We start from the raw sequence: 55,051 nt of genomic DNA, 5'->3' as shown, positions 1-55,051 counted from the left end.
GCGCTCGGCGCGGGCGCGCGCGTCGTCGAGCGACTGCGCGGGGATCGTCGTCTCGAGGCGGTCGACGACGTAGCCCGGCAGGTCCGCGACGCGCGTCCCCGTGAGCTCGATCGGCGTGGACAGCGTGACCGGGCCGGCCTTCTCCGGGATGCCGCGGAACACGGCGACCTGGCCGTCGGCCACACCAACGTAGTACTGCGTCTGCGTCCAGCGGTAGCCGGCCCACGCCGCCACGCCGAGCCCCGCGACGACGAGCAGGACCGCGACGACCGTGACCCAGCGGCGCGGCCTGCGCCCGGGGCGCACGTCCTCGTCGTCGCCGGACCCCTCGCCCGGCTCGCCCTCCGCGTCGGCGGCGACGTCGGCGGCGTCCCCCTCGGTCCCCGACGCCGCGTTGGCGCTGGCCACGAGCGCCGCAGCGCGCGCGGCGGGCCCGTCCGCGGCCGAGGTCGGCGCGTCGCGGTCGATCGCAGCCGAGCCCACGACCTGGGCGCCCGTGGCGGGCGCGGCGCCGTCGGGCAGCGCGTCGACGTCGACGACGTCCGCCACGACGACCGTGACGTTGTCGGTGCTGCCCGCGCGCAGCGCGAGCTGGAGCAGGTGGTCGGCGCACTCGTCGACGTCCGGGGTCTCCAGGAGCGTCTGCGCGATCGTCTCGGGGCTGACGAACCCGGACAGGCCGTCCGAGCACAGGAGCCAGCGGTCCCCCGGCTTCGCCTCGCGCACCGACATGTCCGGCGTGAGGTCGATGTCGAAGTCGCCGAGCACGCGCATGACGACGTTGCGCTGCGGGTGCGTCTCCGCCTCGTCCGCCGAGATGCGACCCGTGTCGACGAGGTGCTGGACGAACGTGTGGTCCGTCGTGACCTGGGTGAGCTCGCCGTCGCGCAGCAGGTACGCGCGCGAGTCGCCGAGGTGCGCCATCGCGAGCTTGTTGCCCGCGCGCAGGATCGCCGTGACCGTCGTGCCCATGCCGACGAGCTCGGGGTCGGACACGCTGCGGTCCACGAGGTCCTGGCGCGCGTGGTCGATCGAGCGCTCGAGCTCGGCCAGCGCGTCGTCCGGGCCGTGCGACTCGCCGTCGAGCGGCGCGAGCGCGGCGATCGCGATCGACGAGGCGACGTCACCGCCCGCGTGGCCGCCCATGCCGTCGGCGACGACGAGCAGGTGCGGGCCCGCGTAGCCGGAGTCCTGGTTGTTGGAGCGCACGAGGCCCACGTCGGAGCGCGCGGCGTAGCGCAGGGCGATGTTCACTGCGGGCTACCTCTGCAGCTCGACGACGGACTGACCGATCCGCACCCGCGTCCCGATGCTCAGCGGCGTCACCTGGCCGATGCGCTGGTCCTCGACGTAGGTGCCGTTCGTGGAGCCGAGGTCCTCGACGAACCACGTCCCGTGCTGCGGGAAGATGCGCGCGTGCCGCGACGACGAGTAGTCGTCGTCGAGGACGAGGGTGCAGCTCGGCGCGCGGCCGATGAGGATCGACGACGTCGTGAGCGGGATCGTCGTGCCCGTGAGCGGGCCCGCCGTCACGACGAGCCGCGACGGCCCCGCGGGGGCGGCCGGCCGGGCCGGCTCGGGCGCGGGAGCGGCGGCGCCGGCGGACGGGCGCGCAGCCGGCGTGCTCGCGCCCTTGCGACCCTTGCGGGGCGTGATCTTGGTGCCGTACAGGTCCCGACGCAGCACCCCGATCGCGGAGAGCACGAACACCCAGAGCAGCACCAGGTAGCCCAGCCGCAGCAGGGTGAACGTGAGGTCGGTCATGCGGGCCGGATCACCACTCCTCGTTGTCGGACGCGCCGGTCCAGAACATGATGCGGGTACGACCGATCGTCAGGGAGTTGCCGTCGAGCAGCGTCGCGGCGGGCACCTGGTGCCCCTCGACGAACAGGCCGTTGGTCGAGCCGAGGTCGGTCGCGATGACGCCCTCCGGGGTCACGCGGATCTCCAGGTGGCGGCGGGAGACGCCCGGGTCGTCGACGACGATGTCGGCCTCCGAGCCGCGGCCGATGACGGTGACCGGGCCGGTGAGCAGGTAGCGCTGGCCGTCGATGTCGACGAGCGGGTGGCGCGTGCTCGGGGACGCGGACGTCGCGGGCGCGACGTTGCCGCGCACGCTCGCCGAGCGCAGCTGGAAGCGGCCCACGTCGAGCGCGTCGTTCTGCTCGAAGCTCACGCTCACAGGACCGACGAACGCGTAGTGCTGCGACGCCGCGTACTGGGTGACGTTCGACGCCAGCTCGTCGGCGAGCGTCTCGGCGCCCCACCCCTCGACCTGGCCGAAGTCGTCCACCGACAGCTCGATGGTGAACTCGTTCGGCACGACCGTGCGCTCGCGGTCGACGACGGCGGCGCGGTCGTCGACCTCGCGCCGCAGCGCGCTCGCGAGCTCGACGGGCTTGACCTCGCTGCGTCCCACCTTGGCGAAGGCGTTGTTCACGACGCGCTCGACGCCCTTCTCGAAGCGGTCCAGGACTCCCATGCCACCTCCTCCCTCGTGCTCGCTCGTGCCGGCTCGTGCCGTGCTGGTCTCGTCCGCCTCGCCGGGCCGTGCTCCCCGGCGACCTCCTCGGACACGGGCGCGTCCGGGCAGACTACCTAGATCGTATCGACCACGTCTGCGCAGCAGGCCCGATTCGTCGCACGATCTCCGGACGGATGTGGCGCGTTCCGCGCGGAGCGTGTGAACGTCGGGCGTCCGGCGCCGTGGTGCCGGGCTCCTGCGATTCCAGGGGGCGCCGGGCGCCGTGCTAGTCTTCTGCGGCACGCGCGAGTGGCGGAATAGGCAGACGCGCACGGTTCAGGTCCGTGTGCCCGAAAGGGCGTGGGGGTTCAACTCCCCCCTCGCGCACGTGAAGAGAGCCCCGGTCAGGTGATCCTGACCGGGGCTCTCGCGCGTCCGAGGTCACGCGCGCGGGTCGCGCAGCCCTTCCATCGCGGCGACGAGGGTCGCGTGGACGTACTCGAGCGCGGGGGTCGTGAACGTCTCCCACGACTCCTCCGCCGTCGTCCCGCCGGTGTCGTGGTCGGCTGAGCCGGTGTCGTCGACGTCGCCCCACCCCGTGCGCGCCGGGTCGTGCTGGTACACCCACCACAGATTCCCGAACGGGTCGGCGAAGCGCGCGAGGATGTCGCCGAAGAAGTCGGTGGGCTCCGTGACGACCCGGGCGCCGCAGGCGCGGGCGCGGGCGATCGTCGCCGCGGCGTCGTGCACGTAGACGCGGGTGAGCGCCGGCGTCCACGGCCACCCGGGCTTGCGGTCCGCGACGGTGAGCGTCGAGTCACCGACGAGCAGCTCGGAGTGCAGGACGAGGCCGTCGGCGTCGAGCGTGCGCGCCTCGTGCACCTCGTGCGCGTCGAGCACGTCGACGAGGAACGCCAGGAGCCCGACGGCGTCGTGGGTGCAGACGAACGGATTGACGGAGTTCGAGCCGGCGGGCGCGGGCGGGACTGCGGGAGTGCTCGGGGTCGGCGGCATGATGCCCTCCCGAGGTCGGTCGATGGGTCGCCGGCCACGGTCGCACCGGTAGCGGTCACGTCGTGGCCGCTACCGTCGCGGCCGAGCCGCGCTCTCTCGACTCGACGGCGGGCGGGCTGGCCCCGTAGCGGGACGCGAGTGCGACGGCACGCTCGCGCAGCGCGTCGCGCAGCTCCGGCGGTGCGAGGGCCTCGGCGTCCGTGCCGTGCTGCCAGACCGCCCACACGGCGTGCCGCAGGTCCTGGAAGGTCGCCTCGACGAGGATCCGGCCGTCGTCGGCCGCCTCCTCGGCGGGGACGGCGAGCGCGGTGCTGACGAGCTCCTCGCGGCGGTCCGCGCGCACCACGACCCGCGCGGTCACCTGGTCGCCGCTGGCCCGGAACTGGGCGCTGCGCTCGCGCCAGAGGTGCTCGAGGTCGACGCCGTCCGGCCGCTCGGCGGGGTCGGGCAGCGCCTCGGCGGCGAGGACGCGCGAGAGCCGGTAGGTGCGGTCCGCGCCCGACGCGGTGGCGAGGAGGTAGCCCGTGCCGCGCACCGTGACGAGGCCGAGGGGGTCGACCGTGCGCCACGACGGGTCGCGCCCGGCCGCGGCGTAACGCAGCCGCAGGCGGCGCCCGTCGAGGACCGCGCGCCGGACCTCCGCCATGACGTCCGCGGGGACCTCCTCCACGACCTCGCGGCGCGAGAGCAGGTCGGAGTCCGGTTCGACGAGGATGCGCCGGGCGGCGTCGCTCGCGGCGGTGCGGTGGGTCTCGGGCAGGGCGTCGGCCACCTTGCGCACGGCGGACGCGAGGGCGGGCCCGAGGCCGAACGCCCGGGCGTCGCGCGCGGCCGCGGCGGTCAGCACGGCCAGCGCCTCGTCGTGGGTGAGGCCGGTGAGCTCCGTCCGGAACCCGGGGAGCAGCGCGAACCCGCCGTGACGCCCGCGTTCCGCGTAGACCGGGACGCCGGCGGCGGACAGGGCCTCGACGTCGCGCAGCACGGTGCGCGTGGAGACCTCGAGCTCGCGGGCGAGCGTCGCGGCGGACGTCCGGCCGCGCTGGCGCAGCAGCAGGACGAGCGAGACGAGGCGGTCGGCGCGCACAGGAGGAACGTATCGGATACATGACACTCGGTGTCGTGATTCGTCGCCAGGCTCGTCGGCACGGGCGTCGAGGACGTCGGCGGACGAGCCGACGGGCGCGCGGGAAGGACGACACGAAGGAGACGACGTGGCGGTCGGACGAACGGCGGTCGACCCGGTGACCTGGTCCCTGGACCTGGGCTTCCACCAGGGGGTGGTCGTGTCCGGGCACACCCGGACCGTGTGGTGCTCGGGGCAGACGGCGACGGGACCCGACGGAGCACCTCGGCACGACGGTGACATGGCGGCGCAGCTCGCGCTGAGCCTCGACAACGTGGAGGCCGTGCTCGGCGAGGCGGGCACGACGTGGGCGGACGTCGTCCGGCTCACCGTCTACACCACCGACGTTGACGAGCTGCTCCGGCACTACGGGGTGCTCGCGGCGCGGCTGGGAGGGGCGGGCGCGGCCCCGCCGACGACGATGCTGGGCGTGACGCGCCTGGCGATCGCCGGGCAGATGGTCGAGCTCGAGGCGACCGCGGTCGCCTGACGCGGTGCCCGGCGTCGTCGGGGCGGTCGGGCGCGGCGTCGCCCGGGTCAGCCCTCGACCGCCTCGAGCTCCGCGACGAGCGTGCTGTGCTCGGCGTCGTGCCGGACGGCGGCGCCGAGCACCGCGGCGCGTCGCGCGTAGGCGGGGTCCTCGAGCACGCGGCGGACCGCGCGTGCGACCTGGTCGGTCGAGGCCGTGCGCCGGAGCGCGACGCCCGCGCCGCGCAGGGTGACGCGCACGGCGTTGTCGCCCTGGTCGCGCCCGTGCGGCAGCACGACGACGGGCATGTCCGCGGCGAGGGCCTTGAGGAGCGTCCCGTGCCCGCCGTGCGTGACGACGAGCGCCGCCTCGCGCAGCACGGCGCGGTGCGGCGCGGACGCGACGACGGAGACGTTCGGCGCGCCCGGCACGGCGCCGGGGTCGAGGCTCGGCCCGGTCGTGACGACGCCGCGGACGGGGAGCGTCGCGAGCGCGGCGACGGCGCGCCGCAGGAGCGCGGCCTGGTCCTGGAACGTGGACGACAGCGCGACGAGGACGAGCGGGTCGTCGCCCGGGGGCGCGCTCCACGGGGCGTCGTCGGCCCAGGCGGGGTCGTCGAGCACCGGCCCCACGTAGCGTGCGTTCGGCGGGAGCGGGCCGGGGAGGTCGAACGCGGGGCTCGTCATGACGAGCTGGCGGCGCGCGGCGCCGAGCTGCTCCCACGACCGGTCGAGGGGCGCGAGCCCGAGGTCGGCGCGGAGGGCGTTGAGACCGTCGCGCGTGTACCGGTCGAACACGCGCGTCGACAGCGCGGTGACCGCCCGGTCGCGCACACGGCCGAGGGGTCCGCGGGCGGGCTTCAGCCCGGCCCCGAACGGCGTCCGGCCCGGTGCGGGCAGCGCGTAGACGTTGGGGACGAGCACGTCGAACGGGATGCCGCGCGACTGCGCCGCGGCCATGGCGCCGAACGCGAAGACCGACGTGACGACGAGGTCGGGCCGCTCGTCGTCGACGGCCGCGAGCACGTCGCGGGCGTAGCGGGGTGCGGGCCCGGCGATCAGGCGGTCGCCCAGGTCGCGTGCCTGCGCGAGCAGGCTCGGCGCCTCCCAGTCCCGCAGGGGGTCGTTCGCGGGGTCGCGGTCGGGCCGGTTCGGCGCGGTGTGCCACGGCACGAACGTCGCGCCCGTGGCGCGCACCTCGGGAGCCATCGAGTCCTCGGCGAGCACCCGGGCGCGGTGGCCCCGCTCCACGAGCCGACGGGCGGCCCCCACCTCCGGCGGGACCGTCCCTCCGCCGTCGGTCAGGGCGAAGAGGTACGTGCGAGGCATGAGCCGAGCCCTCCCCGTCGTTCCGCGGGCCGATCGGGCGAAGCCCGTCCGTGGACCACGCTAGCCCTGAGCCTGCTCCGCGACGCGGCCCGGACGACCCGGATTCGCGTCGGTCGCGGGCCGGATCGCGTAGCCGAGGCTGCGGAGCACCTCGTCGAGCCCTTCGAGAGCACCGCGGTGACCCCACGCGCGTGAGCCCACGAGCCCCTGGACGGCGACTTCGAGGTGGGCGTCACCGCGCGTGAGCCGGAGCGTCAACAGCTCCTCCACGTCGTGGAGGTCGAGGGCCACGAGCTCGACGGCGAGGTCCTCGCGCTCCATCCGGAGGAGAAGGGTCGGTGGGTCCGCGGTGCTCCAGAGATCCACCTCGTCACGGCGGACGACGAGTAGGCACGGCATGTGCCGCTCGCGCTGCTTCGGCGGGATCTGTTCGAGCAGAGCCCTGGAGCGACGGACCGGGAGGACGCGGGCGACCGTCGCTCCGGGGTTGGCGGCGACGGCCCGGCCGAGCTCGCGTCGGATCCGTGACCGCACGACGACCCCTACGACGATGACCGTGGCGACGACCGCGGCGCCGGTCCACAGGAGGCTCGCGACGGTGAGCGCGGCGCGGTCATGGAGCCGCAGGATCTGCGGGGTGACCAGCGCGGCGGCCCCGAGCAGCGCGGCGAGGACGGAGACGACCGTCGTCCCCAGTCCCGCTTGTAAGCCCGTCGTCGTCCCATGGCCCGCCTCGTCGTCGTTCGCATCCAACCCTAGATCTGCTAGGGTCGGTACCCCTAGAACAACTAGGCATAGGAGTGCCATGCGTATCGACAAGGACCTCGTGGCCGCGTCGGCCACGCCGCTCGTGCTCGGGATCCTCGCGGACGGCGAGTCGTACGGCTACGCGATCCTCAAGCGCGTGGACGAGCTCTCGGGCGGCCGCATGCAGTGGACCGACGGCATGCTCTACCCGCTGCTGCACCGCCTGGAGCGGCTCGGGCTCGTCGAGGCGTCGTGGGGCACGTCCGACGTCGGCCGACGCCGCAAGCACTACGCCATCACCGCTGCGGGGCGCGAGGCGCTCGTCGAGCGCCAGGCCCAGTGGGACGTCGTCGCGCACGCGCTCCAGCAGGTGTGGCGCTCCGCCCAGGACGGGCTGCAGAGCCCGCCGCGCGTCGCGAAGGGGTGGGCCTGATGGCACCCGGCACGACGGCACCCGACGCCGCGAGCCCCGGCCCGCACGCCGCGCTCGAGGCGCAGATCGACCAGTGGCGCGGGTACGTCCGCCGCCGTGAGGCGATCTCCACGGCGGACGTCGACGAGATGGAGGACCACCTGCGCGAGCGCGTCGAGGACCTGCGCGCGACGGGCCTCGACGACGACGAGGCGTTCCTCGTCGCCGTGAAGCGCATGGGCACGCTCGACGACCTGTCGCGCGAGTTCGCGCAGGAGCACTCCGAGCGGCTGTGGAAGCAGCTCGTGCTCGTGGGCGAGCAGCCCGCGGGCCGCACGCGCTCGTGGCGCGAGCTCGCCGTCGTGCTCGGCCTCGCCGCGGGCGCCGGCGTCGCGACGAAGATCGCGACGAGCGTCCTCGACGAGGACGTCGTGGCGCTCAACGCGGCGCTCCTCGTGCTGCCGTTCCTCACGGCCTACCTCGCGTGGAAGCGCCAGGTCACGGCGCGCGTGGTCGGGGCGCTCGTCGCGCCGTTCGTCGCGCTGGGCCTCGTCCTCAACCTCTACCCGTTCGAGCCCACGGGCTCGACCCTCGTCCTCGCGGTCCTCGCGGCGCCCGCCGTGGTGTGGGCCGTCGTCGGTGTCGCGTACGTGGGCGGGCGGTGGCGCTCGGACGCGCGACGCATGGACTTCGTGCGGTTCACGGGCGAGCTCGCCCGTGTACTACACGCTCATCGCGATCGGGGGCGGCGTCCTGCTCGGCCTGACGACCGTGACCTTCTCGCTCGCCGGCGTCGACCTCGAGCCCTACCTGGACACCTGGATCCTGCCCCTGTGCGTCCCGGCCGCGCTCATCGTGGCCGCGTGGCTCGTCGAGGCCAAGCAGAACGTCGTCGAGAACATCGCGCCCGTCCTCACGCGCGTGTTCACCCCGCTGACGCTCGTCATGCTGCTCGCCGCGTTCGTCGTCCTCGCGACCGCGGGCGACCTCGCGGACGTCGACCGCGAGCTGCTCATCCTCATGGACGCGATCCTCGTGCTCGTCCTGTGCCTGCTCCTGTACTCGGTGTCGGCGCGCGACCCGCTCGCGCCGCCGTCGTTCTTCGACGGCCTCCAGGTGCTGCTCGTCGTCGCGGCGCTCGCGGTCGACGCGGTCGCGCTCACGGCGATGCTCACGCGCATCGCGGAGTTCGGGCTGAGCCCCAACAAGACCGCGGCGCTCGGGCTCAACCTGCTCCTGCTCGTCCACCTCGCGTGGTCGGCCGTCCTCGCGACGGCGTTCCTGCGCGGACGGCGCCCGCTCGCCGACCTCGTCGCGTGGCAGACCCGGTTCCTGCCCGCCTACGCCGGGTGGGCGGTCCTCGTCGCCGTCGTCTTCCCGCCCGTGTTCGGCTTCGTCTGAGAAGCGCGTGCCGCGGCCGCGTCGTCAGGCGCGGCGCGGCCGCCCCTCGGGCACGACGAGCGGCGTGCCCGTCACCGGGTCGGGGATGATCCGGCACGGGAGCCCGAACACGTCCTCGACGAGCGCGGCCGTCACGACGTCGCCCGGCGCGCCCTCGGCGACGATCGCGCCGTCCTTCATCGCGATGAGGTGCGTCGCGTACCGGCACGCGTGGTTGAGGTCGTGCAGCACGGCGACGAGCGTGTGCCCGCGGTCGCGGTTGAGGTCCGTGCACAGCTCGAGCAGCTCGATCTGGTGCGCGATGTCGAGGAACGTCGTCGGCTCGTCGAGCAGGAGGATCGGCGTCTCCTGAGCGAGCACCATCGCGACCCACACGCGCTGGCGCTGCCCGCCGGACAGCTCGTCGACGAGGCGGTCCGCGAGCCCGGTCGTCCCGGTCGCCGCGAGCGCGCCGAGCACGGCGGCCTCGTCCTCGCGCGACCACTGCCGCAGCAGCGTCTGGTGCGGGTAGCGCCCGCGCGCGACGAGGTCCGCGACGGTGATGCCCTCGGGCGCGATCGACGACTGCGGCAGGAGCCCCAGGCGCCGCGCGACCTCCTTCGCGGGGATCGACGAGATCGAGCGGCCGTCGAGCACGACCTGGCCGCGCGACGGCTTGAGCAGGCGCGACAGCGCGCGCAGGAGCGTCGACTTGCCGCACGCGTTCGGCCCGACGATCACGGTGAACGAGCCGTCGGGGATGCTCACGTCGAGGCCGCGCGCGATGACGCGGTCGTCGTAGCCGACGGTGATGCCGTCCGCGTGCAGGCGGTCGGCGCGCGGGGCGGCGTCGGTGACGGGAGCGTCGGCGGGCGTCCCCGCGAGGGAGCTGGGTGGCACCGGGGTCCTTCCGGTCTGCGGGTTCGTGGTCACTTCCGGGCCTCGCGCACGAGGAGCCACACGAGGTAGACGCCGCCGAGGCTCACGGTCACGACGCCCACGGGGAGCTGGGTGGGCGCGAACGCGCGCTGCGCGACGAGGTCGCTCGCGGCGAGCAGCACGGCTCCCATGGCGGCGGCGGGGAGGAGGCGCACGCCCGGCGCGCCCGTGAGGCGTCGCGCGAGCTGCGGCGCGGCGAGCGCGACGAACGCGATGGGTCCGGCCGCGGCCGTGGCGAGGGCCGTGAGCGCGACGCCGACGACGACGAGCGCGAGCCGCACCCGCTCGGTGCGCAGGCCGAGGGCGGTCGCGGCGTCGTCCCCGAGCTCGAGCAGCCCCATGCGCGGCGCGAGCCACGCGAGCGGGAGCACGAGGAGGACGGCGAGCACGCTCGCGGGCGCCGCCTGCGCCCACGTCGCGCCGTGGAGCGACCCGGCGCCCCACACCGCGGCCGCCATCGCGGTCTCGAGGTCGGCCGTGACGACGAGCCACTGGTTGACGGACGCGAGCATCGCGGACACGGCGATGCCCACGACGACGAGGCGGAACCCCTGGACCCCGCGCCGGTACGCGAGCAGGTACACGGCGGCGGCGGTGAGGACGCCCCCGACGAGCGCGCCCGCCGCGACGCCCGCGTACCCGCCGCCGACCACGAGGATCACGACGAGCGCGCCCGTGTAGGCGCCGGTGCTGAACCCGATGACGTCGGGGCTGCCGAGCGGGTTGCGGGTGATCGACTGGAAGATCGCGCCGCTCGTGCCGAGCGCCGCGCCGAGCACGAGAGCGAGGAGGGCGCGCGGCAGGCGCCACTCCACGACGACGAGGCGCACCGGTCCGTCCGCGGCGCCCACGAGCGCGTCGAGCACCTGCGGCACGCTGAGCGGGTAGTCGCCCGTCGTCAGCGCGACGACGCCGAGCGCGAGCCCGACGAGCGCGAGCGCCGCGCACACCGCGAGCGTCCGCACGTCGAGCCGGAGGCTCACGCGCCCGCCGAGCGCCCGGACGACGCGCGTGGGGCGGCCGAAGCCGCGGCGGCGCCCTCCGCCGTCGGGCACGCCCGGGCTCGTGGGCACCGGGTCCCGGACGGGCGCGCTCACAGCCCGCTCGCCGAGGAGCGGCGCACGAGCGCGACGAGCACGGGGGCGCCGACGAACGCCGTGACGATGCCGACCTGCAGCTCGCCCGGCGAGACGACCACCCGCCCGACGACGTCGGACACGAGCAGCAGGACGGGCGCGAGCACCGCCGCGTACGGCAGGATCCAGCGCTGGTCGGGCCCGACGGCCCACCGCGCGACGTGCGGAACCATGAGGCCGACGAACGCGATCGGCCCCGCCGCCGCGGTCGCCGCGCCGCACAGGAGCATCACGGCGACCCCGACGAGCACGCGCGTGCGCCCCACGTGGGCCCCGAGCGAGCGCGCGAGGTCGTCGCCGAGCGCGACGCTGTTGAGGGGGCGCGCGACGACCACGGCGAGGACGAGCCCGGCGAGGACGAACGGCGCGATCGTCGCGGCCGTCTCCGTGGTGCGTCCCGCGAGCGAGCCGGCGGTCCAGAAGCGCAGGCGGTCGAACGCGGCCGGGTCGAGCAGGGTGACGCCCTGCGACAGCCCGGTGAGCACGGCGCCGAGCGCGACGCCGGCGAGCGTGAGGCGCACGGGCGTCGCTCCCCCGCGCCCCTGCGACCCGATCGCGTACACCGCGACCGTCGCGACGACTGCGCCCAGGAACGCGAACCAGACGAACGACCCGACGTCGGTGAGCCCGAGCAGCGCGACGGCGAGCACGACGGCGAACGCGGCGCCGGCGTTGACGCCGAGGATGCCCGGGTCCGCGAGCGGGTTGCGCGTCATCGCCTGGATGAGCGCACCGGCGACGCCGAGCGCGGTCCCGACGAGCAGACCGACGAGCGTGCGCGGCACGCGCAGGTCGCGCACGACCACGTGGTCGCTCGACCCGTCGTACGCGGTGAGGGCGTCCCACACCGTGCCGAGCGGGACCGGCTTCGACCCGACCACGAGGCTCAGCACGACCGCGAGGACGAGGGCCACGAGGGCGACGACGAGCCCGAGGCCGCGCCGCGCGTTCGTGCGCGCGACCCCTGCCGGGCGGTCGTCGCGGCCGGTCACGCCGTCAGCGGCACCGGCCGGTGCGTCGGCGGTCGCGGACGGGGTCATGGTGCTCGGATCTGGTCGAGGGGCGGTCGCCCGGAGGGCGTGGTGAGGCAACCCTCACCTTATACGCGGCGCCCGCGGGGGGTTGCCCGTCCGGGACCGCCGTGTGCGAGAGTGGCCGCATGACCTCGCACGTTCCCGTGGCCCCCGACCACGTCGTCACCGTCGACGACGAGGGACGCCGGACCGGCACCTTCGAGCGCGCCGCGGTCCACACGACCGAGACGCCGCTGCACCTCGCCTTCTCCTGCTACGTGCTCGACGACGCCGGGCGCCTGCTCCTCACGCGGCGCGCGCTCGTCAAGCGCACGTGGCCGGGTGTCTGGACCAACTCGTTCTGCGGGCACCCGCGGTGGACGGAGACGACCGAGGAGTCGATCGTCCGGCACGGGCGCCACGAGCTCGGCCTGGAGATCGCCGACCTCGAGGTCGCCGTGCCCGGGTTCCGCTACCGCGCGGTCGACGCGTCGGGCGTCGTCGAGAACGAGATCTGCCCCGTGTACACCGCGCGCGCCGCGGGGCCGGTCGAGCCGAACCCCGACGAGGTCGTCGAGGTCGCGTGGGCCGACCCGCAGGACGTCGCGCGCGCGGTCGCCGCGACCCCGTGGGCGTTCAGCCCGTGGATGGTGCTGCAGGTCGGGGCCCTCGCGGTCGCCACGCCGACCGGTGGCGGCGCGACGGCCCGCCTGGCCGCGGCGTTCGGGACCGCGACGGTCTGACGCGGGGGCGACCCGGCGCCGTCGTCCCCCGCGGACCCGCAGGGCGGGTCAGCGCGCCGGCTGCCGGGCTCGCGCGCTGCGGAAGCGCTCGGGGATCGCGAGGCGGTCCGCCCCCTGCGGCGAGACCGGCACGGGCTGCGCGGGCAGCGCGCGCGCCTCGACGTGCTCCGCCCCGGGCACCCCGGCCGCACGCGCCGCGTCGCCGAGCGCGCGGACGACCTGCTCCTGACGGCGCGGGTCGCGCGCGGAGAACACCCAGAGGTCCACGGCCGACGCCGTCCCGAGGTCGACGTGCTCGCCCCGCGCCCGGGCCTGGCGCAGGGCTCGCGGCGCCACGCCGACGAACGTCACCGCGCGCCGCGACCACAGCACGGTGCGCGACGCCGTGGAGACGCCGCGGTCCGCGAGCAGGAGGCCGAGGGTGCGCTGGCTCGCGACGACGGCCCGCACCGACGTCACGTCGAGCGCGGCGAACGGCACCGCCACCGGGCGCTGGAACGGGGCGAACGACCCGACGAGGATCCCGTGGTCCAGCACGACGAGCTTCTCCGACGCGAGGAACCACAGGATCACGGCGGCGATCGCCACGAACGACGGCAGCAGGTACCCGATCGCGCCGACGCCGGCGTTGCCCACGAGCGCGGGGCCCACCGAGAACACGAGCACGAGGACGACGACGACCGTCCACGCGGGCGCGTTGGGCGTCGAGGCCGACACGTGGCGCACCGCCCCGAGGCCCGACGCCGCCGCGTGGTGACGCACCTTGCGCGTGGCGCGCGCGCCCGTCGGCGCCGCGGGAGCCGCCGCGCCGCTCATCGACCCAGGAGCTCGACCGGGAGCCGGCGCACGGTGGCCGCCCCGACCTCGGAGAGCGTGAGCGTCGTCGGGGCGCCGTCGGCACCGTGCTCGCCGCCCCGGACCACGTAGACGCCGTCGGGCGTCGCGTACACGCTGACCTGCACGAGCACGTCGGAACCGGCGTGCACCGCGCCGAGCGTCGTCACGGCGAGGGCCCCGGCGAGCTCGGGCAGCTCGGGCGCCCGGGCGGAGAACTCCTCGGTCGTGAACGTCTGCGTGCGGCCGTCCAGGAGCGCCTTGCCGCCCGGGTCGAGGAACACCGCGAGCCGCCCGGCGAGCTCGGCGAGCGGGTAGACGCTGAAGGCGTGGTGGCCGCTCGGCGCGACCTCCTCCTCGAGCACGCGGTCGTCCTCGTGGAGGTAGACGTAGACCCAGTGCCGGCCGAGGGCCGTGGTGCGCTCCGCGGAGAGGATGGCGGTCGCGGTGCGACGCAGCACGAGCGGTCCGGTGATCTCGGGGACCGCCTCGATGCCGACGGCCGGGCGCTCGTCGCCGGAGCCGGCGGCCGCGGGCTCGCCGCCCGTGTTCTCGGCGGGCACGACGAGGCCGCGCGCGAGCAGCGAGCGGAGCGCGACGCGGCCCACGAGCGCGCGGTCGGCGCCCTCCTGCGCGTCGAGCCACGGCACGGCGACGATCTGCGGGTTCTGGAGCCCGTCGAGGATGACGATCTCCTCGTCCGTGAGCGTCACGACGTGGGTGACCTCCCCCGCGGTCGCGCGCTCCAGCGTGCGCTCCGCCGCGGCGATGTCGGACGCGGACCAGCGCATGGTCTCCTGGGTCACGAGAAGAGCCCTCCGATGAAGTCACCGGCGGCGGAGAGCCCGTCGCCGATCGCGTCCCCGACGTCGGACACGGCGTTCCCGATCGTATCGGCCGCGCTGCTCGCGAAGTCGGTGACGTGCCCCCAGCCGTCCGCGAGGTACGGACCCGGGTTCGAGACGAAGCCCGTGATCGAGTCCCAGTTGTCGACGACGAGGTTCCCGAGCGCCCACGCGCCCGCGACGACGCCCGCGCCGACGACGACGCCGATGCCCACGGGGTTGGTCAGCATGCCGGCCATCATGAGCATCGTCCCCGCGCCGCCGACGACCGACAGGCCGCCCATGACGCGGTCGACGCCCCCGCGCCAGCCGTCGTACTGGGTGTTGAACATCTGGTTGACGCCGCCGATGACGCCGAACAGCCCGCCGACGCCGCCCGCGATGCGTCCCGCGGTGCCGAGGCCCCCGAGCAGTCCCATCGCGTCGTCGAGCACCATGCCACGCGCGAAGACCGACGCGCTCGCCGCGGCGTCGGACAGGTCGGCGAGGCGGCTGGCCTGGAGGAACGCGGTGAGCGACTGGCCCACCTTCCACGTCTTCCACCCGGCGAGGCCGAACGAGATCGCGCCCCACGCGGTCTCGCCGACGTCCCAGATCGAGCCGTCGAGCGGGTCGTCGCGGCCGAGCGGTCCGCCCCCGGGACCCGTGGGCACGCCCGGGCCGGGCACGCCGGGTGACGGGATGCTGCCGCCCTCGGTGCTCGTCATGAACTGCTCGTCGGCGTTGCGCAGCACCGCCTCGGACGCCTGGGAGAGCGTCTGGCTCACCCCGCGCAGCAGCGCGACCGACGTGCCCGTCCACTCGCTGCGGAACTGGTCGGCGTCGCCGCCCTGCCAGCGCCCTGCCGCCTCCACGAGCCCGCTCACCTCGGACGTCGTGCTCACGAGCTGGTCCGACGCGGACTGCAGCGACCGCGCCAGCCTCCTCAGCTCGGTGACGTCCGCGCCCCACATACCGCTCACGCCGTGTGCCGTCCCCTCGTCCCTCGAAGTCCCCTGCCCCGGCCGGCGTCGTCGACGACGCACGGTTCGGGCATCCGGGAGGCTACCGCGCGGGCCGTCGCGCGAGCGATGGGGAGCACTCCCCGTCCCGTCCCGGCGGTCGCGGCGCGCGCGGTCGAGGTCGGCGCCCCGGCGGGTGACAATCGACGCATGCCTGCCGCGGTACCCGACACCCCCGCCACGTCCGACCGGACGGCCGCCGTGCCCGTCCCCGCGCGGGACGCGCCGTTCGAGGAGCACGTGGCGTGGGCGCGCTCGGTGCCCGTCGTGGGTCTCGACCTGGCGCCCGTCGAGGGCCGCGTCGTCGAGGACCCGCTGCCGTGGGACTACGCCGCGCTCGCGCGCGAGCTCGTCGCGAGCGGGCGCGGTCCGGTGCTCGACCTGGGGACGGGCGGCGGCGAGCTCCTGTCGACCCTCGCGCCGTTCCCGGCGGGCTCGGCCGCGACCGAGGGGCGCCCGTCCAACCTGCCGGTGGCCCGGCGTCGGCTCGAGCCCCTGGGCGTGGACGTGCGCCCGGTCGAGAGCGACGACGACGAGCAGCTCCTGCCGTTCTTCGACGGGCAGTTCGCGGTCGTGCTCGACCGGCACGAGGAGTTCGACCCGGACGAGGTCCTGCGCGTGCTCGAGCCGGGCGGGGTGTTCCTCACCGAGCAGGCCGACTCGCGCGACGGGGTGCGCCTCAGCACGGCGCTCGGCGCCCCGCTGCCGTGGGACCCGGACTCCGTGACGCTCGGCGCCGCCGTCGAGGTGCTGCGCGACGCCGGGTTCGTCGTCGACGTCGCGCGCGAGCACGAGGGGCTGCGCCGCTTCCGGGACCTGTCCTCCGTGCTCTGGTACCTCAGGCTCGTCGCGTGGCAGGTGCCCGACCTCGCGTCCCTGTCCCCCGAGGCGGTCGCGCGGTACGAGGCGCCGCTGCGCGCGCTGCACCTGCACCTCGCGGCGGGCCACGAGTTCGTCGACGAGGCGCCGCGCTTCCTCGTCGTGGCGCGCAAGCCCTTCTGACCGGGCCGCCCGCTCGGCGGGGCGACCCGGTCGCGCCGGCGTCGTGTCGGCGCCGGGCGGGGCGGGCGGAATCAGGCGCGGGGCGGCGCGGTCGAGTCGCGGACCACGAGCTCGTGGTCGGTGCGCCGGCGCCGCGGACGCGCCGACGGCGGCCGCAGCGCCATCTCGAACGCCGCGGCACCCATCTCGCTCATGGGCAGCCGCACCGTGGTGAGGGCCGGCGCGAGGTCCTGCGCGACCTGGATGTCGTCGAACCCCGTGACGGACAGGTCGCGCGGGACGACGATGCCGCGCTCGCGCAGCAGCGACAGCACGCCCGTGGCCATCGCGTCGTTGAGCGCGAGGATCGCCGTCGTCTCGGGGCGCTCCGCGAGGATGCGCGCGGTGGCGTCGCGACCTCCCTCGCGCGTGAACGGCGCGTGCACCACGAGGAGGTCGTCGGGGTCGAGCCCGTGCGCGGCGACGGCGCTGCGCACGCCCGCCGTGCGGTCGGCGACGGTCGTCAGGCGCTCGGGGCCCGCCGCGACGGCGAGACGGCGGTGCCCGAGCGCCAGGACGTGCGCGGTGATGCTCGCGGCGGCGGCCTCGTTGTCGGGGAGCACGGCGTCGCTGTGCAGGTGGTGGCGTCCGATGACGGCGACGCGCCCGCCGGACTCCTGGAACGCCTCGAGCTCGCGCGCGGCGTCTGACTCCATCGCGGGCTCGACGTACCCGGACCCGGCGACGAGGATCGCGCCGACGCGGTGCGCGCGCATGAGGCGGATCTGCGTGACCTCGGCGCTGGGCTCGCGCTCGGTGTGGCTGATCTGCACGCTCCACCCGTGCTCGGTCGCGACGCGCACGACGCCGCTCGCGATCTCGGAGAAGTACGGGTCGCCGATCTCGTAGACGAGCAGGCCCGCGACGGACGTGGTGCCGCCGGCGAGCGTGCGCGCATGCGGGTTGGCGATGTAGCCCATCTCGGCCGCGACCTCGCGCACGTGCTCGGCGAGCACCTCCGAGACGCCGTCGCTGCCCGACAGCGCGCGCGACGCGGTGGCGAGCGAGACGCCGGCCCGCTCGGCGACGTCGACCAGGCGCAGCGCGCTGCGTCCCCTCGTGGTCCGGCCCTCTCGACGCACCCGTGCTCCACTCCTTCGTGCGTCGCCCGGTCGGCGGCCCGAGAGCCCTCCCCGACGTGACGCTTGCCACATCCGCTGCCCGCACCGTACTCTAGCGGAAGCGCTTACGAAAGCGCTTTCGCAAAGCAGCGGTCTCGTACGGCGCAGTACGACCTCAGGTCTTCACTACGACGAAGTAGGGAGAGTCACGTCCATGCATTCTCGGTCGACTCCACGGATGTCCACCCGCACCCCGTCCCGGCGTGCGCTCGCGCTCGCGGCCGGGGCGACCGCGACCGCGCTCGTCCTCACGGCGTGCTCCGGAGGGTCCGACGGCGAGGGCGGGGGCGGCGGGTCCGACGACCCGATCGTCATCGGCATCTCCCTCCCGCTCACCGGCGACTTCTCCGAGCCCGGCAAGGGCGTCCAGCGCGGCTACGAGGCCTGGGCGCAGTTCGTCAACGAGGACGGCGGCCTCCTCGGACGGCAGGTCGAGCTCAAGATCCTCGACGACCAGTCCAACGCCGACCGCGTCGTGCAGGACTACGAGGCGCTCATCGCCCAGGACGAGGTCGACCTCGTGTTCGGGCCGTTCTCCACGCGCCTCGTCGTGCCCAGCGCCCGCGTCGCGCAGGAGTACGGGATGCTCTTCGTCGAGCCGGCCGGCGCCGCCGCCGAGGTGTTCGAGCAGGGCTTCGACAACCTCTTCTACGCGGCCCCCGCGGTCGCGGACGACCACTACAACTACCTCGCCGACCACATCCTCGCGATGCCCGAGGGCGAGCGCCCGCAGACGGTCGCCGTCGCCGCGATGGACGACCCGTTCGCCCAGGGCACCGCCTACGGCCTGCGCGACAAGCTCGCCGACGCAGGGCTCGACGTCGTCGTCGACGAGGTCTACCCGCCCAACACGACCGACTTCTCGTCCATCGCCGCGAAGATCAGCGACTCCGGCGCGGACATGGTCATCGGCGGCACGCAGTACCAGGACGCGGTCAACCTCATCGTGGCGCTGCAGCAGCTCGACTACCAGCCCACGCTCGCCGCGTTCTCGACCGCACCGACCAACCCCGAGTTCGCCGCGGCGATCGGCTCGAAGACCGAGGGCATCCTGTCGCCCACCGGGTACACCGAGACCGCGAGCTGGCCGTCGAACGTCGAGTTCGTCGAGCGTTACACCGAGCTCCACGGCAACCCGCCCGGCGAGGACGAGGCCAACGCGTACACGACCGGCCAGGTCGTCGCCGCCGCCGTCGAGGCCGTGGGCTGCGCCGAGCAGGGCGAGTGCCAGCAGGAGCTCGTCGACTGGCTGCGCTCCAACGAGGTCGAGACCGTCGTCGGCCCGCTGACCTGGGACGAGACGGGCAAGCCCCAGGGCGCCCACCTCATCCAGCAGTACGTGGACGGCGAGATCCAGATCGTCCTGCCGGAGGACGCCCAGGAGGCCGATTTCGTCTTCCCCAAGCCGGCCTGGTGATCGCCTCGTGACGGGAACGCTCCTCTTCCAGAGCCTCGTGCTCGGCGTGCTGCTGGGAGGGCTCTACGCCCTCCTGGCAGCGGGCCTCACCCTGTACTTCGGCGTGATGCGCGTCGTGATGATCGCCCACTCGGCGTTCCTCATCCTCGCCGCGTACCTCGCCTGGTTCTTCAACCAGCAGACCGGGATGGACCCGCTGCTGTCGCTCGTCATCACCGTGCCGCTGTTCTTCCTCGTCGGCGTGGGCATGCAGCGCCTGCTCATCACGCGCCTGCGGGCGGCGACCCTGACGATGATGTCCGTCCTGCTGACGTTCGCCGTCGCGCTCTTCATCGAGGGCATGATCGGCTTCGTCTGGAGCGGCACGCAGCGGCGCATCCAGCTCCCGTACTCGGGCGCGAGCATCGAGTTCTTCGGGGCGCGGATCGCCGTCGTCAAGCTCGTCGCGTTCGGCCTCGCGGCGCTCTCGCTCGCGCTGCTCTACCTGCTCATGAAGCACAGCCGGTTCGGGCAGGCGCTGCGCGCCACGATCCAGCACCGCGAGGCCGCGCAGCTCGTCGGCATCAAGACCGACCGCGTCGCCGGGTACGGGTTCGGCCTCGGCCTCGCGACCGCCGCGATCGGCGGGACCGCGCTGTCGCTCGACGCGACGATCTACCCGTCGCTGCACTGGCACTGGATCGGCCCGCTCATGGCGATCATCGTGGTCGGCGGCCTGGGGTCCATCCCGGGCGCCGCGATCGCCGCCATGGTGCTCGGCATCGGCCAGAGCCTGCTCCAGGTGCCGCTCGGCACCACGTGGGCGCAGACCATCTTCTACGTCGCGCTGTTCGCGACGCTGATGCTGCGGCCCCAGGGATTCTTCGGAGGTCGCCTTGCCCAACGCTTCTGACACCCGACCCGCGAGCCGCCGCGCGGCCGCCCGCCCGGTGCCCGACGGCGCAGGCACGGCCGCCGCTCCCGCCGCACCTCCCGCACGGCGCCCGTGGGGCCGCGTGGCCCGCCTCGCGGCGCTCGTCGTCCTGGCCGTCGTGGTCCTGGCCTTCCCGACCGCGGCTCCCAACGCCTACATCCTGTCCGCCGGCATCGTCGTGCTCAGCTACGCGTGCACCGCGACCGCCTGGAACTTCATGGGCGGGTTCACCGGCTACGTCTCGCTCGGCCACGCCGCGTTCTTCGGGCTCGGCGCCTACGGGACGGGCCTGCTCATCCGCGACCTCGGGCTCCCGAGCTTCGTCGCGTGGCTCGCGGCCGGCGCGATCGTGCTGCTCGTGACGATCCCCGTCGGGATCGCCGCGCTGCGCGTGCGCGGCGCGTCGTTCGTCATCGTGTCGATCTCGTTCGTCCTCATCCTGCTGCTCGTGTTCCAGGCGTGGGGCACGTTCACGGGCGGCTCCGACGGCCTCGTCGTGCCGCGCCCGTTCCCGGACATGCTGCGGCCCGAGCACCACCGCACGTTCTTCTACCTGTTCGCGGCGCTGCTCGCGGTCATGCTCGTCGCGTGGTGGGCGATCGACCGCTCGCGGTTCGGCACCGGCCTCAAGGCCGTGCGCGAGGACGAGGACAAGGCCCAGGCGCTCGGCGTCCCGACGCGCAACTACAAGCTCGTCGCCTACGTCGTCTCCGCGACCTTCACCGGCCTCGCGGGCGGCATGTACGCGCTGTGGTTCGGCGACCTGGACCCGATCTTCCAGTTCTCCATCATGCTCGGCGCCTACATGGTGCTCATGGCGCTGCTCGGCGGCGTCCGGCACCTGTTCGGCCCGCTTCTCGGCGCCGTCATCGTCGGCACCGGTCTCGAGTACTTCAAGCTCGAGTTCGGCGACACCCAGTTCCACCTCGTCGCCACCGCCCTGCTGCTCGGCGTCGTGGTCCTCTTCATGCCCGACGGCATCATCCCCGCGGCCCAGGCGCTCGTGAAGCGCTTCGGCCCGCAGGACTCCTCGATCCGCGAGATGACGGCGGCCGAGCTCCTCGAGCGCAACCGCGCCGCCGCCCCCGCCACGACGGAGGGCGACCCGACCGCGGAGCCGACGACCGCCGTCGGGCAGGAGGGACGGCACGCCGAGGGCGAGACGACCACCGAGGGCCCGGGAGAGGGCGAGGGGCCGCGTCGTGGCGGGCCTGGCGGGAGCTCGCGAGGAACGAGCGAGCGGATGGAAGACGCGGCCCCTCGTCCTCGGACGGGCCCGGAGGAGGACCGATGACCACGACCATGCACCAGACGACGCGCAACCTGGAGACGGTCGGCCTCACCAAGTCGTTCGGCGGCGTCCACGCCGTCCGCGACGCGACGGTCACGTTCCAGCACGGCAAGATCAACGCGCTCATCGGGCCGAACGGCTCGGGCAAGACGACCTTCTTCAACTGTGTGACGGGCATGATCAAGCCGGACTCCGGCACGGTCACGTTCCGCGGCGAGGACATCACGCGCCGGGCGCCCCACAAGATCGCGCGCGCCGGGATCGGGCGGAGCTTCCAGCTCTGCCGCGTGTTCCCCCGCATGACCGTGCTCGAGAACATGCTCGTCGCGGTCCGGCGCACGAAGGTGCGCGAGCTGCTCGCCGGGGCGCGCAACCCGGAGGAGATCGACAAGGCGCGCGCGCTGCTCGTGCGCGTCGGCATCGACCACCTCGAGAACGTCGAGGCGCGCAACCTGTCCTACGGGCAGCAGAAGCTGCTCGAGCTCGCGGGCGTGCTCATGGGCGACCCGGACACGATCATGCTCGACGAGCCCGCGGGCGGCGTGAACCCCGCCCTCATCGGGCGCATCGGGACGCTCGTGCAGGAGCTCAACGCGGAGGGGCGCACGTTCCTCGTCGTCGAGCACAACATGGACATGGTCATGAGCCTGTCCCACCACGTCATCGTGTTCGACCGGGGCCGGCCGATCGCCGAGGGGACCCCCGCCGTCGTGCAGTCCGACCCGCGAGTCCTGGAGGCTTACCTTGGTGTCTGACCCGACCCCCGGAGCGGGGGCGACGCAGGAGTACCTCCTCGAGCTGGACGACGTCCAGGCCGGGTACGGACGCGCGGCGATGGTGCTGCGCGGCCTGACGATCCGCGTGCCGGCCGCGACGGTCGTGTGCCTCGTCGGGCCGAACGGCGCCGGCAAGTCGACGGTGCTCAAGGTCGCGAGCGGGCTGCTCAAGCCGCGCTCGGGCCGCATCCTCGTCGGCGGGCGCGACGTCACGGGCCAGGGGCCGCAGGAGATGCTGCAGTCCGGCCTCGCGCACGTGCTCCAGGGCCACAGCGTGTTCCGCGAGATGACCGTCGCGGAGAACGTGCTCCTCGGCGCGTACACCCTGCGCGACAAGCAGAAGATCGCGGAGCGCGTCGCGTTCGTGCAGAACCTCTTCCCCATCGTGGGCGAGCGGTGGAAGCAGCTCGCGGGCCTGCTGTCCGGCGGGCAGCAGAAGCAGGTCGAGTTCGCGCGCTCGCTCATGGTGAGCCCGGACGTCGTGCTGCTCGACGAGCCGTCGATGGGCCTCGACCCCAAGACGACGTCGACCGTGTTCGAGCAGGTCGTGCGCATGCGCGACGCGGGCGTCGCGGTCCTGCTCGTCGAGCAGAACGCGCGCCGCGCGCTCGAGACGGCCGACATCGGCTGCGTGCTCGACCTCGGGCGCGTGCACATCACCGGGCCCGCGCCCGAGCTCCTCGCCGACCCCCAGCTCTCCGAGCTCTACCTCGGCGGCCGCCCCGCCGAGCGCTCGCTCTCGCAGAACGGATGACCCGCAGCATGACCAGCCAGACCACCGGCGCGCTCGCGCCCGACCACACCGTCCGCATCGTCATGAACGGCGTCACCGGACGCATGGGGTACCGCCAGCACCTCGTGCGCTCGATCCTCGCCATCCGGGACGCCGGCGGGGTGGAGCTCGACGACGGCACACGCCTCCAGGTGGAGCCCGTGCTCGTGGGCCGCAACCGTGCGAAGCTCGCCGAGCTCGCCGCGCGCCACGACGTCGCCGAGTTCACGACCGACCTCGACGCGGCGCTCGCGGACCCGACCGCCACGGTCTACTTCGACGCCCAGGTGACGTCGGAGCGCACCAAGGCGATCCTCAAGGCGATCGCGGCGGGCAAGCACGTGTACACGGAGAAGCCGATCGCGGAGTCCGTCGCGGACGGCGAGGAGCTCGCGGACGCGGCGCGCGCCGCGGGGGTGATCCACGGCGTCGTGCACGACAAGCTCTACCTCCCGGGCCTGCTCAAGCTCAAGCGGCTGATCGACGGCGGCTTCTTCGGCCGCATCCTGTCGGTGCGCGGCGAGTTCGGGTACTGGGTGTTCGAGGGCGACTGGCAGCCGGCGCAGCGGCCGAGCTGGAACTACCGCGCCGAGGACGGCGGCGGGATGGTGCTCGACATGTTCTGCCACTGGAACTACGTGCTCGAGAACCTGTTCGGCCCGGTCGAGGCGGTCATGGCGAAGGCCGTGACCCACATCCCCCGGCGGTGGGACGAGCACGGCCGGCCGTACACCGCGACGGCCGACGACGCCGCCTACGGGATCTTCGAGCTCGCCGGCGCGGACGGCCCGGTCCTCGCGCAGATCAACTCCTCGTGGGCGGTGCGCGTGGACCGGGGCGAGCTCGTCGAGTTCCAGGTCGACGGGACGCACGGCTCGGCGGTCGCGGGGCTGTTCGGGTGCCGCATCCAGCCGCGCGCCCGCACGCCCAAGCCGGTGTGGAACCCGGACCTGCCGACGGACCAGGACTTCCGCGCCCAGTGGGAGCAGGTGCCGGACAACCAGGAGTTCGTCAACGGCTTCCGCGCGCAGTGGGAGGAGTTCCTGCGCGACGTGCACGCCGGCCGCCCGCACCCGTACGACTTCGACGCCGGGGTGCGCGGGCTGCGGCTCGTGGACGCAGGCTACGCGTCGTCGCGCGAGGGGCGCCGCGTGGAGCTGACCGGCCGGCCGGCCGACGGGGCGGGCGCGTGAGCGGCGCGCGCGGGGTGCGGATCCCGCTCGCCGACGGCGGGACCCGGCTCGTCGAGCTCCACCCGCCCCGCGAGTGGGCGGACCACCCCGGGCCGTACGCGTCGCGCGTCGCGTTCGCCGCGGCGCACGTCGTGGCCGACCCGCGGGGCGAGAACGTGCCGGGCGCGCCGGCCGTCGTCGACTGGGACTCGACGCTCGCGTTCCGGCGGCACCTGTTCCGGTACGGGCTCGGCGTCGCGGAGGCCATGGACACCGCGCAGCGCAACATGGGCCTCGACTGGCCCGCGGTGCAGGAGCTCGTGTCGCGCAGCGCCGCGCAGGCCCGCGAGGTCGGCGCGCGCATCGCGTCGGGTGCCGGGACCGACCACCGCGGCCCGGACGAGCTGCGGACCGTGGACGACGTGGTCGCCGCGTACGCGGAGCAGGTCGCGTTCGTCGAGGGCACCGGGTCGCAGGTGATCCTCATGGCGTCGCGGCACCTCGCGCGCGTCGCGACGTCCGCCGACGACTACCTGCGCGTGTACGACGCGATCCTGTCCCAGGTGCGCGAGCCGGTGGTCCTGCACTGGCTCGGCGAGGCGTTCGACCCGAACCTGCGCGGGTACTGGGGCTCGACGGACGTCGCCGCGGCGACGGCGACGTTCGTCGACCTCGTGCGCGCGCACGCGGCGAAGGTCGACGGGGTCAAGGTGTCGCTGCTGTCGGCGTCGCACGAGGTCGGCCTGCGCGCTGTACTTCCCGAGGGTGTTCGGTTGTACACGGGCGATGACTTCCACTACCCCGAGCTGATCCGGGGCGACGGCGAACGGCACTCGGACGCGCTGCTCGGCGCGTTCGCGGCCGTCGCGCCCGCCGCCTCCGTAGCCCTCGCCGCGCTCGACGACGGCGACCTCGACCGGTACGACGCCGAGATGGCGCCGACGCTCGCGCTGTCGCGGCACGTGTTCGAGGCGCCGACGTACTACTACAAGACCGGCATCGCGTTCCTCGCGTGGCTCTCGGGCCACCAGCCCGGGTTCACGATGGTCGGCGGGCTGCAGTCCGCCCGGAGCGTCGTGCACCTCGCGCGCGCGTTCGAGCTCGCCAACGAGGCGCGGCTCCTGCCCGACCCGGACCTCGCGGCGCACCGCCTCGGGCTCGTGCTCGCGGCGGCGGGGTTCGAGGCGGGCGCCGGCGCGGACGTTCCGGTCGCCGTCGGGCAGGGGGTCGCATGAGCACCGAGATCTCGGAGTTCCCGTCGAGCCCGGGGCCAGCCGAGCATGCGGTTGTAGCCCGTTCGGGGCTCGGGACGGGCGACGACCGCATGGTCGGCGGGGAGGTGGACGTGCCGAGCGGGCTCCCCGCGCGAGTCCGGACGCCGCAGCCCGGGGACCCGCGGCTCGCTCGCCTCTCGCTCAACCAGCGCACGACGGCGGGCTGGTCGCTGCGCGAGGCGGTCGACGGGTGCGTCGCCGCGGGGCTCCCGGCGATCGGCGTGTGGCGCGAGCCCGTGGCCGAGGTCGGGCTCGACACGGCGGTGCGCTGGGTGCGCGACGCCGGGCTGCGCGTCTCGTCCGTGTGCCGCGGCGGCTTCTTCACCGCGAGCGACCCGGACGCACGCGCGGCAGCCCACGCGAGCAACCTCGCGGCGATCGCGGAGACCGCCGCGCTCGGCGCGCCGACGCTCGTGCTCGTCCCGGGCGGGCTGCCGGACGGCGACCGCGACCTCGTCGGGGCGCGCGAGCGCGCGGCGGAGGCGATCGCGGCGCTCGTGCCGGCGGCGCGCGACGCGGGCGTGACGCTCGGGATCGAGCCCATGAACCCGATCTTCGCGGCCGACCGCGGCGTGGTCTCGACGCTCGAGCAGGCCCTCGACCTCGCCGAGCCGTTCGCGCCCGCGGAGGTGGGCGTCGTCGTCGACACGTACCACCTGTGGTGGGAACCCAAGGTGCACGAGCAGATCGCGCGCGCGGGCGCCGCGGGCCGCATCGTCAGCTACCAGGTGTGCGACTGGATCACGCCGCTCCCTGAGGACACCCTGCTCGGGCGCGGGATGATGGGCGACGGGCACGTCGACTTCCCGGCGTTCACGCGGTCCGTCGCCGCGGCGGGCTACACGGGCGACGTCGAGGTCGAGATCTTCCACGCCGACGTGTGGGCCGCGCCCGGCGCCGACGTCGTCGCGACCCTCGCACGCCGCTACGTCGAGCTCGTCGAGCCCTACCTGGCGCCCTGACCACCGGTCGCCGGCGCGCGGGGCGGCGCGCCGGCGCCGGGTAGGGTGCCCCGGAGGCTCGGAGCACGGAGGTGGGCAGGATGAGCGGGGCACCGCGCACGCGGTTCGCGGGCGACACCCAGCAGGCGCGCACGTACGCGTGGTTCCTCACGTTCGCGGCCGCCGTGCCGCCGGCCGTCGTCGCGGTGTTCGTGCTCGGCTGGTACCGCGCCCAGGTGTACGGCTGGACGGACAGCCTGCGCAGCTACCACGTGGGGGACCCGTTCCCGTGGGGGTGGGTCGCCGTGGGCGTGCTCGGCTGCGCGTTCCTCGCCCGCTTCGCCGTCCGGCAGTGGCGCCGGTACCGCGAGCTCGTCGCCGACGACCGCCGTCGCGGCGTGCGACCGTCCTGAGGGGGATGGGGAGCGGTCACCATCGACGGCCCCCGGGCCGGGTCCGTACGCTCTGGGCGGCGCCGGGCGGGTGGGGCCGCCGAGCCGTCCCGACCGGGCGGACGTGGGCGAGGACGCGGAGAGGCGACACATGAGCAGCGGGATGTACGGGGCCGACGTCGAGGCCCTGCGCTCGCTCGCGGGCAGGGTGGCGGATGGCGCGCAGGCGCTCGAGCTGGCCGCGTCCGCGATCGAGACGGCGGTCGGCGGGGCGCGCTGGGAGGGGTCGGACGCCGCGGAGTTCCGCTCCGCGTGGACGTCGACCCTCCGGCCGAGCCTGACCGGCACCGCCGCGCTCCTCACCGACGCGGCCGACCTCCTGCGCGGCAACGCCGACCAGCAGGACTCCGCGAGCCGCGACGGCGGACCGGGAGGTCCCGGCGGCCCCGGGGGTCCCGGTGGTCCGGGCTCCCCCGGCGGCCCCGGTTCTCCCGGTGGCCCCGGCGACCCGACGAGCCAGTCGGGCGACGGCGGTCCCCCGGACTGGCTCGTCCCGCCGTCGTGGCTGTCGACCGACATGACGCAGGGCGGCGTGCTCAACTGGATCGCGTCCGAGGGCCTCGACGCCTGGGCCACGATGAACAAGCTCGACGACCCGCTCAACGCGCTCGGGCTCGCCGACAACCTGGCCTCCGCCGGGAAGGTGCTCAAGGGCGCCGGGTTCATCTTCGACGGCTACTCGGTGTACAGCGGCACGATGCAGGCCTGGGAGGGCTTCGCGGAGGGTGACGGCTTCAAGGGCACCGACGGCGTCATCACGGCCGGTCTCGGCGCCGCGGGCATCGGCGCGGCGATCTTCCTCGCGAGCAACCCCGTGGGCTGGGCGATCGCGGGCGCGGGTGCCGTGTGGGGCATCGCGACCCTCCTGTCCGGCGACGTCCCGGTGACCAAGCGCATCGCCGACGGCGCGGGCTGGCTGTGGGATCGTGGGGGCGACCTCGCGTCCGGCGCCGCCAGCGTCGCGAGCGACGTCTGGGACGCGGGCGGGGACTTCCTCGACGGGGCGACCGAGACGCTGAAGAAGGCCTGGCCGTGGTGATCACGGCGCGCACGCACGACCGCGGCAGCACGCCGCACGAGGAGAGGGACGACCGATGACCACGCAGACCGAGACGGCGAACCGTCCGGACGACGGGCTCATCGAGCTCACGGGGCCGGAGCTGCTCGTGCTCCTCTCCCTCAACGAGGGCCCCGCGGCGACGCGCACGCGCGAGAGCCTGCGCCTGCCCGACCTCCCCGCCGACTCGCCGCTCCTCGCGGCGGGCGTGAGCTCGCTCGTCGTGCGCCGGCTCGCGGCCGTCGAGGGGGAGAACCTCGCGCCGGTCGGGAACGTCGTCCCGCTGACGCGCGTCCTCACGACCGCGACGGAGTGGGTCGAGGCCGCCGCGATCGCGGACGAGCGCACCAACGCGGCGCTGCTCGTGGGCGCGCAGGGCGGCGCGGTCGTGCTCGAGCCCCGGCCGTTCGGCATCTGGCACGTGCGACCGCTCCAGATGGGCGACCCGCTCGCGGACGCGGCCTCGCGGTTCGTCCGGGCGGCGTTCGCGCAGCTCCCCGGCCGCCCGTTCGGCGGCAGCATCAAGGTCGTCGACGCGTCGGGCGCCCGGACCGCGGCCGTGCGCGTCGAGGGCGACGGGACGTGGGAGATGACGAGCGGTCCCGCGGGCGAGGAGCCCGCGCCGTCGCCGATCACGCCCGACCCGACGTTCGCGGTGCTCGCGACCGCGGTCGCCTGACCCCGGGGCCGACCTCTCAGAGCTCCCGGAGCGCCGCCTCGCGCTCGTCGTACGCGCTGCGCGCGGCGGCGATGCGCTCCTGGTGCGCCTCGGTCCACACGACGAGCGCCTTGGTCGTCGCGTGCAGCGACCGCCCCATCTCGGTGAGCGCGTAGTCGACGCGCGGGGGCACGGTCGGGTGGACGGTGCGCTCGACGATGCCGTCGCGCTCGAGCTGGCGCAGCGTGCGGGACAGCATGCGCTGGCTGATCCCGTCGATCTCGCGCTTGAGCTCGGTGAAGCGCATGACGCGCCGGTCGAGCAGCGCGATGGCGAGCAGCGACCACTTGTCCGCGATTCGGTCGAGGATCTGGCGCACCTCGCAGTCCTCGCGCGCGTCCCACTGCCAGACCTCGGCGTCGCACTCCCACCGTGACCGCGTGTCGCAGTCCTGCGCCTCGGGGCCCGGGGCCTGCGCCGTCGTGGTATCCGCGGTGATACCAGGTACGTCGGATGTGCCGTCTTCCATGCCTCCCGATCCTGACCCACGATGGGCTCGGTATCAAGAGGTAACCGAGTACCGGTGGGTGCGCAGGAGGGAAGGGGACGCGATGACCGACGGGACCAGGAAGGGCGGCGGGAGTGCCGCCCGGGAGGGGCGCCTGACGCTCCGTGACGCGGCGCTGCTGCTCGTGCTGTGCGGCGCGATCTTCCTCGAGGGCAGCGACATCGCGATGCTCTCGGTCGCGCTCCCCGGCATCCGGGCCGACCTCGGGCTCGCCACGGGCGAGCTCGGCGGGGTCGTGACGGCGTACGTCGTCGGGTACGGCGGGTTCATGCTGCTCGGCGGTCGGGCCGCCGACCTGTACGGGCGGCGCCGGATGTTCGTCGTCTGGCTCCTCGTCTTCCTCCTCTTCTCGGGTCTCGGCGGGTTCGCGACGGAGGGCTGGATGCTCCTCGTCTCGCGGTTCGTCACCGGCGTGGCCGCCGGGTTCCTCACGCCGGCCGGGATGTCGCTCATCACGACGTCGTTCGCCGAGGGGCCGCGGCGCAACCGCGCGCTCGTCGTCTACGGCGCCGCGGGAGCGGCCGGCTTCTCGCTCGGGCTCGTCGTCGGCGGCCTGCTCGCCGCGATCGGCTGGCGGTGGGTCTTCTTCGCGCCCGTCATGCTCGCCGTCGTGCTCCTCGTCCTCGCGCTCTCGACGATCCCGCGCGACGTGACGACGCGCGTCCGCGGCGCGCTCGACGTCGTGGGCGCCGTGCTCGCGACGTCCGCGATGGTGCTGCTCGCGACGGGCGTCGTGCGCCTCGAGCACCCGGGCGTCGGGACCGTGTGGACGGTCGCCGCGCTCGTGGGCGGCGCCGTCCTGCTCGTGGCGTTCGTCGCGCGGCAGCGTCGCGTGGCCCACCCGCTCCTGCCGCTGCGCCTCTTCCGCTCGCGTGCGCTCGTGCGCGCGAACGTCTCGGCGGTGCTGTTCGCGGGCGGGTTCTACGGCTTCCAGGTGCTGCTCACGCTCTACCTGCAGGAGCTGCTGGGGTGGACGCCGTGGCAGACGGGTCTCGCGATGCTCGTCATGGCGATCGACGTGGTGCTCGCGCCCGCGCTCACGCCCCGCCTCGTCGAGCGCTTCGGGGTGCCGCGCGTCATCGTCGGCGGTCTCGTCGCGGCGACCGCGGCGGCCGGGTGGTTCCTCGCGTCGGGGCTCGGCTGGACGTACGCGCTCATGGTGCCGGGTCTCGCGCTGGTCGGGGTCGCGTTCGCGCTGGTCTACGGCCCGCTCGCGATCGCCGCCACGACGGGCGTGGGCGACGCGGAGCAGGGCGTGGCGGGCGGGGTGCTCAACACGGGGTTCCAGCTCGGGGCGGCGCTGGGCATCTCCGCGGCGACGGCGGTGAGCGTCCTGGCGCTCGGGGACGCGACCGGCCCGGAGGCGGGGCTGCGCGCGTTCCACACGGCGCTGTGGGTGCCGGTCGCGGCGTTCGCCCTCGCCGCGGTGGCGATGGGGGCGCAGCGCCCGGGCCGGGCGTCGTCGTCGGGCCCGACGGCTCCCGAGGCCGCCACGGCCCCGCCGGCCGAGGCCGCCACGACCCCGCGGGCCGAGCCGGCGCCGGCCCCCGCGACGCTCGACGCCTGAGGGCGGGCAGCGAGAAGCCCGCGGGCTGGAGATCTCCTCCTGTCGTGCTAGACGAGGGCACGACACCCGCGGGCTCCGGTGGCTGCGTGGTACTCGCTCGTCGTCGGGCGCCTCCCCTCGGGAGACCCCGCCCGATGAACGGGCTCACCGCATCCGGTCCGTTGCTGGATCGGTTGCGCGACGACTAGCGCGCAGCCACCTCACGAGTCCGAAGAGTATTCACTTCCAGGACCACCTCCTTTCGCGTGTACGACGACGGTACGTCCGCCCACGGCCACGGCGCCAGGGCTTTTCGCCCACGGCGTGGCGCCGGGGGCGGGTCTTCACGCGGGGCGCAGGTGCGCCCACTCCTCGGGGTAGTCGTCGAGCCACGCGGCGAACGACTGCGCGGGGCGCTCGACGAGCCGGGGCACGGTGTCGCTCACGCGCGCGAGCTCGCCCGCGGCGATCGCCGTGTACGACGACACCCAGCCGTCGACCTCGAACCGCGGCGCCCTGAAGCGCTCGCGCGAGGCGTACGCCTCCTCGAGCGTCTCGGGGTGGTACGCGATCTCGCGGCCCGTGACCGCGGACAGCGCGTCCGCGACCTCGGCGAGCGTGAGGGCCTCGGGGCCCGTGACGTCGTACGTCACGCCGTCGTGCCGGCCCGGGTCGGTGTCGAGCAGGACGACGCTCGCGACGTCGGCGATGTCGTCGTGCGACACGGACGCGACCCGCCCGTCGCCCGCCGGCCCGCGGATCACGCCGTCCTCCCCGACCATGAGCGCGAGGCCCCGGTGGTAGAGGTTGTCGCGCAGGAACGTGTGGCGCACGCCCGTCGCGCGGATGTACTCCTCGGTGCGCCAGTGGTCGCGCGCGAACGTGAACGTGGCGTCCGGAGCGGCGCCGACGAACGAGACGTAGACGAGGTGCCCGACGCCCGCCGCGATCGCGGCGTCCACCGCGGCGCGGTGCTGCGCGACGCGGTCGGCGCTCTCGCGCGCCGAGACGAGCACGACGGTGTCGACCCCCGTGAAGGCCTCGACCATGCCGCGCGTGTCCGTGTACCCGCCGACGACGGCGACGTCCGACTCCGGGAGCGGGTCGTCGCCGAGGCGGGGGGCGCGCGCGGCGTCGCGCACGACGAGGCGCTGCGGAGCGCCCTCGGCGGCGAGGCGGAACGCGAGCTTCGACCCCAGCAGACCGCTCGCGCCCGTCACGGCGACGCGCCCCGACCTCGCCCCGATCATCATGTCCTCACGGTAGACGCGCCGACCACGCGCCGCCCGGCGGCGGACGACGTCCGCTCCGCGCTGCGGATCCGGCGAGAATGGGCCCATGACCAGTGCCGAGACCCGCCCGGGCCCCTACCGCGTCATGACCGTCTGCACCGGCAACATCTGCCGCTCCCCCATGGCCGAGATCGTGCTGCGCGACCGCTTCGAGGCCGCGGGCCTCGGCGACCGCGTCGTCGTGGACTCGACCGGCGTGAGCGACGAGGAGCGCGGCAACCCGATCGACCGCCGGGCGGGCGCCGTGCTCGCGGAGCACGGGTACGTCGTCGACGGGACGCACCGGGCTCGCCAGGTCACGGCGCGCGACCTCGCCGCGCGCGACCTCGTGCTCGCGATGACGGCCCAGCACGCGCGCGCCCTGCGGCGCCTCGACCCGGAGGCGCCCGTGCGGATGTACCGGTCGTTCGACCCGGCGGCGCCGCGCGTCGAGGCAGGCGGGTCCGAGCACGTGCTCGACATCGCCGACCCCTGGTACGGGGGCCGGCAGGACTTCGAGGAGTGCCTCGCGGAGGTCGAGGCCGCGGCCGACGGGATCGTCGACGTCGTGCGCGCCGAGCTCGGCGGCTGAGCCGGCTCAGCGGCGCGCCCGCGGGTCCGGCTCGACGGCGGGTGCGGGGCGGGGCAGGTACGCCGCGGCCCACTGCGCGATCCGCCCGTACGCGAGCGCGCGGACGGGCCGTGCGGAGAGCAGCACGTCGTGGAGCGCGCCGTCGAGGCGCGCGAGGGTGACGAGGTCGCCGAGCTGGACGCACCGTCGCGCGACGCCGTCGACGTCGATCGCCGTGTCCGTGCGCAGCATCTCGGGCGACCACCGGGGCAGGAGCGTGCTCCGCGCGGAGAGCAGCACGAGCACGGGGGCGCCGAGCGACAGGCCGAGGGCCACGGTCTGCTGCCCGCGGAAGATCGCGGCGAGCCACGCGGGCGTCGTCGGGAAGCCGTGCTGCGGTCGCCACGCGAGGTCGTAGGTCCACTCGCCGCCGAAGTCCTTGCTCACGGAGCGCGTGTAGAAGCCGAGGTCGACGCTCGGCAGCCGGCGGGTCGGCGTGAGGCGGGCGCGGGCCCCGATGACGGGTTCGAGCAGGAGCCGCCCGACCTCGCGCGTCTGGAACTCCAGCCAGGGGCTGTTGAGCACGAGCGCCGCGGCCCGCCCCGGGTGCCGCGCGAGCCACAGGCTCAGCGTGAGCCCGCCCGTGGAGTGCCCCATGAGGACGAGCGCGCGTCCGGAGCCCTCGGCGCCGTCGTGCCCCATCGCGGCGAGCGCGGCCTCGATGTCCTCGTCGTACGTGGACAGGTCCGTGACGTAGCCCGGCGTCTGCCCGGGGCGCAGGCTGCGACCGTACTTGCGCAGGTCGAGCGCGTGGAACCGCGCGCCGTGCGCCTCCCAGAAGTCCGCCAGGTCGGTCTGGAAGAAGTAGTCGGACCAGCCGTGGACGTAGAGCACGTCGAGGTACGGGTCCTCGCCGGCCCGACGGCGGCGCACGAGCGTCGCGACGACGTCGCCCTCGGCGTCGGGCGCGAGGGGCAGCGTCAGCTGCTCGTAGTCGTCCCCGAGCACGTCGGGCTCCCACGCGGCCATGCCGCGACGATAGGCGCGCGGCGCCGGGTGCGCGCGGGCGGCGCCGCGCACGGCGCGGGCGGGGTGCGTCCCGAGCGGGGTGTCAACGGGCAACGCGGCGCGCCCGCCAGCGTGCGACCTCGCGCTCGACGTCGCGCGTCGGGGTGACGACGGGCGGCCCGCCGAGGAGCTGGCGTCGGGCGTCGACGACGCGCGCGTTGAAGTCGGCGAGGATCTCGCGCACGGCCTGCTCGTCGAGCTCCCGGTCGAGGCGGTCGTCGAGCTCGCGGTCCTCCTGCTTGAGCAGCATCGCGGGAGGGCCGAGGCCGGTGAGCCGTTCGCGCTCGATGACGGACTTGAGCCACCAGTCCGGGTCGTGCGTGCCCGTCAGGCCGGGGATGGGCTTGCCCGCGAGCGGGAGGTCGTCGAACTCGCCGCGCCGGATGGCCTGGTCGATCACCGTGTCGACGTACATCGCGCGGTCCTCCTGTCGTACACGGCGCGGGCCCCGCAGCGCGTCGCCCTCGTCCGGCTCGCGCTCGTCCGACCGGCGCCCGTCCGCGCGGGCCTCGTCCCCGACGCCCGGCAGGTCCGCCCGGCTCGCGTCGGGCCCGTCGCCGCGCTCGGCGTCCTGGCGCTCCGCCTCCTCGCGCGCGATCTCGCGGTCGACCCGGTACTGCGCGGCACGGCGGACGGGGTCGTCGTCCGGGGTGCGCGAACGTCGTCGGAACACGAGTGCCTCCTTCGTCGCCGGTCCGTCCACCCTAGGCAGACGGGACGCGGCGGATCGAGCGGTCGGCCGTCAGCCGTCGAGGAGCGGGTGGTAGCGCCGGCGCAGCGCGCGGTCGAGGGCGGCCAGGCCGCCCGCGACGGACAGCACGGTGTTGACGGGCGCGGGGAGGTCGGGCACGAACGGCGGCGACCAGCCCGTGAGCCCGGAGACGAGGTCGAGGAGCTGCGGCACCTGCGTGACGAGCGCGACCGCGAGCACGACCCACGCGGCGACGCCGACGACGCGGCTGGCCGTCGGGTGCTCGCGGTCCATGCGGTCGCGCCACGCCTCGGCCGTCCCGCGCATCGGCGGGACGTCCCGGACGTCGCCCACGGCGTCGACGACGCGCACGTAGCGCATCCCGTAGAGGCTCATGCGCGCCTCCAGGACAGCGCCGCCGAGGTCGAAGCGGGCCCGGGACCGCTGCTCGTCGACGAGGCGGCGGTCGCGGTAGAGGCGGATGCGCTCGTCCCAGTCGAGGAAGTCGACGCCCACGACGTACTCGTGCCCGCCGTGGTGCAGCACGAACGCGCTGCGCCACAGCACGTCCCAGCCCCGCACGGGCCGGAACGCGGCGCCGTCCGCCCGGCCGTCGCCCGCGCGGCCGTCCCCCGCGCTCCGGTCGGCCCCCTCGTCCCACACGTCGTCGGTCATGACCCCATCGCACCCCGGGTCGCGCGACCCGCGCGTCGGCCGGACGACCGACGCTGCGCCGCGTGCGAGGTGGACGTCCCTCGAACGGATGACCCGGCCCGTGCCCGACCCGGCATGATGGCCCCATGTCTGGCTCGATGAAGGTCTCGCGCCGCTCGCACGTGCCGCCGTTCGCGGTGATGGAGGTCCTCGCGGAGGCGAACCGCCTGCGCGACGCGGGCGCGTCCGTGCTCAACCTGTGCGCGGGCGAGCCGTCCACCGGCGCGTCCGACGTCGTGCGGCGCCGCGCGATCGAGCTGCTCGAGCACGGCGACCTCGGCTACACCGAGTCCCTCGGCGTCCCGGCCCTGCGCCGCGCGATCGCGGAGCACTACGACCGCTGGTACGGCGTCGAGCTCGACCCGGCGCGCGTCGCCGTGACGACGGGGTCGTCGGGCGGGTTCGTGCTCGCGTTCCTCGCCGCGTTCGACGTGGGCGACCGCGTCGCGCTCGCCCGGCCCGGCTACCCGGCGTACAAGAACATCCTGCGCGCGCTGGGGTGCGAGGTCGTCGAGCTCGACTGCGGGCCCGAGACCCGCTACCAGCCCACGGTCTCCCAGCTCATGGAGGCGTACTACGACGGCGGCCTCGACGGGCTCGTCGTCGCGAGCCCCGCCAACCCCACCGGGACGATGATCCTCCCGTCCGAGCTCGACGCCGTCGCGACGTGGTGCGCGGACCACGACGTGCGTCTCGTCAGCGACGAGATCTACCACGGCATCGTCTACGGCGACCCGGCGGACGGTACGCCCGCGCCCCTGCCGACGGCGGCGCGGCACGTCGGCGACGGGGCCGTCGTCGTGAACTCGTTCTCCAAGTACTGGGCCATGACGGGCTGGCGCCTGGGGTGGCTCGTGCTGCCCGACGAGCTCGTCGGCCCCGTCGACGCGCTCGCCGGGAACGTCGCGCTCTCGCCGCCCGCGCTCGCGCAGCACGCGGGCGTCGCGGCGTTCTCGCCCGAGGGGTACGCCGCGGCCGCCGAGAACGTGGCGCGGTACGCCGCGTCGCGCGAGCTCGTGCTGTCCCGCCTCGACGACCTCGGGTGGTCGCGCGTGGCCCCCGCCGACGGCGCGTTCTACGTCTACGCCGACGTCTCCGCGGACGGCCTCGACTCGGTCACGTGGTGCGAGCGGCTGCTCGCCGAGGCGGGCGTCGCGCTCACCCCGGGCACGGACTTCGACGGGGTGCACGGCGGCGACTGGGTGCGCCTGTCGTTCGCGGCCGCGCCCGCGACCGTCGCGGAGGCGGTCGAGCGGATCGTCGCCTGGCGCCGCACGCTCTGACGCGGCCGGCCCTGACGCCGCGCGCTCGGGTGTCGGTCGCGCCGGCCGCCGGTCGCGCAGGCACCGGTCGGCCCGACGGACGGCGTCCCTGGTCGCGACGCCGAGCAGGCCGCGCGAGGATCGTGCGGTGCCGACCGACCCCGCCCCCTCCCCCTCCCCCTCCCCGCCACGGCCCGAGGGCGCGCTGCGCCTCGCGACGTTCAACACGCTGCACGGCGCCGCGCTCGACGGGACGGTCGACGTCGAGCGGTTCGCGCGCGCCGTCGCGCACCTCGACGCGGACGTGCTCGCGCTCCAGGAGGTCGAGCGCGACTCGCCACGCTCGGGTCGCGCCGACCTCGTCGCCGTCGCGGCGGAGGCGCTGCGCGCCGAGCACCGGCACCTGTCCCCCACGCTGCGCGGCGTCGGGGGCGCGTGGGTCCGCGCGGCCCGGCCGGGCTCCGGCGTGCGCCGCGTGCGTGGCGTCGCGTCCTACGGGATCGGGCTCGTCAGCAGGCTCCCCGTCACGCGCTGGTCGCGGCTCGAGCTCGACCGCATGCCGTGGCGGTCGCGCGTGCGGCGGCGGGAGCCGGGTGCGGCGACGGGCGCGGCGCGCCTCGTCCCGCTGCGCGTGGTGCCCGACGAGCCGCGCGCGGCGCTCGCCGCGGCCGTGACCACGCCCTGGGGGCCCCTCACGGTCGTGACGACCCATACGACGTCGCGCCCCGAGTTCACCGCCGACCAGCTCCGGTCCTTCGTGCGGTCGTGCGCGGGGCTCCCCCGGCCGCTCGTGCTGCTCGGCGACCTCAACCTGCGCGCGCCCGAGCCCGCGGAGATCACCGGCTTCGCGTCCCTCGCCGACGTGCTCACGCACCCGTCCGACCGGCCCGTGCGGCAGATCGACCACGTCCTCGCCGACGCACGGCCGGGCGGTGCGCGGGTGCGTGCGCTCGGCCCGGCGACCGCCGTCGACACGGGCCTGTCGGACCACCGCGCGGTCGTCGTGGACGTCGTCGTCGACCCTCCGACGGTCCGGGGCGCCTGAGCGCTACGCTCCGAGCAACGGCGTCGACGCGAAGGAGCGGTCCGATGGTTCCGGAGATCAACTACTGGGCGGTGCTCGCGGCCACCGTGTCGAGCATGGTCGTGGGCTCGGTCTGGTACACCCCGAAGGTGTTCGGGACGTACTGGATGCGCGTCGCGAAGGTCGACCCGTCCGGCGAGGCGCGCGACGCCGTCCGCCCGATCGTGCTCACGCTCGTGGTCAGCTTCGTCACCGCGTGGGTGCTCGCCGGCGCGACGTACCTGTCCTGGTCGTTCTACGGCGGCGGCTACCTGAGCAACGCGCTCCTGACGGCCCTCGTGCTGTGGGCGGGGTTCACCGCGGCCCGCTTCGTCACGCACGACGCGTTCGAGGGCCGGCCCGCCGGCCTCACCGTGCTCAACGTGGTGCACGAGCTGGTGACCCTTGTCGTCATGGGCCTGCTGATCGGCCTCATCACGCCCGCCGGCGTCTGACGGCGACGCCCACCGACCTCACCCCGGGGGCGTCCCGGCGTCAGGCGGCGAGCCCGACCTCGCGCGGCGACGTGTCGGCGTCGGCCAGGACGGCCTCGGGGGCGGGTGCCGGCGCGGTGACCGTGCCCACCGCGACCGCGGGCGCCACCGCGGCGACCGTCGGCGTCACGGCCGCGACCGCCTCGGCCGCGGTGCGGCGGCGCGCTCGCGCCCGCACGAGCACGACGATCGCCTGGGTGCCGATGACGATCCACACGAGGTTGGCGGCCACCGACGGCCAGACGCCGTTCGCGGCGGCGACCATGCCCATGAGGCCGGCGGCGGTGAGGTTGGTGAGCTGGAACGGCGCGGACGACGCGGCCCAGCGGCCGCGGCTGACCATGGCGTAGGCGACGACGCCGGCGGCGGCGCCGATCCATCCGAGGAACATGACGATCGCGTCGAGGGTGACGGGCACAGCGGTACTCCGGTGACGAAGAAGGGGTGGAGGGGGGTACCGCGACGCTGCGGTGGCTGTGCGCTCCGGGCCGATGGCTGGTGGCGCGGGTGGTGCGAAGCTCGGGCGCCGACCCGTCAGGAGGAGGAGGTGAACCGACCGGCGCCTCGACAAGTGTGAGGCCTTTCGAGGTTCAGCACAATCGAAGGATTCTGCATCGGCCGTTTAGTATCCCTACATGGCGACGGACCCACGCAGGCTTGGTTTCCTCCTTGCCGTGCACCGCGGCGGGGGCATTCTCGCGGCAGCGGACCTTCTGCACGTCACCCCGTCCGCGGTCTCCCAGCAGATCCAGAGGCTGGAGGCCGAGGAGGGCGTGGCCGTGCTCGACCGCGGACCGCGCGGCGTGACCCTCACGCCCGCGGGCCGCGTCCTCGCGGAGACGGCCGAGCGCATCGAGGCCGAGCTCGTCGAGGCGCGCAAGGCGCTCGCGGCCCTCGGCGACGAGGTGAGCGGGCGCGTCGCGGTGGGGTCGTTCCAGACGGCGATCCGCGCCGTCGTCGCGCCCGTCGCGGGCAGGCTCGCCGAGACCGCGCCCGGGATCGAGCTCGACGTGCAGGAGCGCGAGCCCACCGAGGCCCTGCGCCTCCTGCGCGCGGGCGAGCTCGACGTCGTGCTCCTCGAGCGCGACTACGAGGCCGACTCCCCCGCCCCCCGCGGCACGCGCGAGATCGTGCTGCTCGACGAGCCGTGGCGCCTCGTCGTCCCCGCGAGCATGCCGACGCCCGCCCGGCTCGACGACGTGCGCGACGCCGTCTGGCTGGGACCCGAGCCCGGCACCGCCGCGGCGCGCGCCCTGCGCCGGCTCGCGCGCGGCCTCGGCGGGTCGCTGCGCACGCGGCACAACTACTACGACTTCGACGTCGCGCTCTCGCTCGTCGCGGCGGGCCTCGGGGTCGCGATGCTCCCGGCGCTCGCGGTCGAGGGCGGCGCGTCCGACGACGTGCCCGCCGGCGTCACGGTCGTCGGCCTGCCCGGCCTCGGATCACGTCGCCTCGTCGCGCGCCACCGCGCGACCCGCCACGAGCCCCGTCCGGTCGTCTCCGCGGTCCTCGACGAGATGGTCGCCGCCGCGGCGGACATCGCCTTCACCTGACGCCGAGGTTGCGGTTCTTGCGCGCGCCCTCGCCCGAGCACAGGAAGATCTCCCGGGCTCGTCGGTCCGGACGTAGCCTGCCGGGGTGGACGTAGCGGTGGTGGGGGCGACGGGAGACGTCGGCCGGCAGGTGTGCACGCAGATCGTCGAGCGACGGGTGCTCCCGCCGACGGCGCGGCTCCAGCTCGTGGGACGCGCGGGCGGGGCGTCCGGACGGGCCGTGCACGGGCTGCGCGCCGACCTCGTCGACGCGTACGACGAGCACGCGCCCCTGCTCGACGTCGCGCACTCCCCCGAGGACGTCACGGCCGACGTGATCGTCGTCGCCGCGGGCCTCACGCCCCCGGCCCGGACGGGAGCCGACCCCGACCGCCGCGTGCTCGCCGCGACGAACGGCGCCGTCCTCGCCGAGTACGCCGACGCGATCGCGCGGCACGGCTCGGGGCACGAGGTCGTGATCGTCGTGACGAACCCCGTGGAGCTCGGGGTCGCGGTCATGGCGGAACGACTCGGACGGCACCGCGTGCTCGGCATGGGCGCGTGGCTCGACACGCTGCGGTTCCGGCGCGAGCTCGCCGTCGAGCTCGGCGTGCGCCGGCACCGCGTCGGCGGGTTCGTGGGCGGCCAGCACGGCGAGGACGCCGTGCCGCTCTGGTCGACGGTGCGCGTGAGCGGCCTCGACGCCGACGAGCGTGACCGCGCCCTCGCGACGCTGCGCCGCGGCCGCACGCTCGACGCCCTGCCCGGCGAGATCGCCGCCGCGAAGGACGAGCTCGCGCGCGTCGCGAGCGCGGACATGGGCGCGGCGTTCGACCTCATCGACACGTGGCCCGCCGACCTGCGGCTGGTCACCCGGCCCTGGATGACCCACCAGTCGGGCGCCAAGACGCCCGCCGGGACCGCGAGCGCGACCGTCGACCTCCTGGAGGTGATCCTCGACGGGCGCGAGATCGTCGTCGCGGGCCAGGTCGCCCTCGACGGCGAGCTCGACGGCCGGCTGCCCCTCGGCGGCACGTCCCACGGTGCGCCGCACCACGGCGTGCTCGGCGTGCCCGTCGTGCTCGGCCCCGGTGGCTGGACGCGCGTCCTCCTCGACGAGCTGCCCGACGACGAGGCGCGCCGCCTCGCGCAGGCTGCGGAGGGGATCGCCGCGACGGTCGCCGCGTCCGGGTCGACGCGGGCCGCCGTGCCCGACGCACGGCCCGGCGCCGCGGCGGGCGGCCCACCGGACGGGGACGGGAAGCTCGACAGGACGGACCGGGGCGACCGGGCGACGTCGGGCGAGGCGCGCGGGGCGGAGACGTCGTGGGTCGCGACCGTGCACGGGCTCGACCAGCCGGGCACGCTCACCGCGCTCACGGGCGTGTTCTCCACGCGCGGCGTGAGCTTCGACTCGCTCGCGACCGGTCCCGTGGACGGTGACGGCCGCGCGGGCCGCATCGTCGTGACGTTCCGCGCGACGCCGCGTCGCACGCGCGCGCTCGAACGCGCCGTCCGGCGGCTCGCGACCGTGCGGTCGGTCGTGGTCGAGCCGACGCCGTCGCCCGAGTTCTCACAGGACCGCCCGGCGCGCTGAGCGACCCCGGTAACGAGGCCGCTCCCGCGCGGGAACGTGGGCGAAACCGCTCGTTCCTAGCGTGGGACGCGCCGTCGGGCACTCCCCTGCCACGACCGGCGACGCCGAGAGACCGGAGCCCGCCATGTCCTACGTCAAGCCCGCCGAGCTCGTCCCGACGATCGTCGACGCCGGCGCGAGCAAGGTCCTGCTGTCCACGCGCGACACGCTCGTGCGCTCGACCATGGGCGGCGCGATCCTCGCGATCGCCGCGGCGTTCGCCGTCACGGTGACCGTCACGACGGGCCACGCGATCCTCGGGGCCGTCCTCTTCCCGGTCGGGTTCATCCTGCTGTACCTCCTCGGGTACGACCTCCTCACCGGCATGTTCGTGCTGGGCCCGCTCGCGTGGCTCGCCCGGCGGCCCGGCATCACGGTGCGCGGCGTCCTGCGCAACTGGGGCCTCGTGTTCGTGGGCAACTTCCTCGGCGCGTTCGCCGTCGCGGTGATGATGGCGGTCGTCGTGACGTACGGGTTCGACACGGCGCCCAACGAGGTGGGTCAGGCGATCGGGCACATCGGCGAGGGGCGCACCGTCGGGTACGCGGAGCACGGGGCGTCGGGCATGCTCACGCTGTTCGTGCGCGGGATGCTGTGCAACTGGATGGTGTCGCTGGGCGTCATCGGCGCGATGGTCGCGAAGGACGTGCCCGGCAAGGCGATCGCCATGTGGATGCCCGTCATGCTGTTCTTCTTCATGGCGTTCGAGCACTCGATCGTCAACATGTTCCTCTTCCCGTCCGGCCTGCTGCTCGGCGGCGAGTTCACGATCCTCGACTACCTGGTCTGGAACGAGATCCCCACCGTCCTCGGCAACCTCGTGGGCGGCCTGCTGCTCACCGGCCTCCCCCTCTACCTCACGCACGGTCGCCCCGCGGCGCGCCGGGACGCCCGGCCCGCGGCCCCTGCGGGCGAGCCGACGGCGGAGCGCGAGCTCGTCTCCGAGCCCGCCTGACACGCGGCCGGGTCAGCGGCTCGCGTCTGCGCCGCGCCGTACGGCGCGCGTCCCGACGACGACCCCGGCCGCCCGGGTGCGGGCGCGTCCGCCCGGGCGCCGCGCCCCCGGTAGGATCGTGCTCACAACTGCAGTTCTGCCGCCCGAACCTCGACGGGAGAGCTCGGCAGCACGGTCCCCGGACCGGACGCCGGCGCCGAAGGAGCAACTCCTCCCCGGGAATCTCTCAGGCTCACGTACCGTCGGGGCGAGGCAACTCTGGAAAGCGGCCGTGCGGTCGGCTGCCCTCGCGGGCGTCGGCCGGGCGGCCCACCGACGGTGCAAGTCGGCGCGCCCCGGCCGTTCACGGCATGGCGGACCGGCAAAACTCTCAGGTCGACGCGTGCGTCCGATGACAGAGCGGGGAGGGACCCGCCGTCGTCCCCTCCACCGGGAGTCCCTCGTGACCCAGCCGTCCTTCGACCCCAGCTCACGGCACAACGCCGCGACCGGCGCGTTCGCGCCCCGTCACCTCGGCCCGCGCGGCCGCGAGGTCGGCGCCATGCTCGACCAGCTCGGGTACGACTCGCTCGACGCGCTCGTCGACGCCGCCGTCCCGGCGTCCATCCGCACGGACCGCCCGCTCGACCTGCCGGCCGCCCGCACCGAGGCCGAGGTGCTCGACCACCTGCGCGCGATCGCCGCGAAGAACGTCGTCAAGACGCAGATGATCGGCCTCGGCTACTACGGGACCGTCACTCCCCCGGTGATCCGCCGCAACGTCCTCGAGTCCCCCGCCTGGTACACCGCGTACACGCCGTACCAGCCGGAGATCTCGCAGGGTCGTCTGGAGGCGCTCCTCAACTTCCAGCAGGTCGTCGAGGACCTCACGGGCCTGGACGTCGCGAACGCGTCGCTCCTCGACGAGGCGACCGCGGTGGCCGAGGCCGTCGCCCTCATGTGGCGGGCGTCGCGCGCGAAGAGCGGCTACGTGGCCCTCGACGCCGACCTCTTCCCCCAGACGCTCGCGGTGACGCTCGGTCGCGCGCACGCCGTCGGCCTGCCCGTGGTGGTGGCCGACCTGTCGGGCGGCCTGGACGCGGGGCTCGCGGCGGCCCGCGCCGCTGGGGCCTTCCCCGCCGGGTTGGACGACGACGCGCAGCTCGTGGGCGTCGTCGTCCAGCAGTCCGGGGCGTCGGGGCGCGTCGTGGACTGGCGTCCGGTCGTCGCGGAGGCGAAGGACGCGGGCGCGCTGGTCACGGTCGCGAGCGACCTGCTCGCGCTGACCCTGCTCGTCTCCCCCGGCGAGCTCGGCGCGGACGTGTCCGTGGGCTCGGCCCAGCGGTTCGGCGTCCCGCTGTTCTACGGCGGTCCGCACGCCGCGTTCATGGCGGTCCGCAAGGGCCTCGAGCGGTCGCTCCCGGGCCGCCTCGTGGGCGTCTCGGTCGACGCGGACGGCGACGTCGCCTACCGCCTCGCCCTCCAGACGCGCGAGCAGCACATCCGCCGCGAGAAGGCGACGAGCAACATCTGCACCGCGCAGGCGCTCCTCGCGATCGTCGCGTCGATGTACGCGGTGTACCACGGCCCGGACGGCCTGCGCGCGATCGCCGAGCGCGTCCACGCCCACGCGAGCACGCTCGCGGCGGGGCTCCGCGCGGGCGGCGTCACCGTCGAGCACGACACTTTCTTCGACACCGTGCGCACCGTCGTCCCGGGCCGCGCCGCCGCGGTCGTCGCGGCCGCCGCCGACGCCGGCATCAACCTGTACAACCCGGACACGGACCATGTACAGATCGCCTGCGACGAGACCACGACCCCGATGACCGTCGCCACGGTGCTGCAGGCCTTCGGCGTCCCGACGCCCGCGGCGGACCGCAAGCCGCACGCAGAGGCGGGGGAGGCAGCGTCGGATGCGAAGGGCGTAGGAGCCGCGCTCGCGGACGGACGGCCGACCGGGGAGGACGACGGCGCGGCCAGCCCGAGCACCGAGGGTGCCTCCACCGCCGGACCCGACCACGGGCTTCCGACGTGGGCGACCCGCACGACGCCGTACCTCCAGCACCCGATCTTCCACCTGCACCGCTCCGAGACCTCGATGCTGCGCTACCTGCGCCGCCTCGCGGACAAGGACCTCGCGCTGGACCGCACGATGATCCCGCTGGGCTCGTGCACGATGAAGCTCAACGCGACGGCGGAGATGGAGGCGATCTCGTGGCCGCAGTTCGCGGACGTCCACCCGTTCGTCCCCGCTGACCAGGCCCGGGGATACGAGGAGCTCATCGGCGGGCTGGAGTCGGCGCTGGCGGAGATCACCGGGTACGCGGGAGTCTCGGTCCAGCCGAACGCGGGCTCGCAGGGCGAGTTCGCGGGCCTCCTGGCGATCCGCGACTACCACGTGTCGCGCGGGGACACGGAGCGCGACGTGTGCCTCATCCCGGCGTCGGCGCACGGCACGAACGCCGCGTCGGCGGCGCTCGCCGGGCTCAGGGTCGACGTCGTGAAGACGGCCGAGAGCGGCGAGGTGGACCTCGACGACCTGCGCGCGAAGCTCGCCGACCACGGCGCGCGCGTCGCGGCGATCATGATCACGTACCCGTCGACGCACGGTGTCTACGAGGAGCACGTGCGCGAGGTGTGCGACCTCGTACATGAGGCTGGTGGTCAGGTGTACATCGACGGGGCGAACCTCAACGCGCTCGTCGGCCTCGCGCGGCCGGGCGAGTTCGGGGGCGACGTCTCGCACCTCAACCTGCACAAGACCTTCTGCATCCCGCACGGCGGGGGAGGGCCCGGCGTCGGCCCCGTCGCCGTCGCCGAGCACCTCGTGCCGTTCCTCCCGGGCGACCCCCTGGGCGCAGCGGCGCAAGCGGCCGGCGCGGGGGCCGGGACCACCCCCACCGGCGGCACCCCCGTGTCGGCGACGCGGTACGGGTCGGCCGGGATCCTGCCCATCTCGTACGCGTACGTCGCGCTCATGGGCCCGGACGGGCTGACGGAGGCGACGAAGACGGCGGTCCTCACGGCGAACTACGTCGCGAGCCGCCTGGCCGACCACTACCCGGTCCTGTACACGGGGCCGAACGGGCTCGTCGCGCACGAGTGCATCCTCGACCTGCGGGGCATCACCGCGGAGACGGGCGTGACGGCCGAGGACGTGGCGAAGCGCCTCATGGACTACGGGTTCCACGCGCCGACGCTGTCCTTCCCCGTCGCGGGCACGCTCATGGTGGAGCCGACCGAGAGCGAGGACCTCGCGGAGCTCGACCGGTTCGTCGACGCGCTCGTCGCGATCCGCGGCGAGATCGACGCGGTCGCCTCGGGGCGCTGGTCGGTCGAGGAGTCGCCGCTGCGCGGCGCGCCGCACACCGCGGCGGCGCTCGTCGCGGAGACCTGGGACAAGCCGTACTCGCGCGAGCTCGCGGCCTACCCGGTCGCGAGCCTGCGCTCGGGCAAGTACTGGCCGCCGGTGCGCCGCATCGACGGAGCGCGCGGGGACCGCAACCTCGTGTGCTCGTGCCCGCCCCTGGAGTCCTACGTGACAGGAGACCTCGCATGACCGACCAGCAGACCGGCGCCGCGGCCGGCGACGACGCCGGGCGCCGCAGCCCGCTGCACGACGAGCACGTCGCGCTCGGCGCGAACCTCACGACGTTCGGCGGCTGGCTCATGCCGCTGCGGTACACGTCGGACCTCGCGGAGCACCGCGCGGTGCGCGAGGCCGCGGGGCTGTTCGACCTGTCCCACATGGGGGAGATCGAGGTCGCGGGGCCGCAGGCGGCGGCGGCGCTGGACCACGCGCTCGTCGGGAACCTCTCGGCGGTCGCGCCGGGCCGGGCGCGCTACACGATGATCTGCCAGGAGGACGGTGCGGTCCTCGACGACCTCGTCGTGTACCGGCTCGCGCAGGAGCGGTTCCTCGTGGTCGCGAACGCGGGCAACGCGGACCTCGTGGCGCGCGAGCTCGTCGCGCGCGCGGAGGGCTTCGACGCGACGGTGACGGACCAGGGCGCCGAGACGGCGCTCGTCGCGGTGCAGGGCCCGCGGGCGGAGGAGATCGTCGCGGGTCTGACGGACCCGGCGGACCCTGCGGCCGCGCAGGCGGTCCGGGACCTCAGGTACTACGCGGCGGTGCCGCTCGCGCTGCGGACGGACACCGGCCCGGTGGACGCGCTCGTCGCGCGCACGGGGTACACGGGGGAGGACGGCTTCGAGCTGTTCGTGCCCGCGGACCGTGCCGCCGACCTGTGGCGCACGACGCTCGCCGCCGGTGCGCCGCTCGGCCTCGTCCCGGCGGGCCTGTCCGCGCGCGACTCGCTGCGCCTCGAGGCGGGCATGCCGCTGTACGGGCACGAGCTCGACACGACGACGACGCCGTACGAGGCGGGGCTCGGCCGCGTCGTGAAGCTCGACAAGGTCGAGGCCGACGGCTCGCCGCTCGAGTTCGTCGGCCGCGCCGCGCTCGCGGCGCGACGCACGTCGGAGCCCGCGCGCGTGCTCGTCGGCCTTCAGGGCCTGGGGCGCCGTCCCGCCCGGGCGGGTTACGCCGTCGTGCTGCCCGACGCCGAGCCCGGGGGAGCGGTGGGGGAGTCCGCGCGCCGCGTGGGCACCGTGACGTCGGGTGCGCCGTCGCCCACGCTCGGGCACCCGATCGCGCTCGCGTACGTGACGCCCGAGCTCTCGGCCGAGGGCACGCGCCTCGCGGTCGACGTGCGTGGCCGCGCCGAGCCCGTGGTGGTCGTGCCCCTCCCGTTCTACCGTCGTCCCCAGCAGTCCTGACCCGCGCAGTCGTCCCGAAGACCCGAAGGAGAACCCAATGACCGAGGCCCAGTTCCCGGCCCACCTGCAGTACACGGCGGAACACGAGTGGATCGACGGGTCGAGCCCGGCCGTCGTCGGCATCACCGCGACGGCCGCCGAGGCGCTCGGGGACATCGTGTACCTGGAGCTGCCCGAGGTCGGCACGGAGGTGACGGCCGGGAGCGTCGTCGGCGAGGTCGAGTCGACCAAGTCGGTGTCCGAGCTCTTCTCGCCGGTCACGGGGACGGTCGTCGAGGTGAACCAGGCCGCGATCGACGACCCGGCGGTCGTCAACTCCGACCCCTACACGGACGGCTGGCTCTTCAAGGTCGACGTCGCGGACACGGGCGACCTGCTCTCCGCCGAGGAGTACGCGGCGCACGTCGCCAGCTGATCTGACCGTCAAAGTGTGACCTAGATCACACTCAACGACCGGCGCCGGACGGCGTGTCGGGCACCCGCTCGACGCCGTCCGGCGCCGGTCGTTCTCGTGCGGTGTACGCCTCTGACCTGCGACGATGCCATACCGCACGCCGCCGGAACGCGCCCGCTGAAGTGCTCCTGAACCTCGGGTGAAAACTCGCGTCATGAACGGGACCTTGGTCCGTCTCTTCTTGTAGCAACACACCGGAACTCGCCACGTGGGGATGACGTGACCGGAGAGCACCTGGAGGAGAACATGAGCACCATCGAGCTGGTCCGCCCTGCTGCGGCCCCGTCGGACGCGATCGCCGCACCGATCGCTCCGCTGACCCGTCGTGAGCGGGTCGTCCTGTCCAACCTGTCTGAGGACGTCACGCTCGAGCAGATCGCCACCAAGCTCTTCGTCACGCGCAACACGGTCAAGTCGCAGGTCCGCAGTCTGTACCGCAAGCTCGGCGTCTCGACGCGTGCCGAGGCCGTCGCCTGGGCACGGGCCGCCGGCCTGCGCTGACGCGCCGGGCCGGCCGTCCCGGCCGGTTCCACGGTCTGCCGCCGTCACCCGCGGGTCACGTCGCCGTGCGACACTCCGCGTATGACTCTGCGCAGACTGGTGGTGGCCGCGGCGATCGTCGACGACCTCGTCGCTCCGCGGTTCCTGCTGAGCGCGCGCAGGTCGCGCCCGGCGCACCTCGCCGGACGCTGGGAGTTCCCCGGGGGCAAGGTCGACCCCGGCGAGACCCCGACGCAGGCGCTGCACCGGGAGCTGCGCGAGGAGCTGGGCGTGACCGTCGAGCTCGGGGACGAGCTCGTGGGGCCCGACCACGGGACGTGGATCATCACGGACCGGCACGTCATGCGGCTGTGGTTCGCCCGGATCACGGCCGGGGAGCCGCTGCCGCTCGTCGAGCACGACGAGCTGACCTGGCTCGACGCCGGGTCCTGGCTCGACGTGGACTGGCTCGACGCCGACGTCCGGATCGTCGAGGAGCTCGCGCGGCAGGTCGCGGCCGAGGCCGTCTGACGCCGCGTCGTCCCGTCAGGCGCTGTCGGCCGCCGGGAGGGCGGCGAGCCAGCGCGCGGTCTCGCGGCGCGACCGGAGCCTGACCACGGTGACGTGCGGCGCGGTGTGGGCCACCTGCGCGGGCAGGTCGCGGTACGCGTGCCGGGTCGTCCAGGCCCACCGGACGATGTTCTCGTCCGGTGCCCGGTACCACGTGCGCCACAGAGGCGGCTCGACGTTGCCGTTCCACAGCACCTCGTGCCGGACCGACCGACGCACGGTCCGCACGACGACCTGGCGCATCGTCACGCGCGTCGGCAGGTCGAGCCAGACGAGGACCTCCGCCCGCGCGAGGACGAGCGGTCGCGCCGCCCGGTACTGCCACTCGGTGACGAACGCGTCCTGCGCGACGAGCGCGCGGACGTCGTCGAGGAACTCCGGCCGGGGCGTCCAGCCGGGGCCGTGGTGGAGCGCGTCGAGCTCGGTGTACGGCAGCCCCAGGCGCGCGCCGAGCCGGCGCGCGAGGGTCGTCTTGCCCGAGCCCGAGACCCCGGCCACGGCGATCCGCCGCGGCACGTGCCCGAGGCGCGCGACGACGTCGTCGTCCGGTCCGAGGCAGAGCACCGCACGACCGTACCGAGGTGGTGGTGCCGTGAGAAGGCGAGTTCGGTCGCGGCCCGGACGGGTCCGGGCCGCGACCGCCTCGCCTCCCCGACGGGACGTCAGCCGACCGGCTGGACCCAGGGGGAGGGCGCCGGGGGAGCGACGACCGGCGGGCGGTCGAGGCAGCTCGGCGCGTTGGGCACGAACCGCCCGAGCCAGTTCACGGTCCCGGGCTCCCAGGGGCTGAGCGACGTGCCGTCGTTGCCACCAAGGTCGGTGAGCGTGAACTCCGTGCCGCCCTCGGGGAAGGTGAAGGCGCCGCAGTTGTTGACGCCCGCCCAGCCGACGTTGCGGGCGTCGACGTTCTCGAACGACGCGCCGCCGCGCACGCGCGCGCTGACGACCGACGTGCCGGTCCCGTCGACCCGGACGTCGGTGAACGCGACGCCCTCGATCGCGACCTCGTCCTTCACGCCCCAGTCGGAGACGAGCATGATCGCGTTGTACGTGCTGTCGAGGTAGTGGTCGCCGGTGACGCGGACGTCGGCGTCGATGTCGCGGTCGAGGGCGTAGAACCAGATCGCGCCGAGCCCGATGTTCCAGTTGAGCTCGTACGTGCCCGCGCGGACCGTGGTGTTGTCGGTGAGGTCGAGCCTGCCGGCGAACGGCTCGGCGCCGAACCGCGACCCGACGTGCAGGCCGCTGCCCTCGCGCACCGGGTCCGCGACGAGGTTCGCGCGCACCGTGTTGTCCGTGCCGCCGTAGACCGCGATGCCGTTGGCGAGGGTGTTGGACTGGACCGTGTTGTTCTCGACCACGTTGCCCGAGTTCGCCAGCTTCTCCGACCACAGGGCGAGGCCGTCGTCGCCGGTGTTCCGCACGAAGACGTTCCGCACGACCGAGTTCGTCACGCCCCCGTGGAAGTTCAGCGCGTCCGCGATCTGGTCGACGACGACGGTGCTCTCGACGCGCAGGTCGTCCATCGGCCCGTCGAACCACAGCCCGACCTTGGTGTGCTGGATGTGCAGGCCCGTGATCGACGAGCGGCTGAGCGCGCCGCCGACGCCGTTCACCTGGTCCGTGTCGATGCGCTCGCGCACGTCGCCGACGATCGCGAAGTCGCGCAGGTGCACGTTCGTGCTGCCGCCCTCGTGCGCGTACTTCCCGTAGAAGCCGACGCCGGTGTGCACGGATCCGTCGGGCGAGGGCTTGTCGAGGGCGACCTCGGAGCCCCGGAAGACCGTGTACCAGCTCCCGGCGCCCTGGATCGTCACGTCGTCCACGACGACGTGCCGGTTCACCTGGTACACGCCCGGCGGGACGTACACCTCGAGCCGGTGCTTTCTCGCGAACGCGATCGCCCGGTCGAGCGCGTCCGCGGAGTCGCGGCGGCCCGTCGGGTCGGCCCCGAAGAGCAGCGCGTTCGCGGCGAGCAGCCGGACCTTCGGGGGTGCGACCTTCTCCGAGTCGAGCAGGTCGATCACGGTCCACTCCGCGGCGCCGCGGGTCGGCACGGTGAGGCGCACGACGTCGCCCTTCGTGTACGTCCTGCCGAGCAGGAGCCGCTGCTCGTCGTAGAACTTCATGGGCCGGAACGGCTTCTCGAACGACGGGGCCGGCGTCGTCTCCGCGGGGACGCACCCGCACTCGGTGACCCACCAGCCGGGCTGGAGGAGGTCGGCCGTGGGGTCGTTCGTGAACGGGTACTGGTTGTACAGGTAGGAGTAGGCTGACGTGAGCGTCATGCGCCGGTCGATGCCGACCTTCGCGCCCTTGCGCAGGACGGACACGTCGAGCGGGGACGTGATGCCACCGCCTGTGGGGGCGTCGGGGATCGAGTAGCGCACCGTGATCGCGTTGGCGTCCGCGGGGAGCGTGAACTCGACGTGCTGCCCGGGCGTCAGGCGCACGGCCGAGCGGCCCGACGCCTCCGCCTCGATCGTGTACGCGTCGCGGCCGGGGCCGATCACGGTCCCGGTGGTCACCGCGTTCTCGGCCTCCTGCTCGTGGAACGGGACCGCCGCGCCGCGCCCTTCGACGAGCGCGGGGTCGATCGCGGCGCGCGTCACGACGGCGGGCGCGGGCGGCTGGGGCTTTCCGTGGGCGAGCGCCGACGACGCGGTGCCCGCCACGAGCGCGAGCGCGACGGCTGCCGCGACGGCGGCCCGGGCTTTGCGCGGCCCGGCCGGGTGGTGGTTCGTGCTGCGAATCATCGTTGACCCGTCTTCCCTCGGGAGGCGCGCGCGCCTCCGGTGCTCAACCGGTGGGCGTGCTGACCCTCCGGCCCGCGGCACGGTCGCACCCCCGCGCACGGTCTCTCGTGCCGAACACTAGGGCCGGTGCTCCCGCTGCACAAGAGTCTTGTAGGAATCTTGCGGCCCTTCGTCCACTTCTTGCACGATCGCGAGAGTGCGGCGCTGTCGTCCCCCACGCCGGGGGAGAGGCCCGACGGTCGACGCGCGCTCCGGAACCGTGCCGGGTACGTTCGCCGCGTGAACCGTCTCGGAGCCAGGATCCGCGCGTCGGTCGCCGACGCCGGTACCCGCCTGCCCCCGGCCGCCACGATCACGGTCGGCGTCGTCTGCGCGCTCCTCGGGGCGGCCGTCGTGCTGCGCCCGTTCGCGTCGCTCGCGCTGCTCGTCGTGGCGATCGTCGCCGGTGCCGTCGTCCTGGGCGTCGCCGAGCTCGTGGGCGACGACGACCCGGCGGCCACCGGCTCCGCCGCGCGCGACCCGGGTGCCGGCCGTACGCGCCGCGCCGCCCACGCCGTCGGACGGCCCCGCTGGACCCGGGCCGCGCGCGGCGGGCTGTTCCTCGCGCTCGCCGTCGCCGTCCTCGTGTGGCCCGCGCCGACGATCGTCGTCGTCGCCGTCCTCGTCGGCGTCGGGCTCGTCGTCGCGGGCGTCCTGGACGGCGTCGAGGGCGTCCGGTCGAGCGGGGTCGACCGCTGGGCCCGGCTCGCGCTCGGGGCGGCGTCCGTCGTCCTCGGCGTGCTGGCCCTCGCGTGGCCGGACGTCACGGTGCTCGTCGTCGCGGTGGTGTTCGGCGTGCGCCTCGTCGTCCTCGGCGTGCGGCTCGTCCTCGCGGGGGTGCGCCGACGCCGGGCCCGCGCGACGCCGGGGGAGGGGCCCGTCGCGCTCGACACCCCGGGAGCGGCCCCCGCGGGCCCGCCCGCTCCGCGGCGGCACGGTCGCGCGGCGCTCGCGGGAGCGGTCCTCGCGTTCGTCGCCGCAGGCGCGCTCGCCACGGTGAGCGTCGGGCTGCAGCGTGCGGCACCGCAGGTCGACGCGTTCTACGACCCGCCGGAGTCGGTCCCCGCCGAGCCGGGCCGGCTCGTGCGTGCCGAGGCGTTCACGCGCGACGTCCCGGACGGCGCGACGGCCTGGCGCATCCTCTACACCACGACCCTCGACGAGGCCGAGCCCGCCGTCGCGAGCGGGCTCGTCGTCGTGCCCGACGTCGTCGAGGACGACGCCGCACCGCCTGTCGTCGCGTGGGCGCACGGGACGACGGGCGCCGCGCGCGGCTGCGCGCCGTCGGTGCTCGACGAGCCGTTCGGGTCCGGCGCGTTCTACCTGCTCGACGACGTGCTCACCCGTGGCTGGGCGATCGTCGCGACGGACTACGCGGGCCTCGGCACGCCCGGGCCCCACCCGTACCTCGTGGGGCAGGGCGAGGCACGCTCCGTCCTCGACGCGGTCCGCGCCGCGCGCGAGCTCGACGGCACGGCGCTCGGCGAGCAGACCGTCGTCTGGGGTCATTCCCAGGGTGGCCACGCCGCCCTGTGGACGGGGTCGGTCGCGCCGGAGTACGCGCCGGACGTCCCGCTCGCCGGCGTCGCAGCGCTCGCCCCGGCGAGCGACCTCACGGGGCTCGTCTCGCACCTGGAGCGCGTCGCGGGCGGGAGCGTCTTCGCGTCCTACGTCGTCGAGGCGTACGACGCGGCCTACCCCGAGACCGACGCCGCCGCGTACGTCCGCCCGGGCGCGCGCCTCGTCGTCCGGGAGATGGCGTCGCGCTGCCTGTCCGAGCCGAGCGTGCTCGTGTCCGTCGCCGAGGCGCTGTCGATGGACCAGCCCCTGTGGACGACGGAGCCGACGAGCGGCGCGCTCGGGGAGCGGCTCGCCGAGAACGTGCCGACCGGGCCCGTGGCTGCGCCGCTCCTCGTCGCCCAGGGGGCGTCGGACACGCTCATCCTCCCGACCGCGCAGGACGCGTACGTGGGGACGCTGTGCACGGCCGGGCAGCCGGTCGACTACCGCACGTACGAGGGGCGCGACCACGTGGGGCTCGTGCGCGCCGACTCGCCGCTCGCGCCCGACCTCGTCCGCTGGACCGAGGCCCGGTTCGCGGGGGAGCCGCCGACCCCGACGTGCGCCGCGGGCTGAGCGTCCCCTCGTCGCCGCTCGCCGCTCGCTACGCCGCGCCGCCGGGTCCGGGCGCGCCGCCCGGCGCAGCGTCAGCGTCCGGGCGCGCAGGGTCGGCATCGGCTCGGCCCGCCACGCGGTCCTCGTGCGCGGCGCCCGCCGCCCGGGCCCGCAGCATGCTCGCGACGTCCGCGAGCGTGCTCCCGACCGCGCGCGGCGCGCGCTCGGGGCGCAGGTAGCGCGCGTCGTCGTCCTCGGGAGCGACGTCGTGGGCGACGACGTCCACCGGGGTCGACGCGGGTCCGGCGGCTGCCCTCCCACCCGGGTCCGCGACGCCGGGCACGACGCGGCCGCCACCCGCGCGCCACGCGAGCGTCGCGTCGACGAGGCGCCGGTACACCCCGGCGTCGAGCGGGTCGCGCAGCCACGCGTCCGCGGCCTCCGCGACGTGGCGCGCGAGCCGCCCGTCCGGGTCGCTCACGAGGTCTCCAGCGCGGTGGTGGTCGGGCGTCGCACCGACCCATCCTCGCGCGTCGTGGCCGACGCGCGCACATGCACGGCAGGCGCGGCGGGCTGGTTGCGAGTCGCGTCGCGTCGCGCGAGCGTGGCGGCGGAGGTGGTCACCGTGCCCGACGTGTTCCCCCGGGTCGCCCAGGTCGTGCTCGACACGACGGACGCGCGCGCCCTCGCCGAGTTCTACCGCGCGCTGCTCGGCCTCGAGTACCGCGCGGGCGACGAACCCCCGTCGCCCGGCGACCCCGACCCGGCGGGCCAGGACTGGCTCGTGCTGCGCGGTGGGCCGGGTGGGGTCCAGCTCGCGTTCCAGCAGGTCGGGTCCCTCCCGCCGTCGACATGGCCGGACGAGGGCGTGCCGCAACAGCTCCACCTCGACTGCACCGTGCCGGACGTCGCCGAGCTCGACCGGCAGCACGACCGCGCTCTCGCGCTCGGTGCGCGGCTCCTGCACGACCGCTCGGACGACCCGGAGGAGCCATTGCGCGTCTACGCCGACCCGGCGGGCCACCCGTTCTGCGTGTTCGTCGGCTGAGGTCGTCCTGGTCACCCGACCCGCACCCGCGACCGGCCCCCGTCGCTCCTACTGGGTCGCGACGAACACCTCGTCGGCGAAGACGCCGGGGGTCACGCGCACGAGCCCGGCGTCGCCCGCGGGCACGGCGATCACCGTGTTACCGGTCGTGGAGCCGCCGTTGTACAGCTCGTCGAGCCCGAGCTCGGGCTCCGGCGGAACCGCGAAGGTGTCGTAGGACGCGAGCACCTCGCCGGTGCTCGTGACGTAGTCGATCTCGACCTCCAGGGCGAACCCGGACTCCTCACCGGTGTAGGTGACGGTCGCGTTGATCAGCGCGTAGGTGTACCCCTCGGGCGGCGCCTCGTTGAACTCGTTCGCGGCCATGACGGCGTCCGTCGCGTCCAGCTCGACCGAGTTGATCGTGACGTCGAAGTCGCTGCCGCTGATCACCGTGCCGAGCGGCACCGGGTTCTCCCGGCTCCCCGGTGCGTCGGCGGCGTCCCCCTCGGGCTCGGTCGCCTCCTCGGTCACCTCCCCGCCGCCGTCGGTGGACTCGTCCTCGGCGGGAGGCGAGACGGTGACGTCGGTCCCGCCGAACGCCTCCTCCACGGAGTCGCTCACCACCGTCAGGAACACGATCACGCCCACCACGGTGCCGACGACGGCGAGGATGAGCGCGGTGATCGCCGGCCACTTCTTGCCCCGGAGGAACAGGCCGACGATCGCGAGGATGAAGGCGATCGGCAGCAGGACCCAGCCGACGATCAGCGCGCCCGGGATGCACGCGAACACGAAGCCGAGGACGGCGACGGCCAGCGCCACCCAGCCGAGCGGGTGAGGCTTCGTCGGCGGCTCGGACGAGCCAGGACCCCACTGGCCCCCCGGCGGTGTGGCACGCGGTGCCTGTGCGGCGGCGCCCGGCGGCGTGCTCGACGTGGGTGCGGTCTGCTCGGTCCAGCCGGCGCCGTCCCAGTACCGCTGCGTCCCGGTCCCGGTGCCGTCGTCGTACCACCCCGGTGCCGGGGTCCCCCCAGGTGTGCTCATCCTTCGATGATCGGCACAGGGCAGAGAAACGGCTCGCCGGGGCCGCAGGATTCACCCGGTGACGCGGGTCAGGCGGACTTCTCGCGGGGGGTGCGGGTGCG

55 protein-coding genes, 1 tRNA gene, 1 pseudogene and 1 riboswitch (1 of these 58 cut by a window edge) are annotated in these 55,051 nt (G+C 74.8%); of the genes and pseudogenes, 33 read left to right on the top strand and 24 right to left on the bottom strand.

Annotated features, from left to right (window positions below; translation table 11 throughout):
- The 3 genes in view from GJV82_RS04980 to GJV82_RS04970 are tightly spaced (at most 10 nt apart) and all read right to left on the bottom strand, a layout consistent with a single transcriptional unit that may run on beyond the window.
- Positions 1-1,254, bottom strand: the 5' portion of a protein-coding gene (locus GJV82_RS04980) for a Stp1/IreP family PP2C-type Ser/Thr phosphatase (RefSeq protein WP_318657291.1). The gene continues 153 nt to the left of window position 1, outside the view; 1,254 of the gene's 1,407 nt are visible here — the first part of the coding sequence; its start codon is at positions 1,252-1,254; the stop codon falls past the left edge of the window.
- A gap of 6 nt (positions 1,255-1,260) precedes the next feature.
- Complete coding sequence (locus tag GJV82_RS04975; RefSeq protein WP_115941545.1) at positions 1,261-1,764, bottom strand: FHA domain-containing protein FhaB/FipA; 504 nt, start codon at positions 1,762-1,764, stop codon at positions 1,261-1,263.
- A gap of 10 nt (positions 1,765-1,774) precedes the next feature.
- The gene (locus GJV82_RS04970; protein ID WP_024841610.1) at positions 1,775-2,482 is read right to left on the bottom strand and encodes an FhaA domain-containing protein; all 708 of its coding nucleotides are present in this window, start codon (positions 2,480-2,482) and stop codon (positions 1,775-1,777) included.
- A gap of 285 nt (positions 2,483-2,767) precedes the next feature.
- On the opposite strand from GJV82_RS04970, the gene GJV82_RS04965 reads away from it, so the two are divergent.
- Positions 2,768-2,851, top strand: a tRNA-Leu gene (locus GJV82_RS04965).
- Between the two features lie 54 nt (positions 2,852-2,905).
- Here the strand turns inward: GJV82_RS04965 and GJV82_RS04960 are convergent.
- Together GJV82_RS04960 and GJV82_RS04955 are read right to left on the bottom strand one after the other, a co-directional pair.
- Positions 2,906-3,478: a VOC family protein gene (locus GJV82_RS04960; protein WP_155098452.1), complete on the bottom strand. Its 573-nt coding sequence runs from the start codon at positions 3,476-3,478 to the stop codon at positions 2,906-2,908.
- A 55-nt stretch (positions 3,479-3,533) separates the two neighbouring features.
- Positions 3,534-4,562, bottom strand: a complete 1,029-nt coding sequence (locus GJV82_RS04955; protein ID WP_318657290.1) for a helix-turn-helix transcriptional regulator — start codon at positions 4,560-4,562, stop codon at positions 3,534-3,536.
- A gap of 127 nt (positions 4,563-4,689) precedes the next feature.
- Between GJV82_RS04955 and GJV82_RS04950 the strand changes: the two genes are divergently transcribed.
- Positions 4,690-5,091, top strand: a complete 402-nt coding sequence (locus GJV82_RS04950; protein ID WP_318657289.1) for a RidA family protein — start codon at positions 4,690-4,692, stop codon at positions 5,089-5,091.
- Positions 5,092-5,138: 47 nt separating this feature from the next.
- Here the strand turns inward: GJV82_RS04950 and GJV82_RS04945 are convergent, their stop codons facing one another.
- Together GJV82_RS04945 and GJV82_RS04940 are read right to left on the bottom strand one after the other, a co-directional pair.
- Positions 5,139-6,398 (bottom strand): glycosyltransferase, encoded by a 1,260-nt coding sequence (locus GJV82_RS04945; protein ID WP_155098451.1) that lies wholly within the window; start codon positions 6,396-6,398, stop codon positions 5,139-5,141.
- Positions 6,399-6,458: 60 nt separating this feature from the next.
- A complete protein-coding gene (locus tag GJV82_RS04940) occupies positions 6,459-7,241 on the bottom strand; it encodes a hypothetical protein (protein ID WP_155098450.1) in 783 nt (260 codons plus the stop codon).
- Between GJV82_RS04940 and GJV82_RS04935 the strand changes: the two genes are divergently transcribed.
- The 3 genes and pseudogenes from GJV82_RS04935 to GJV82_RS20655 all read left to right on the top strand — a co-directional run bounded on the left by GJV82_RS04935 (position 7,204) and on the right by GJV82_RS20655 (position 8,958).
- Entirely contained in the window at positions 7,204-7,578 is a 375-nt protein-coding gene (locus tag GJV82_RS04935) for a PadR family transcriptional regulator (RefSeq protein ID WP_155098449.1), read from the top strand. The genes GJV82_RS04940 and GJV82_RS04935 overlap by 38 nt on opposite strands.
- A pseudogene (locus tag GJV82_RS20660) lies at positions 7,578-7,766 on the top strand (hypothetical protein); the annotation flags it as partial. The gene GJV82_RS04935 and the pseudogene GJV82_RS20660, both read left to right, overlap by 1 nt.
- A gap of 508 nt (positions 7,767-8,274) precedes the next feature.
- Positions 8,275-8,958, top strand: a complete 684-nt coding sequence (locus GJV82_RS20655) for a hypothetical protein (protein WP_318657288.1) — start codon at positions 8,275-8,277, stop codon at positions 8,956-8,958.
- Positions 8,959-8,982: 24 nt separating this feature from the next.
- Here GJV82_RS20655 and GJV82_RS04925 read toward each other — a convergent pair whose 3' ends face one another.
- Genes GJV82_RS04925 through GJV82_RS04915 form a run of 3 tightly spaced genes read right to left on the bottom strand, consistent with a single transcriptional unit; the run spans position 8,983 to position 12,052 of the window.
- Positions 8,983-9,837, bottom strand: a complete 855-nt coding sequence (locus GJV82_RS04925; RefSeq protein WP_024841616.1) for an ABC transporter ATP-binding protein — start codon at positions 9,835-9,837, stop codon at positions 8,983-8,985.
- 29 nt (positions 9,838-9,866) lie between these two features.
- Positions 9,867-10,973: a FecCD family ABC transporter permease gene (locus GJV82_RS04920; protein ID WP_404812923.1), complete on the bottom strand. Its 1,107-nt coding sequence runs from the start codon at positions 10,971-10,973 to the stop codon at positions 9,867-9,869.
- Positions 10,970-12,052 (bottom strand): iron chelate uptake ABC transporter family permease subunit, encoded by a 1,083-nt coding sequence (locus GJV82_RS04915; RefSeq protein WP_155098448.1) that lies wholly within the window; start codon positions 12,050-12,052, stop codon positions 10,970-10,972. Before GJV82_RS04915 ends, GJV82_RS04920 begins: the two co-directional genes overlap by 4 nt.
- A 119-nt stretch (positions 12,053-12,171) precedes the next feature.
- Between GJV82_RS04915 and idi the strand changes: the two genes are divergently transcribed.
- Positions 12,172-12,768: an isopentenyl-diphosphate Delta-isomerase gene (idi, locus tag GJV82_RS04910; protein WP_155098447.1), complete on the top strand. Its 597-nt coding sequence runs from the start codon at positions 12,172-12,174 to the stop codon at positions 12,766-12,768.
- Positions 12,769-12,816: 48 nt separating this feature from the next.
- Here the strand turns inward: idi and GJV82_RS04905 are convergent, their stop codons facing one another.
- Genes GJV82_RS04905 through GJV82_RS04895 form a run of 3 tightly spaced genes read right to left on the bottom strand, consistent with a single transcriptional unit; the run spans position 12,817 to position 15,409 of the window.
- Positions 12,817-13,584, bottom strand: a complete 768-nt coding sequence (locus GJV82_RS04905; RefSeq protein ID WP_155098446.1) for a hypothetical protein — start codon at positions 13,582-13,584, stop codon at positions 12,817-12,819.
- A complete protein-coding gene (locus GJV82_RS04900) occupies positions 13,581-14,408 on the bottom strand; it encodes a hypothetical protein (protein ID WP_155098445.1) in 828 nt (275 codons plus the stop codon). The genes GJV82_RS04905 and GJV82_RS04900 overlap by 4 nt, the downstream gene beginning before the upstream one ends.
- Entirely contained in the window at positions 14,405-15,409 is a 1,005-nt protein-coding gene (locus GJV82_RS04895) for a WXG100 family type VII secretion target (RefSeq protein WP_143314427.1), read from the bottom strand. The genes GJV82_RS04900 and GJV82_RS04895 overlap by 4 nt, the downstream gene beginning before the upstream one ends.
- Before the next feature lie 189 nt (positions 15,410-15,598).
- On the opposite strand from GJV82_RS04895, the gene GJV82_RS04890 reads away from it, so the two are divergent.
- Positions 15,599-16,450 (top strand): class I SAM-dependent methyltransferase, encoded by an 852-nt coding sequence (locus tag GJV82_RS04890; RefSeq protein WP_155098444.1) that lies wholly within the window; start codon positions 15,599-15,601, stop codon positions 16,448-16,450.
- Between the two features lie 71 nt (positions 16,451-16,521).
- Here GJV82_RS04890 and GJV82_RS04885 read toward each other — a convergent pair whose 3' ends face one another.
- Positions 16,522-17,571: a LacI family DNA-binding transcriptional regulator gene (locus GJV82_RS04885; RefSeq protein ID WP_318657287.1), complete on the bottom strand. Its 1,050-nt coding sequence runs from the start codon at positions 17,569-17,571 to the stop codon at positions 16,522-16,524.
- A 217-nt stretch (positions 17,572-17,788) separates the two neighbouring features.
- Between GJV82_RS04885 and GJV82_RS04880 the strand changes: the two genes are divergently transcribed.
- The 11 genes from GJV82_RS04880 to GJV82_RS04830 all read left to right on the top strand — a co-directional run bounded on the left by GJV82_RS04880 (position 17,789) and on the right by GJV82_RS04830 (position 28,354).
- Positions 17,789-19,027, top strand: a complete 1,239-nt coding sequence (locus GJV82_RS04880; RefSeq protein ID WP_024841625.1) for an amino acid ABC transporter substrate-binding protein — start codon at positions 17,789-17,791, stop codon at positions 19,025-19,027.
- A gap of 7 nt (positions 19,028-19,034) precedes the next feature.
- Positions 19,035-19,919 (top strand): branched-chain amino acid ABC transporter permease, encoded by an 885-nt coding sequence (locus GJV82_RS04875; RefSeq protein WP_318657286.1) that lies wholly within the window; start codon positions 19,035-19,037, stop codon positions 19,917-19,919.
- Positions 19,903-21,234 carry a branched-chain amino acid ABC transporter permease gene (locus GJV82_RS04870; protein WP_225873100.1) on the top strand — a complete coding sequence of 444 codons (1,332 nt, stop codon included), beginning with the start codon at positions 19,903-19,905 and terminating at the stop codon, positions 21,232-21,234. Before GJV82_RS04875 ends, GJV82_RS04870 begins: the two co-directional genes overlap by 17 nt.
- Entirely contained in the window at positions 21,231-21,986 is a 756-nt protein-coding gene (locus GJV82_RS04865) for an ABC transporter ATP-binding protein (RefSeq protein ID WP_024841628.1), read from the top strand. Before GJV82_RS04870 ends, GJV82_RS04865 begins: the two co-directional genes overlap by 4 nt.
- The gene (locus GJV82_RS04860) at positions 21,979-22,761 is read left to right on the top strand and encodes an ABC transporter ATP-binding protein (RefSeq protein ID WP_024841629.1); all 783 of its coding nucleotides are present in this window, start codon (positions 21,979-21,981) and stop codon (positions 22,759-22,761) included. Before GJV82_RS04865 ends, GJV82_RS04860 begins: the two co-directional genes overlap by 8 nt.
- Positions 22,762-22,769: 8 nt before the next feature.
- Complete coding sequence (locus tag GJV82_RS04855; protein WP_225873099.1) at positions 22,770-23,972, top strand: Gfo/Idh/MocA family protein; 1,203 nt, start codon at positions 22,770-22,772, stop codon at positions 23,970-23,972.
- Positions 23,969-25,186 (top strand): dihydrodipicolinate synthase family protein, encoded by a 1,218-nt coding sequence (locus tag GJV82_RS04850; protein ID WP_318657285.1) that lies wholly within the window; start codon positions 23,969-23,971, stop codon positions 25,184-25,186. Before GJV82_RS04855 ends, GJV82_RS04850 begins: the two co-directional genes overlap by 4 nt.
- Complete coding sequence (locus GJV82_RS04845) at positions 25,183-26,187, top strand: sugar phosphate isomerase/epimerase family protein (RefSeq protein ID WP_225873098.1); 1,005 nt, start codon at positions 25,183-25,185, stop codon at positions 26,185-26,187. The genes GJV82_RS04850 and GJV82_RS04845 overlap by 4 nt, the downstream gene beginning before the upstream one ends.
- Before the next feature lie 80 nt (positions 26,188-26,267).
- Positions 26,268-26,579, top strand: a complete 312-nt coding sequence (locus GJV82_RS04840) for a hypothetical protein (RefSeq protein WP_024841633.1) — start codon at positions 26,268-26,270, stop codon at positions 26,577-26,579.
- A 130-nt stretch (positions 26,580-26,709) separates the two neighbouring features.
- Positions 26,710-27,657, top strand: a complete 948-nt coding sequence (locus GJV82_RS19385) for a WXG100 family type VII secretion target (protein WP_187308598.1) — start codon at positions 26,710-26,712, stop codon at positions 27,655-27,657.
- 55 nt (positions 27,658-27,712) lie between these two features.
- Positions 27,713-28,354, top strand: coding sequence for a hypothetical protein (locus tag GJV82_RS04830; RefSeq protein ID WP_155098442.1), 642 nt, complete (start codon positions 27,713-27,715; stop codon positions 28,352-28,354).
- Positions 28,355-28,370: 16 nt separating this feature from the next.
- Here GJV82_RS04830 and GJV82_RS04825 read toward each other — a convergent pair whose 3' ends face one another.
- Complete coding sequence (locus GJV82_RS04825) at positions 28,371-28,862, bottom strand: winged helix-turn-helix transcriptional regulator (RefSeq protein WP_155098441.1); 492 nt, start codon at positions 28,860-28,862, stop codon at positions 28,371-28,373.
- An 82-nt stretch (positions 28,863-28,944) separates the two neighbouring features.
- Here GJV82_RS04825 and GJV82_RS04820 point away from each other — a divergent pair, with 82 nt between their 5' ends.
- Positions 28,945-30,468 (top strand): MFS transporter, encoded by a 1,524-nt coding sequence (locus GJV82_RS04820; RefSeq protein WP_155098440.1) that lies wholly within the window; start codon positions 28,945-28,947, stop codon positions 30,466-30,468.
- Between the two features lie 323 nt (positions 30,469-30,791).
- Here GJV82_RS04820 and GJV82_RS04815 read toward each other — a convergent pair whose 3' ends face one another.
- Positions 30,792-31,700 carry an SDR family oxidoreductase gene (locus GJV82_RS04815; protein ID WP_197022567.1) on the bottom strand — a complete coding sequence of 303 codons (909 nt, stop codon included), beginning with the start codon at positions 31,698-31,700 and terminating at the stop codon, positions 30,792-30,794.
- 85 nt (positions 31,701-31,785) lie between these two features.
- Here GJV82_RS04815 and GJV82_RS04810 point away from each other — a divergent pair, with 85 nt between their 5' ends.
- Complete coding sequence (locus GJV82_RS04810) at positions 31,786-32,310, top strand: low molecular weight protein-tyrosine-phosphatase (protein ID WP_225873097.1); 525 nt, start codon at positions 31,786-31,788, stop codon at positions 32,308-32,310.
- A gap of 6 nt (positions 32,311-32,316) precedes the next feature.
- On the opposite strand, the gene GJV82_RS04805 is transcribed toward GJV82_RS04810, so the two are convergent.
- The 3 genes from GJV82_RS04805 to GJV82_RS04795 form a co-directional block, all read right to left on the bottom strand.
- Positions 32,317-33,318, bottom strand: coding sequence for an alpha/beta hydrolase (locus GJV82_RS04805; RefSeq protein ID WP_155098439.1), 1,002 nt, complete (start codon positions 33,316-33,318; stop codon positions 32,317-32,319).
- Positions 33,319-33,400: 82 nt separating this feature from the next.
- Entirely contained in the window at positions 33,401-34,030 is a 630-nt protein-coding gene (locus GJV82_RS04800; RefSeq protein WP_318657284.1) for a DnaJ family domain-containing protein, read from the bottom strand.
- 69 nt (positions 34,031-34,099) lie between these two features.
- Positions 34,100-34,723, bottom strand: coding sequence for a hypothetical protein (locus GJV82_RS04795; RefSeq protein ID WP_155098438.1), 624 nt, complete (start codon positions 34,721-34,723; stop codon positions 34,100-34,102).
- Between the two features lie 137 nt (positions 34,724-34,860).
- Here GJV82_RS04795 and GJV82_RS04790 point away from each other — a divergent pair, with 137 nt between their 5' ends.
- The 3 genes from GJV82_RS04790 (at position 34,861) to GJV82_RS04780 (ending at position 37,542) form a co-directional block, all read left to right on the top strand.
- Positions 34,861-36,045 (top strand): pyridoxal phosphate-dependent aminotransferase, encoded by a 1,185-nt coding sequence (locus GJV82_RS04790; RefSeq protein WP_155098481.1) that lies wholly within the window; start codon positions 34,861-34,863, stop codon positions 36,043-36,045.
- 127 nt (positions 36,046-36,172) lie between these two features.
- Complete coding sequence (locus tag GJV82_RS04785) at positions 36,173-37,069, top strand: endonuclease/exonuclease/phosphatase family protein (protein WP_318657283.1); 897 nt, start codon at positions 36,173-36,175, stop codon at positions 37,067-37,069.
- 44 nt (positions 37,070-37,113) lie between these two features.
- The gene (locus tag GJV82_RS04780) at positions 37,114-37,542 is read left to right on the top strand and encodes a DUF1761 domain-containing protein (protein ID WP_115941564.1); all 429 of its coding nucleotides are present in this window, start codon (positions 37,114-37,116) and stop codon (positions 37,540-37,542) included.
- 40 nt (positions 37,543-37,582) lie between these two features.
- On the opposite strand, the gene GJV82_RS04775 is transcribed toward GJV82_RS04780, so the two are convergent.
- The gene (locus tag GJV82_RS04775) at positions 37,583-37,999 is read right to left on the bottom strand and encodes a CBU_0592 family membrane protein (protein ID WP_024842348.1); all 417 of its coding nucleotides are present in this window, start codon (positions 37,997-37,999) and stop codon (positions 37,583-37,585) included.
- 217 nt (positions 38,000-38,216) lie between these two features.
- Between GJV82_RS04775 and GJV82_RS04770 the strand changes: the two genes are divergently transcribed.
- The 8 genes from GJV82_RS04770 (at position 38,217) to GJV82_RS04735 (ending at position 47,927) form a co-directional block, all read left to right on the top strand.
- Positions 38,217-39,134 (top strand): LysR family transcriptional regulator, encoded by a 918-nt coding sequence (locus tag GJV82_RS04770; RefSeq protein WP_155098437.1) that lies wholly within the window; start codon positions 38,217-38,219, stop codon positions 39,132-39,134.
- A gap of 85 nt (positions 39,135-39,219) precedes the next feature.
- Complete coding sequence (locus GJV82_RS04765) at positions 39,220-40,710, top strand: lactate/malate family dehydrogenase (protein ID WP_318657282.1); 1,491 nt, start codon at positions 39,220-39,222, stop codon at positions 40,708-40,710.
- 124 nt (positions 40,711-40,834) lie between these two features.
- Positions 40,835-41,704 (top strand): formate/nitrite transporter family protein, encoded by an 870-nt coding sequence (locus tag GJV82_RS04760; protein ID WP_115941567.1) that lies wholly within the window; start codon positions 40,835-40,837, stop codon positions 41,702-41,704.
- A 144-nt stretch (positions 41,705-41,848) separates the two neighbouring features.
- A riboswitch (glycine riboswitch) is annotated at positions 41,849-41,956 on the top strand.
- A gap of 139 nt (positions 41,957-42,095) precedes the next feature.
- Positions 42,096-45,242, top strand: a complete 3,147-nt coding sequence (gcvPB, locus tag GJV82_RS04755) for an aminomethyl-transferring glycine dehydrogenase subunit GcvPB (RefSeq protein ID WP_155098436.1) — start codon at positions 42,096-42,098, stop codon at positions 45,240-45,242.
- Complete coding sequence (gene gcvT / locus GJV82_RS04750) at positions 45,239-46,462, top strand: glycine cleavage system aminomethyltransferase GcvT (RefSeq protein WP_155098435.1); 1,224 nt, start codon at positions 45,239-45,241, stop codon at positions 46,460-46,462. Before gcvPB ends, gcvT begins: the two co-directional genes overlap by 4 nt.
- A 37-nt stretch (positions 46,463-46,499) precedes the next feature.
- Positions 46,500-46,877 carry a glycine cleavage system protein GcvH gene (gcvH, locus tag GJV82_RS04745; protein ID WP_024842354.1) on the top strand — a complete coding sequence of 126 codons (378 nt, stop codon included), beginning with the start codon at positions 46,500-46,502 and terminating at the stop codon, positions 46,875-46,877.
- Positions 46,878-47,162: 285 nt separating this feature from the next.
- Complete coding sequence (locus GJV82_RS04740; protein ID WP_024842355.1) at positions 47,163-47,417, top strand: helix-turn-helix domain-containing protein; 255 nt, start codon at positions 47,163-47,165, stop codon at positions 47,415-47,417.
- 81 nt (positions 47,418-47,498) lie between these two features.
- Complete coding sequence (locus tag GJV82_RS04735; protein WP_155098434.1) at positions 47,499-47,927, top strand: (deoxy)nucleoside triphosphate pyrophosphohydrolase; 429 nt, start codon at positions 47,499-47,501, stop codon at positions 47,925-47,927.
- A 15-nt stretch (positions 47,928-47,942) separates the two neighbouring features.
- Here the strand turns inward: GJV82_RS04735 and GJV82_RS04730 are convergent, their stop codons facing one another.
- Together GJV82_RS04730 and GJV82_RS04725 are read right to left on the bottom strand one after the other, a co-directional pair.
- A complete protein-coding gene (locus GJV82_RS04730; protein WP_318657281.1) occupies positions 47,943-48,530 on the bottom strand; it encodes a P-loop NTPase family protein in 588 nt (195 codons plus the stop codon).
- Positions 48,531-48,628: 98 nt separating this feature from the next.
- The gene (locus GJV82_RS04725) at positions 48,629-50,722 is read right to left on the bottom strand and encodes a glycosyl hydrolase family 28-related protein (RefSeq protein WP_155098433.1); all 2,094 of its coding nucleotides are present in this window, start codon (positions 50,720-50,722) and stop codon (positions 48,629-48,631) included.
- Between the two features lie 279 nt (positions 50,723-51,001).
- Between GJV82_RS04725 and GJV82_RS04720 the strand changes: the two genes are divergently transcribed.
- On the top strand, positions 51,002-52,897 hold the full coding sequence (locus GJV82_RS04720; protein WP_024842359.1) for a lipase family protein: 1,896 nt from the start codon (positions 51,002-51,004) through the stop codon (positions 52,895-52,897).
- Positions 52,898-52,925: 28 nt separating this feature from the next.
- On the opposite strand, the gene GJV82_RS04715 is transcribed toward GJV82_RS04720, so the two are convergent.
- Positions 52,926-53,357 carry a hypothetical protein gene (locus GJV82_RS04715; RefSeq protein WP_155098432.1) on the bottom strand — a complete coding sequence of 144 codons (432 nt, stop codon included), beginning with the start codon at positions 53,355-53,357 and terminating at the stop codon, positions 52,926-52,928.
- A 144-nt stretch (positions 53,358-53,501) separates the two neighbouring features.
- On the opposite strand from GJV82_RS04715, the gene GJV82_RS04710 reads away from it, so the two are divergent.
- The gene (locus tag GJV82_RS04710; RefSeq protein WP_024842361.1) at positions 53,502-53,924 is read left to right on the top strand and encodes a VOC family protein; all 423 of its coding nucleotides are present in this window, start codon (positions 53,502-53,504) and stop codon (positions 53,922-53,924) included.
- Positions 53,925-53,972: 48 nt separating this feature from the next.
- On the opposite strand, the gene GJV82_RS04705 is transcribed toward GJV82_RS04710, so the two are convergent.
- Positions 53,973-54,950 carry a DUF2510 domain-containing protein gene (locus GJV82_RS04705; protein ID WP_155098431.1) on the bottom strand — a complete coding sequence of 326 codons (978 nt, stop codon included), beginning with the start codon at positions 54,948-54,950 and terminating at the stop codon, positions 53,973-53,975.
- Positions 54,951-55,051 lie beyond the last annotated feature (101 nt).

It is taken from the genome of Cellulosimicrobium composti, from assembly GCF_009711085.1.
Classification (GTDB): domain Bacteria; phylum Actinomycetota; class Actinomycetes; order Actinomycetales; family Cellulomonadaceae; genus Cellulosimicrobium; species Cellulosimicrobium composti.
This window is presented reverse-complemented; position numbering and strand designations above follow the sequence as displayed.

What these genes read in the sequence shown, in the direction of transcription:
- GJV82_RS04705 (WP_155098431.1), bottom strand. Translation starts at nt 54,950, where the DNA reads ATGAGCACACCTGGGGGGACCCCGGCACCGGGGTGGTACGACGACGGC.
- GJV82_RS04825 (WP_155098441.1), bottom strand. Translation starts at nt 28,862, where the DNA reads ATGGAAGACGGCACATCCGACGTACCTGGTATCACCGCGGATACCACG.
- idi (WP_155098447.1), top strand. Translation starts at nt 12,172, where the DNA reads ATGACCTCGCACGTTCCCGTGGCCCCCGACCACGTCGTCACCGTCGAC.
- GJV82_RS04880 (WP_024841625.1), top strand. Translation starts at nt 17,789, where the DNA reads ATGTCCACCCGCACCCCGTCCCGGCGTGCGCTCGCGCTCGCGGCCGGG.
- GJV82_RS04840 (WP_024841633.1), top strand. Translation starts at nt 26,268, where the DNA reads ATGAGCGGGGCACCGCGCACGCGGTTCGCGGGCGACACCCAGCAGGCG.
- GJV82_RS04970 (WP_024841610.1), bottom strand. Translation starts at nt 2,482, where the DNA reads ATGGGAGTCCTGGACCGCTTCGAGAAGGGCGTCGAGCGCGTCGTGAAC.
- GJV82_RS04905 (WP_155098446.1), bottom strand. Translation starts at nt 13,584, where the DNA reads ATGAGCGGCGCGGCGGCTCCCGCGGCGCCGACGGGCGCGCGCGCCACG.
- GJV82_RS04815 (WP_197022567.1), bottom strand. Translation starts at nt 31,700, where the DNA reads ATGATGATCGGGGCGAGGTCGGGGCGCGTCGCCGTGACGGGCGCGAGC.
- GJV82_RS04975 (WP_115941545.1), bottom strand. Translation starts at nt 1,764, where the DNA reads ATGACCGACCTCACGTTCACCCTGCTGCGGCTGGGCTACCTGGTGCTG.
- gcvT (WP_155098435.1), top strand. Translation starts at nt 45,239, where the DNA reads ATGACCGACCAGCAGACCGGCGCCGCGGCCGGCGACGACGCCGGGCGC.
- GJV82_RS04770 (WP_155098437.1), top strand. Translation starts at nt 38,217, where the DNA reads ATGGCGACGGACCCACGCAGGCTTGGTTTCCTCCTTGCCGTGCACCGC.
- GJV82_RS04795 (WP_155098438.1), bottom strand. Translation starts at nt 34,723, where the DNA reads ATGACCGACGACGTGTGGGACGAGGGGGCCGACCGGAGCGCGGGGGAC.
- GJV82_RS19385 (WP_187308598.1), top strand. Translation starts at nt 26,710, where the DNA reads ATGAGCAGCGGGATGTACGGGGCCGACGTCGAGGCCCTGCGCTCGCTC.
- GJV82_RS04865 (WP_024841628.1), top strand. Translation starts at nt 21,231, where the DNA reads ATGACCACGACCATGCACCAGACGACGCGCAACCTGGAGACGGTCGGC.
- gcvH (WP_024842354.1), top strand. Translation starts at nt 46,500, where the DNA reads ATGACCGAGGCCCAGTTCCCGGCCCACCTGCAGTACACGGCGGAACAC.
- GJV82_RS04740 (WP_024842355.1), top strand. Translation starts at nt 47,163, where the DNA reads ATGAGCACCATCGAGCTGGTCCGCCCTGCTGCGGCCCCGTCGGACGCG.
- GJV82_RS04845 (WP_225873098.1), top strand. Translation starts at nt 25,183, where the DNA reads ATGAGCACCGAGATCTCGGAGTTCCCGTCGAGCCCGGGGCCAGCCGAG.
- GJV82_RS04830 (WP_155098442.1), top strand. Translation starts at nt 27,713, where the DNA reads ATGACCACGCAGACCGAGACGGCGAACCGTCCGGACGACGGGCTCATC.
- GJV82_RS04725 (WP_155098433.1), bottom strand. Translation starts at nt 50,722, where the DNA reads ATGATTCGCAGCACGAACCACCACCCGGCCGGGCCGCGCAAAGCCCGG.
- GJV82_RS04735 (WP_155098434.1), top strand. Translation starts at nt 47,499, where the DNA reads ATGACTCTGCGCAGACTGGTGGTGGCCGCGGCGATCGTCGACGACCTC.
- GJV82_RS04790 (WP_155098481.1), top strand. Translation starts at nt 34,861, where the DNA reads ATGAAGGTCTCGCGCCGCTCGCACGTGCCGCCGTTCGCGGTGATGGAG.
- GJV82_RS04890 (WP_155098444.1), top strand. Translation starts at nt 15,599, where the DNA reads ATGCCTGCCGCGGTACCCGACACCCCCGCCACGTCCGACCGGACGGCC.
- GJV82_RS04935 (WP_155098449.1), top strand. Translation starts at nt 7,204, where the DNA reads ATGCGTATCGACAAGGACCTCGTGGCCGCGTCGGCCACGCCGCTCGTG.
- GJV82_RS04960 (WP_155098452.1), bottom strand. Translation starts at nt 3,478, where the DNA reads ATGCCGCCGACCCCGAGCACTCCCGCAGTCCCGCCCGCGCCCGCCGGC.
- GJV82_RS04820 (WP_155098440.1), top strand. Translation starts at nt 28,945, where the DNA reads ATGACCGACGGGACCAGGAAGGGCGGCGGGAGTGCCGCCCGGGAGGGG.
- GJV82_RS04810 (WP_225873097.1), top strand. Translation starts at nt 31,786, where the DNA reads ATGACCAGTGCCGAGACCCGCCCGGGCCCCTACCGCGTCATGACCGTC.
- gcvPB (WP_155098436.1), top strand. Translation starts at nt 42,096, where the DNA reads ATGACAGAGCGGGGAGGGACCCGCCGTCGTCCCCTCCACCGGGAGTCC.
- GJV82_RS04945 (WP_155098451.1), bottom strand. Translation starts at nt 6,398, where the DNA reads ATGCCTCGCACGTACCTCTTCGCCCTGACCGACGGCGGAGGGACGGTC.
- GJV82_RS04805 (WP_155098439.1), bottom strand. Translation starts at nt 33,318, where the DNA reads ATGGCCGCGTGGGAGCCCGACGTGCTCGGGGACGACTACGAGCAGCTG.
- GJV82_RS04855 (WP_225873099.1), top strand. Translation starts at nt 22,770, where the DNA reads ATGACCAGCCAGACCACCGGCGCGCTCGCGCCCGACCACACCGTCCGC.
- GJV82_RS04760 (WP_115941567.1), top strand. Translation starts at nt 40,835, where the DNA reads ATGTCCTACGTCAAGCCCGCCGAGCTCGTCCCGACGATCGTCGACGCC.
- GJV82_RS04915 (WP_155098448.1), bottom strand. Translation starts at nt 12,052, where the DNA reads ATGACCCCGTCCGCGACCGCCGACGCACCGGCCGGTGCCGCTGACGGC.
- GJV82_RS04780 (WP_115941564.1), top strand. Translation starts at nt 37,114, where the DNA reads ATGGTTCCGGAGATCAACTACTGGGCGGTGCTCGCGGCCACCGTGTCG.